Source organism: Verminephrobacter eiseniae EF01-2, assembly GCF_000015565.1.
In the GTDB taxonomy this organism is placed as follows: domain Bacteria; phylum Pseudomonadota; class Gammaproteobacteria; order Burkholderiales; family Burkholderiaceae_C; genus Acidovorax; species Acidovorax eiseniae.
This window is the reverse complement of the sequence record NC_008786.1, coordinates 1078996-1134469: the sequence shown is the minus strand read 5'-3', so window position 1 is coordinate 1134469 and position 55474 is coordinate 1078996. Positions and strand designations below refer to the sequence as shown.

The 55474-nt window shown below is 64.4% G+C and carries 54 protein-coding genes, 1 tRNA gene and 4 pseudogenes (2 of these 59 running past the window's edge); 21 read left to right on the top strand and 38 right to left on the bottom strand.

The annotated features are described in order from the left end of the window. The 4 genes from VEIS_RS05015 to VEIS_RS05000 form a co-directional block, all read left to right on the top strand. On the top strand, nucleotides 1-713 hold the 3' portion of the coding sequence (locus VEIS_RS05015; RefSeq protein WP_011808808.1) for a recombination-associated protein RdgC. 268 nt of this gene lie to the left of the window's left edge; 713 of the gene's 981 nt are visible here — the last part of the coding sequence; the start codon falls outside the window, past its left edge; it ends in the stop codon at nucleotides 711-713. Between the two features lie 125 nt (nucleotides 714-838). Beyond that, nucleotides 839-3148, top strand: coding sequence for an EcoAI/FtnUII family type I restriction enzme subunit R (hsdR, locus tag VEIS_RS05010; RefSeq protein ID WP_011808807.1), 2310 nt, complete (start codon nucleotides 839-841; stop codon nucleotides 3146-3148). 355 nt (nucleotides 3149-3503) lie between these two features. Further along, nucleotides 3504-4961 carry a type I restriction-modification system subunit M gene (locus tag VEIS_RS05005; RefSeq protein ID WP_011808805.1) on the top strand — a complete coding sequence of 486 codons (1458 nt, stop codon included), beginning with the start codon at nucleotides 3504-3506 and terminating at the stop codon, nucleotides 4959-4961. An 11-nt stretch (nucleotides 4962-4972) separates the two neighbouring features. Then, entirely contained in the window at nucleotides 4973-6700 is a 1728-nt protein-coding gene (locus tag VEIS_RS05000) for a restriction endonuclease subunit S (protein WP_011808804.1), read from the top strand. 236 nt (nucleotides 6701-6936) lie between these two features. On the opposite strand, the gene VEIS_RS04995 is transcribed toward VEIS_RS05000, so the two are convergent. From VEIS_RS04995 to tolB, 6 genes and pseudogenes are all read right to left on the bottom strand, one after another. Continuing rightward, nucleotides 6937-7012: transfer RNA gene (locus VEIS_RS04995), tRNA-Lys, on the bottom strand. Nucleotides 7013-7087: 75 nt separating this feature from the next. Further along, nucleotides 7088-7306 (bottom strand): annotated as a pseudogene (locus VEIS_RS30225) (tRNA threonylcarbamoyladenosine dehydratase); the annotation flags it as partial. Nucleotides 7307-7477: 171 nt separating this feature from the next. Then, nucleotides 7478-8080, bottom strand: a pseudogene (locus tag VEIS_RS29575) (tRNA threonylcarbamoyladenosine dehydratase); the annotation flags it as partial. After that, nucleotides 8080-8877: a tol-pal system protein YbgF gene (gene ybgF, locus VEIS_RS04985; RefSeq protein ID WP_011808802.1), complete on the bottom strand. Its 798-nt coding sequence runs from the start codon at nucleotides 8875-8877 to the stop codon at nucleotides 8080-8082. The gene ybgF and the pseudogene VEIS_RS29575, both read right to left, overlap by 1 nt. Then, entirely contained in the window at nucleotides 8874-9422 is a 549-nt protein-coding gene (pal, locus tag VEIS_RS04980) for a peptidoglycan-associated lipoprotein Pal (RefSeq protein ID WP_011808801.1), read from the bottom strand. The genes ybgF and pal overlap by 4 nt, the downstream gene beginning before the upstream one ends. 45 nt (nucleotides 9423-9467) lie before the next feature. Beyond that, entirely contained in the window at nucleotides 9468-10796 is a 1329-nt protein-coding gene (gene tolB / locus VEIS_RS04975) for a Tol-Pal system beta propeller repeat protein TolB (protein ID WP_041949815.1), read from the bottom strand. A 155-nt stretch (nucleotides 10797-10951) separates the two neighbouring features. On the opposite strand from tolB, the gene VEIS_RS04970 reads away from it, so the two are divergent. Next, nucleotides 10952-12841 (top strand): ABC transporter transmembrane domain-containing protein, encoded by a 1890-nt coding sequence (locus VEIS_RS04970; RefSeq protein ID WP_011808799.1) that lies wholly within the window; start codon nucleotides 10952-10954, stop codon nucleotides 12839-12841. 34 nt (nucleotides 12842-12875) lie between these two features. On the opposite strand, the gene VEIS_RS04965 is transcribed toward VEIS_RS04970, so the two are convergent. The 6 genes from VEIS_RS04965 to mltG form a co-directional block, all read right to left on the bottom strand. Continuing rightward, nucleotides 12876-13544 (bottom strand): ankyrin repeat domain-containing protein, encoded by a 669-nt coding sequence (locus VEIS_RS04965; protein WP_011808798.1) that lies wholly within the window; start codon nucleotides 13542-13544, stop codon nucleotides 12876-12878. A 15-nt stretch (nucleotides 13545-13559) separates the two neighbouring features. After that, nucleotides 13560-14357: a TatD family hydrolase gene (locus VEIS_RS04960; protein WP_011808797.1), complete on the bottom strand. Its 798-nt coding sequence runs from the start codon at nucleotides 14355-14357 to the stop codon at nucleotides 13560-13562. Between the two features lie 81 nt (nucleotides 14358-14438). After that, entirely contained in the window at nucleotides 14439-14807 is a 369-nt protein-coding gene (locus tag VEIS_RS04955; protein WP_011808796.1) for a PilZ domain-containing protein, read from the bottom strand. Nucleotides 14808-14823: 16 nt separating this feature from the next. Beyond that, nucleotides 14824-15879 carry a DNA polymerase III subunit delta' gene (locus tag VEIS_RS04950; RefSeq protein ID WP_011808795.1) on the bottom strand — a complete coding sequence of 352 codons (1056 nt, stop codon included), beginning with the start codon at nucleotides 15877-15879 and terminating at the stop codon, nucleotides 14824-14826. Then, nucleotides 15876-16556, bottom strand: coding sequence for a dTMP kinase (gene tmk, locus VEIS_RS04945; protein ID WP_011808794.1), 681 nt, complete (start codon nucleotides 16554-16556; stop codon nucleotides 15876-15878). The genes VEIS_RS04950 and tmk overlap by 4 nt, the downstream gene beginning before the upstream one ends. An 88-nt stretch (nucleotides 16557-16644) precedes the next feature. Further along, nucleotides 16645-17607: an endolytic transglycosylase MltG gene (gene mltG / locus VEIS_RS04940; protein WP_011808793.1), complete on the bottom strand. Its 963-nt coding sequence runs from the start codon at nucleotides 17605-17607 to the stop codon at nucleotides 16645-16647. A 67-nt stretch (nucleotides 17608-17674) separates the two neighbouring features. Here mltG and ygfZ point away from each other — a divergent pair, with 67 nt between their 5' ends. After that, nucleotides 17675-18586, top strand: coding sequence for a CAF17-like 4Fe-4S cluster assembly/insertion protein YgfZ (gene ygfZ / locus VEIS_RS04935; RefSeq protein ID WP_011808792.1), 912 nt, complete (start codon nucleotides 17675-17677; stop codon nucleotides 18584-18586). 13 nt (nucleotides 18587-18599) lie between these two features. On the opposite strand, the gene VEIS_RS04930 is transcribed toward ygfZ, so the two are convergent. The 11 genes from VEIS_RS04930 to VEIS_RS04885 all read right to left on the bottom strand — a co-directional run bounded on the left by VEIS_RS04930 (nucleotide 18600) and on the right by VEIS_RS04885 (nucleotide 28528). Then, complete coding sequence (locus VEIS_RS04930; protein ID WP_011808791.1) at nucleotides 18600-19838, bottom strand: ABC transporter substrate-binding protein; 1239 nt, start codon at nucleotides 19836-19838, stop codon at nucleotides 18600-18602. Nucleotides 19839-20018: 180 nt separating this feature from the next. Beyond that, a complete protein-coding gene (locus VEIS_RS04925; RefSeq protein ID WP_011808790.1) occupies nucleotides 20019-21032 on the bottom strand; it encodes a CobW family GTP-binding protein in 1014 nt (337 codons plus the stop codon). Beyond that, nucleotides 21032-21436: a hypothetical protein gene (locus tag VEIS_RS04920; RefSeq protein ID WP_011808789.1), complete on the bottom strand. Its 405-nt coding sequence runs from the start codon at nucleotides 21434-21436 to the stop codon at nucleotides 21032-21034. The genes VEIS_RS04925 and VEIS_RS04920 overlap by 1 nt, the downstream gene beginning before the upstream one ends. 17 nt (nucleotides 21437-21453) lie before the next feature. Then, complete coding sequence (locus VEIS_RS04915) at nucleotides 21454-22338, bottom strand: polysaccharide deacetylase family protein (RefSeq protein ID WP_011808788.1); 885 nt, start codon at nucleotides 22336-22338, stop codon at nucleotides 21454-21456. An 18-nt stretch (nucleotides 22339-22356) separates the two neighbouring features. Next, nucleotides 22357-23472, bottom strand: a complete 1116-nt coding sequence (locus VEIS_RS04910) for an ABC transporter ATP-binding protein (RefSeq protein ID WP_011808787.1) — start codon at nucleotides 23470-23472, stop codon at nucleotides 22357-22359. 4 nt (nucleotides 23473-23476) lie between these two features. Beyond that, entirely contained in the window at nucleotides 23477-24697 is a 1221-nt protein-coding gene (locus VEIS_RS04905) for an ABC transporter substrate-binding protein (protein WP_011808786.1), read from the bottom strand. A gap of 65 nt (nucleotides 24698-24762) precedes the next feature. Then, nucleotides 24763-25521, bottom strand: coding sequence for an SDR family NAD(P)-dependent oxidoreductase (locus tag VEIS_RS04900; RefSeq protein WP_011808785.1), 759 nt, complete (start codon nucleotides 25519-25521; stop codon nucleotides 24763-24765). Between the two features lie 10 nt (nucleotides 25522-25531). Next, a complete protein-coding gene (locus VEIS_RS31070) occupies nucleotides 25532-25663 on the bottom strand; it encodes a hypothetical protein (protein WP_265657512.1) in 132 nt (43 codons plus the stop codon). Continuing rightward, nucleotides 25660-26511, bottom strand: a complete 852-nt coding sequence (locus tag VEIS_RS04895) for an ABC transporter permease (protein WP_011808784.1) — start codon at nucleotides 26509-26511, stop codon at nucleotides 25660-25662. Before VEIS_RS04895 ends, VEIS_RS31070 begins: the two co-directional genes overlap by 4 nt. Before the next feature lie 2 nt (nucleotides 26512-26513). Continuing rightward, nucleotides 26514-27398, bottom strand: a complete 885-nt coding sequence (locus VEIS_RS04890) for an ABC transporter permease (protein WP_049774035.1) — start codon at nucleotides 27396-27398, stop codon at nucleotides 26514-26516. 38 nt (nucleotides 27399-27436) lie between these two features. After that, nucleotides 27437-28528 carry an ABC transporter ATP-binding protein gene (locus VEIS_RS04885; protein ID WP_011808782.1) on the bottom strand — a complete coding sequence of 364 codons (1092 nt, stop codon included), beginning with the start codon at nucleotides 28526-28528 and terminating at the stop codon, nucleotides 27437-27439. Nucleotides 28529-28900: 372 nt separating this feature from the next. Between VEIS_RS04885 and VEIS_RS04880 the strand changes: the two genes are divergently transcribed. Continuing rightward, a complete protein-coding gene (locus VEIS_RS04880; RefSeq protein WP_011808781.1) occupies nucleotides 28901-29911 on the top strand; it encodes a GntR family transcriptional regulator in 1011 nt (336 codons plus the stop codon). Here the strand turns inward: VEIS_RS04880 and VEIS_RS04875 are convergent. Further along, complete coding sequence (locus VEIS_RS04875; RefSeq protein WP_011808780.1) at nucleotides 29905-30930, bottom strand: fumarylacetoacetate hydrolase family protein; 1026 nt, start codon at nucleotides 30928-30930, stop codon at nucleotides 29905-29907. The genes VEIS_RS04880 and VEIS_RS04875 overlap by 7 nt on opposite strands. A 51-nt stretch (nucleotides 30931-30981) precedes the next feature. Here VEIS_RS04875 and VEIS_RS04870 point away from each other — a divergent pair, with 51 nt between their 5' ends. From VEIS_RS04870 to VEIS_RS04850, 6 genes are all read left to right on the top strand, one after another. Then, entirely contained in the window at nucleotides 30982-32187 is a 1206-nt protein-coding gene (locus VEIS_RS04870; RefSeq protein WP_049773820.1) for a DUF3108 domain-containing protein, read from the top strand. A 226-nt stretch (nucleotides 32188-32413) separates the two neighbouring features. Next, a complete protein-coding gene (locus VEIS_RS04865; protein ID WP_011808778.1) occupies nucleotides 32414-32713 on the top strand; it encodes a BTH_I0359 family protein in 300 nt (99 codons plus the stop codon). Between the two features lie 263 nt (nucleotides 32714-32976). Next, a complete protein-coding gene (locus VEIS_RS04860) occupies nucleotides 32977-33462 on the top strand; it encodes a peroxiredoxin (RefSeq protein ID WP_011808777.1) in 486 nt (161 codons plus the stop codon). Nucleotides 33463-33604: 142 nt separating this feature from the next. After that, nucleotides 33605-35332, top strand: a complete 1728-nt coding sequence (locus tag VEIS_RS04855) for a PhoH family protein (protein ID WP_011808776.1) — start codon at nucleotides 33605-33607, stop codon at nucleotides 35330-35332. 32 nt (nucleotides 35333-35364) lie between these two features. Then, the gene (locus VEIS_RS31065; protein WP_265259879.1) at nucleotides 35365-35499 is read left to right on the top strand and encodes a hypothetical protein; all 135 of its coding nucleotides are present in this window, start codon (nucleotides 35365-35367) and stop codon (nucleotides 35497-35499) included. A 35-nt stretch (nucleotides 35500-35534) separates the two neighbouring features. Next, entirely contained in the window at nucleotides 35535-35894 is a 360-nt protein-coding gene (locus tag VEIS_RS04850; protein ID WP_011808775.1) for a hypothetical protein, read from the top strand. Between the two features lie 33 nt (nucleotides 35895-35927). Here VEIS_RS04850 and dnaB read toward each other — a convergent pair whose 3' ends face one another. The 5 genes from dnaB to rpsF form a co-directional block, all read right to left on the bottom strand. Further along, nucleotides 35928-37346, bottom strand: coding sequence for a replicative DNA helicase (gene dnaB, locus VEIS_RS04845; RefSeq protein WP_011808774.1), 1419 nt, complete (start codon nucleotides 37344-37346; stop codon nucleotides 35928-35930). A 172-nt stretch (nucleotides 37347-37518) separates the two neighbouring features. Further along, a complete protein-coding gene (rplI, locus tag VEIS_RS04840; RefSeq protein ID WP_011808773.1) occupies nucleotides 37519-37971 on the bottom strand; it encodes a 50S ribosomal protein L9 in 453 nt (150 codons plus the stop codon). Between the two features lie 12 nt (nucleotides 37972-37983). After that, nucleotides 37984-38265: a 30S ribosomal protein S18 gene (gene rpsR / locus VEIS_RS04835; RefSeq protein ID WP_005795932.1), complete on the bottom strand. Its 282-nt coding sequence runs from the start codon at nucleotides 38263-38265 to the stop codon at nucleotides 37984-37986. Nucleotides 38266-38283: 18 nt separating this feature from the next. Next, a complete protein-coding gene (gene priB / locus VEIS_RS04830; RefSeq protein ID WP_011808772.1) occupies nucleotides 38284-38574 on the bottom strand; it encodes a primosomal replication protein N in 291 nt (96 codons plus the stop codon). Between the two features lie 6 nt (nucleotides 38575-38580). Then, on the bottom strand, nucleotides 38581-39006 hold the full coding sequence (gene rpsF / locus VEIS_RS04825; protein ID WP_011808771.1) for a 30S ribosomal protein S6: 426 nt from the start codon (nucleotides 39004-39006) through the stop codon (nucleotides 38581-38583). A 218-nt stretch (nucleotides 39007-39224) separates the two neighbouring features. Between rpsF and grpE the strand changes: the two genes are divergently transcribed. The 3 genes from grpE (at nucleotide 39225) to dnaJ (ending at nucleotide 43106) form a co-directional block, all read left to right on the top strand. Further along, nucleotides 39225-39770 carry a nucleotide exchange factor GrpE gene (grpE, locus tag VEIS_RS04820; RefSeq protein ID WP_011808770.1) on the top strand — a complete coding sequence of 182 codons (546 nt, stop codon included), beginning with the start codon at nucleotides 39225-39227 and terminating at the stop codon, nucleotides 39768-39770. Between the two features lie 149 nt (nucleotides 39771-39919). Next, nucleotides 39920-41881, top strand: a complete 1962-nt coding sequence (gene dnaK, locus VEIS_RS04815) for a molecular chaperone DnaK (protein WP_011808769.1) — start codon at nucleotides 39920-39922, stop codon at nucleotides 41879-41881. Between the two features lie 85 nt (nucleotides 41882-41966). Next, nucleotides 41967-43106, top strand: a complete 1140-nt coding sequence (dnaJ, locus tag VEIS_RS04810) for a molecular chaperone DnaJ (protein WP_041949813.1) — start codon at nucleotides 41967-41969, stop codon at nucleotides 43104-43106. 291 nt (nucleotides 43107-43397) lie between these two features. Here dnaJ and VEIS_RS04805 read toward each other — a convergent pair whose 3' ends face one another. Then, complete coding sequence (locus tag VEIS_RS04805) at nucleotides 43398-44000, bottom strand: DUF6434 domain-containing protein (protein ID WP_232287917.1); 603 nt, start codon at nucleotides 43998-44000, stop codon at nucleotides 43398-43400. Nucleotides 44001-44089: 89 nt separating this feature from the next. Further along, a complete protein-coding gene (gene bfr / locus VEIS_RS04800) occupies nucleotides 44090-44566 on the bottom strand; it encodes a bacterioferritin (protein WP_011808766.1) in 477 nt (158 codons plus the stop codon). Nucleotides 44567-44781: 215 nt separating this feature from the next. Between bfr and VEIS_RS04795 the strand changes: the two genes are divergently transcribed. Next, nucleotides 44782-45930, top strand: coding sequence for an IS630 family transposase (locus tag VEIS_RS04795; RefSeq protein ID WP_232287916.1), 1149 nt, complete (start codon nucleotides 44782-44784; stop codon nucleotides 45928-45930). A 44-nt stretch (nucleotides 45931-45974) separates the two neighbouring features. Here the strand turns inward: VEIS_RS04795 and VEIS_RS04790 are convergent, their stop codons facing one another. The 5 genes and pseudogenes from VEIS_RS04790 to VEIS_RS30220 form a co-directional block, all read right to left on the bottom strand. Further along, on the bottom strand, nucleotides 45975-46829 hold the full coding sequence (locus VEIS_RS04790) for an IS110 family transposase (protein ID WP_011808765.1): 855 nt from the start codon (nucleotides 46827-46829) through the stop codon (nucleotides 45975-45977). 322 nt (nucleotides 46830-47151) lie between these two features. After that, on the bottom strand, nucleotides 47152-47466 hold the full coding sequence (locus VEIS_RS04785) for a hypothetical protein (RefSeq protein ID WP_157048400.1): 315 nt from the start codon (nucleotides 47464-47466) through the stop codon (nucleotides 47152-47154). 1 nt (nucleotide 47467) lies between these two features. Beyond that, on the bottom strand, nucleotides 47468-48460 hold the full coding sequence (locus VEIS_RS04780) for a tripartite tricarboxylate transporter substrate binding protein (protein ID WP_049773818.1): 993 nt from the start codon (nucleotides 48458-48460) through the stop codon (nucleotides 47468-47470). Nucleotides 48461-48800: 340 nt separating this feature from the next. Beyond that, a pseudogene (locus VEIS_RS04775) lies at nucleotides 48801-49080 on the bottom strand (IS110 family transposase); the annotation flags it as partial. A gap of 7 nt (nucleotides 49081-49087) precedes the next feature. Beyond that, a pseudogene (locus VEIS_RS30220) lies at nucleotides 49088-49207 on the bottom strand (IS481 family transposase); the annotation flags it as partial. Between the two features lie 282 nt (nucleotides 49208-49489). On the opposite strand from VEIS_RS30220, the gene VEIS_RS04770 reads away from it, so the two are divergent. The 4 genes from VEIS_RS04770 to VEIS_RS04755 all read left to right on the top strand — a co-directional run bounded on the left by VEIS_RS04770 (nucleotide 49490) and on the right by VEIS_RS04755 (nucleotide 54536). Next, nucleotides 49490-50518 carry a putative 2-aminoethylphosphonate ABC transporter substrate-binding protein gene (locus tag VEIS_RS04770; protein WP_049773817.1) on the top strand — a complete coding sequence of 343 codons (1029 nt, stop codon included), beginning with the start codon at nucleotides 49490-49492 and terminating at the stop codon, nucleotides 50516-50518. Between the two features lie 68 nt (nucleotides 50519-50586). Then, entirely contained in the window at nucleotides 50587-51675 is a 1089-nt protein-coding gene (locus tag VEIS_RS04765; protein ID WP_011808760.1) for a putative 2-aminoethylphosphonate ABC transporter ATP-binding protein, read from the top strand. A gap of 8 nt (nucleotides 51676-51683) precedes the next feature. Further along, complete coding sequence (locus tag VEIS_RS04760; protein ID WP_232287848.1) at nucleotides 51684-53384, top strand: putative 2-aminoethylphosphonate ABC transporter permease subunit; 1701 nt, start codon at nucleotides 51684-51686, stop codon at nucleotides 53382-53384. A gap of 30 nt (nucleotides 53385-53414) precedes the next feature. Continuing rightward, nucleotides 53415-54536, top strand: coding sequence for a 2-aminoethylphosphonate--pyruvate transaminase (locus tag VEIS_RS04755; protein ID WP_011808758.1), 1122 nt, complete (start codon nucleotides 53415-53417; stop codon nucleotides 54534-54536). A 57-nt stretch (nucleotides 54537-54593) separates the two neighbouring features. Here the strand turns inward: VEIS_RS04755 and VEIS_RS29570 are convergent, their stop codons facing one another. Together VEIS_RS29570 and rocF are read right to left on the bottom strand one after the other, a co-directional pair. Further along, complete coding sequence (locus VEIS_RS29570; RefSeq protein ID WP_011808757.1) at nucleotides 54594-54743, bottom strand: antitoxin PaaA2 family protein; 150 nt, start codon at nucleotides 54741-54743, stop codon at nucleotides 54594-54596. A 261-nt stretch (nucleotides 54744-55004) separates the two neighbouring features. Next, a protein-coding gene (gene rocF, locus VEIS_RS04750) for an arginase (protein WP_011808756.1) crosses the window boundary here: on the bottom strand, nucleotides 55005-55474 show its end. 556 nt of this gene lie beyond the right edge of the window; 470 of the gene's 1026 nt are visible here — the last part of the coding sequence; the start codon falls outside the window, past its right edge; its stop codon occupies nucleotides 55005-55007.

Below are 55474 nucleotides of genomic sequence, written 5' to 3'. Positions count from 1 at the left end.
AGCAAACCGGCCGTAAACCCGGCAAAAAGGAAAGCCGGGCGCTCAAGGACGAGGCCAGGCTGGACCTGCTGCCGCTGGCTTTCACCCAGCAGGGGGCGATGTGGGTGTGGATCGACATGGCAGCGCGCCTGCTGGTGCTCGACACCGCCAGCCAGAGCCGTGCCGACGAGGTGGTGACCCTGCTGGTCGAACTGCTGCCGGGCCTGTCGGTCGCGCCGATCGATACCCGAACCAGCCCGCAGGCCGCGATGTCGCACTGGCTCAGCACGCAGGAGCCGCCCGCAGGTTTCAGTGTCGACCGCGAATGCGAGCTCAAGAGCGCCAGCGAAACCAAGGCCGTTGTGCGCTACGCCCGCCACCCGCTCGATATCGAGGAAATCCAGGCCCATATCGCCGCTGGCAAGCTGCCCACCCAGCTCGCGCTGACATGGGATGGCCGCGTGTCCTTCGTGCTGACCGAGGGCTTGCAGATCAAAAAACTGTCTTTTCTGGACACAGTGCGCGAAGGCACCTCGGCCGACGACAGCGGTTTTGACACCGATGTGGCCATCGCCACGGGCGAGCTGGCCCTGCTGATCCCGGACTTGATCGAGGCGCTCGGTGGCGCGGCAGACCAGGGTCATGGGGTGGCCGCAGCCCCGGTGACGGCACCGGCAGGCCCCGATGGTGCTGCGCTGCGGCGGCCTGTGGACCCGGAGCCAGCCCCTTTCTGATGCCAGAGCAACAGGGGTTGGTTCTCATCGCCAGTGCGGCGCCGCCGCATAATCCTTGCTCGGAATGAGGGACAAGGAATGCCCATAGGCTTGAGGCTTGTGTGCGTCGGCATTCGGGGGAAAGAATGAGCAACCTCAGAAAAAATGACATCTGCGACAAGCTTATCCGTCCCGCCATGGAAAAAGCGGGCTGGAGCAGCATGGACCAGATCTACCGCGCCTACCCTTTGCGTCCAGGGCGGGTGATGGTGTGTGGCAACGAAGCCCGGCGCGATAGCTCCACCGAACTGCGCGCCGACTTCGTGCTGTTCTACAAAGCCAACATCCCGCTGGCCGTGGTGCAGGCCAGCCAGCACATGGCGGGCGAGGGCCTGCTGCCGGCCATCGACTGCGCCCGGCTGCTGGATGCGCCCTTTTGCTTTGCCGGCAATGGCGACGGCCTGGTGCTGCGCGACGCCACGCGCGCCGATGCCGCGCCCGAGCGCCAGTTGACGCTCGACGAATTCCCTTCCCCCGCCGAACTATGGGACAGATACTGCGCCGCCAGGGGTTGGAGCCCGCAGGTGTGCCAGGTGGCCGCGTCCGACTACGCGCCAGGCAAGACCCTGCGCTACTACCAGCTCAAAGCCATCAACCGCACGGTGGAGGCCATTGCCAACGGTCAAAATCGCGCGCTGCTCGTGATGGCCGCCGGCACGGGAAAAACCTGCACCGCGTTCCAGATCATCTGGCGCCTCTGGAAAAGCGACAGCAGAAAACGCATCTTGTTTTTGGCCGACAGCAACACCCTGATCAACCAGGCCATGGTCAATGACTTTCGCCCCTTCAAGAGCGCGATGATCAAACTCAGCTTTGACGCCAAAGGCGTGGAACGTGCCGACGCGCCCGGCGAGCGCAAATGGGGGGACAGAAAAACCGCCAAAGAGGTCGATAAAAGCTACGAAATCTATCTTGCGTCATGCCGGATCGTCACAGGCACCGGCGAAAAGCACAACGACATCTACAAACAGTTCCGCCCCGACTTTTTCGACCTCATCGTGGTCGACGAATGCCACCACGGCAGCGCGGCCGAAGACTCGGTTTGGCGCGAAATCCTCGACTACTTTGCCAGCGCCACCCAGATCGGGTTCAGCAGCACCGCCGTCGACAGCGATTACTTCGGTGCGCCCATCTACAGCTACAGTTTTCGGCAAGGCATCAAAGACGGCTACCTTGCACCCTACAAAATCATCCGTGTCGATCTGGAGCGCGACACCCTCACCGGACACACCATGGCAAACCTGACCGACCCTTATGGTCTACTGATCGAAAACTACGCCAGCAGCGTGCTGCTGCACAAACCCGTGCCCGAACAGCGCGACCTGGCCGCAGCCGCCAGGATCACCGAATACCTCCAAGCCACGGACCGCTACGCCAAAACCATTGTGTTTTGCGAAAACACGGACCATGCCGCCCGCATGCGCCAAGCCCTCACCCAGGCCAACGCCGACCTGTGCGCAACCGAGCCCGGCTACGTGGTGCAGATCGCCGGCGACAACGCCGACGGCAAGCACGAACTGGAAAACTTCATCAACCCCGAAAAGACCTTCCCCGTCATCATCACCAGTTCCAAGCTGACGAGCACAGGGATCGATGCCGCCACCTGCAAGCTCATCGTGATCGACCGGAACATACCGTCGATGGCACAGTTCGAGCAAATCATCGGCTGGGGCAGCCGCTTGCACGAAGACCTGGGCAAAAGCTGGTTCACCATCATCGACTTCAGACGCGCCACCGAACTCTTTGCCGACAAAGACCTCGACGGCGGCCCGGTGCAGGTCTACGAGCCCAAGGCGGGCGAGCCCATGGAGCCGTCCGCAGCCCTCATCGACCCTCTGGACCTTCCCGACCAGACCCCGCCTGGCGACACACCGGAGGCCCCCGCAGGCCAATGGTGCGCCGAAAACCTGCGTGGCGACATCCGCAGCAAGCTGCTGAAGCGCTTCGATTCGTTAGCCCAATTTCTGCAAACCTGGCAGCAGGCCGAGCGCAAGACCACGTTGCTGCAAGAATTGCAAGCCTATGGCATACCGCTGAACGCCCTGGCGGCACAGGTAGTTGCGGCCGACACCGGTCTGCAGAACCTCGATCCCTTCGACCTGCTGCTGCATGTGGCCTACGACCAGCCCACGCTGACCCGGCGCGAGCGGGCGGCCCGCGTCAAAAAACGAAAACCCTTCAGTTCCTATGGCCCGATGGCGCGCAAGGTGCTGCAAGCCCTGCTCGACAAATACGCCGACGAAGGCATCACCACCATCGAAAGCAGTGAAGTTTTCAGGATCCAGCCTTTTACCAACCTGGGCAGCCCCGTGGAACTGGTGCGCAGTTTCGGCGGCCGCCCGCAATACCAGGCTGCGTTACAGACGCTGGTGCGTGAAATTTATCGCGCTGGTTAGCCTCTCATGCCAACGGGCATCAATAAAAAATGATCCAGGAGACAACGTGCTAACCTCATTCGGTGACCACCTGCGCACTCAAGCGCCAAGCGCTTCATCAAAGCCGGTCCCGTCTGTCTGAAAGTGGCAGAAAATGGGGACAGCCGCGCCATCAATATGCAGTGGGCAGGGTCTGGATTTGGAGTGTGGATACCGATCTGCAAGAGGGTGATCGCAGACCAGGATTTCACATCACCGCCTGCCGACTGCGTCACCCGACGGCGCGTCATGCCCTGGCGCCCAATGATTTCTCTCCTGCAGACAAACAGTAACCCAATGCCGGGTTCAAGCCGAAAATTTGCCAAGCAGACAACCCATGTCCAACCTCACCTCCGTCATCAAATCCATCCAGGACATCATGCGCCAAGACTCTGGCGTCGATGGCGACGCCCAGCGCATCAGCCAACTCACCTGGCTGCTGTTTCTCAAAGTGTTCGACGCGCTCGAAGAAGAACTGGAACTGACCCGCGGCGCCTACCACAGCCCGATCCCGGAGCCCATGCGCTGGCGCCACTGGGCGGCCGATGTCGAGGGCATGACGGGCGACGCCCTGCTCGACTTTGTCGACAACCAGCTCTTTGTCGTCCTGAAAAACCTGAGCGCCGACCCACTGCGCAACCCGCGCGGCTACGTGGTGCGCAGCGTGTTCGAAGATGCCTACAACTGCATGAAAAGCGGCCACTTGCTGCGCCAGGTGGTCAACAAGATCAACGGCATCGACTTCAACCGCCAGAGCGAGCGCCATCAGTTCAACGACCTGTACGAAAAAATCCTGAAAGACTTGCAAAGTGCGGGCAATGCCGGCGAGTTCTACACGCCCCGAGCGGTCACGCAGTTCATGGTCGACATCTGCAACCCCCGGCTCGGAGAGGTGGTGCTCGACCCCGCCACCGGTACCGGCGGCTTTTTGGTCTGTGCCATCGAGCACCTGCGCAAACAGGTCAGGAACATCGCCGACGAAGTCATGCTGCAAAGCAGCATCCGCGGCGTCGAAAAAAAACACCTGCCCCACATACTGTGCGTCACCAACCTGCTGCTGCACGGCATCGAAGTGCCCAGCCAGATCGTGCACGACAACGCTTTGATGCGCCCGCTGCGCGACTACACCACGGCCGACCGCGTCGACCTGGTGTTCACCAACCCGCCCTTTGGCGGTATGGAAGAATGCGATGGCTACCCGGCCGATCTGCGCACCAAGGAAACCGCCGACCTGTTCCTGGTGCTCATCAAACATATCCTGAAGCCCGGTGGCCGCGCCGCCCTGGTGCTGCCCGACGGCGTCCTGTTCGGCGAAGGCGCCAAAGTCCGCATCAAGGAGCAGTTGCTGGCCGAGTGCAACCTGCACACCATCGTGCGTCTGCCCCATGGCGTGTTCTCGCCCTACACCGGCATCAAGACCAACCTGCTGTTCTTTACCAAAGGCACGCCCACCACCCATGTGTGGTACTACGAGCACCTCTACCCGCCGGGCGTCAAGAACTACAGCAAGACCCAACCCATCCGCATCCAGGAGTTCGACCACGAGAAAGCCTGGTGGGGCAACGAGGCCGACGGCTTTGCCGCGCGCGTGGAAAACGAGCACGCCTGGAAGGTCGGCATCGACGCCATCCGCGCAGCCCACTACAACCTCGACCAGAAAAATCCGCATGTCGACAAGACCGCATGCTACGACCCCGACACCCTGCTGGCCGACTACGCCCGCTTGCAGGCTGAAGCGCAAACCCTGCGCAATCAACTCAAAGACATCTTGAGCCAATCGCTCGCCAGCGCTTGAAAGGCAAGCGTATGCTGCTATCAAACATGGATCTCGTGGTCACCGCCCCGGCAGGCGTGGCGAAACTGCGCGAGTTGATCCTGAGCCTGGCAGTACAAGGCAGGCTGGTGCCGCAAGACCCGGCCGATGAACCGGCAAGCAAGCTGCTGCAAACGATTCAGGAACAGAAAGCCCGGTTGATCGCCAAAGGCAAGATCCGGCGCAACAAGGCGCAGGCCAAGATTGCGCAGCACGAAAAGCCGTTTGCCTTGCCGCCGGGCTGGGAGTGGGTGCGGCTTGGCGCGTTGCTGCCGTTTCGTATCGGCAAGACCCCGGCGAGCGAAGATCCGCAGTATTGGGATCAGGAAGGCTATGCCTGGGTCAGTATTTCCGACATGGCGCACCTCGGCGAGGTCTTTGACACCCAGCGCAAGCTCACAGCCCGTGGAGCGCAAGTATTCGGCTATGAGCCACTGCCCGTGGGCACCTTGATTATGAGTTTCAAGCTCACGATAGGCAAGATTTCGGTGCTGCGCGTGCCCGCCTACCACAACGAAGCCATCGTGTCCTTGATGCCGCTGTGCGGTCTGGTGACCGACTTCCTGAAATACATGCTGCCCACGGTCTCCAAAACGGGGGTCTCCAAAGAAGCACTGATGGGCACGACACTGAACACGCAATCGCTGTCGAATTTGTTGATCGCCTTGCCGCCAGCGGTCGAACAAAGCCGCATCGTCGCCCGCGTCGAAGAACTCATGCGCCTGTGCGATACGTTGGAGGCCAGGGGCCCATTGGAGGCCGCGCAACATGCCCGGCTCGTCGACACCCTGCTGGGCACGCTCACCGGCAGCAACACGCCGCAAGAGCTGAGCGCCCACTGGCAGCGCGTGCGCACCCATTTCGACCTGCTGTTCGACCGCCCCGAGGCCGTCGACGCGCTGGAGCAAACCCTGCTGCAACTGGCCGTGCGCGGCCTGCTCGTGCCCCAGGACCCGGGCGAAGAACCGGCCAGCGGGCTGCTGCAAAAAATCTGCGCCGAAAAAGATCGACTGATCGCCGCAGGTCAACTCAGGCCCGACAAGGCGCTGGCGCCGCTGCAGGCACAGGAAGCGCCGTTCAGGGCACCGCCGGGCTGGGAATGGGCAAGGTTCGGCGATGTCGCTGCGATTACCAGCGGCGTCATCCTGGGCCGCAAGGCAGCCATCAGCGCGCCCGTTCTTTTGCCCTATCTGCGGGTGGCCAATGTACAGCGCTGGCATTTGAATCTGTCGTCGGTCAAGCAAGTCGTCATCGATCAATCCGAGCTGGAGCGCTTTCAGATCGTCCGTGGCGATTTGCTGATCACCGAGGGCGGCAATCGGGACAAAGTGGGGCGCACCGCGATATGGCGCGACGAACTGCCCGTGTGTTTGCATCAAAACCATGTATTCAGGGTGCGCGGCACCTCGCCCGACTGGAACCCGGTATGGGCCGAGCTGTACCTGAACTCCGTCACGGCCCGCGCCTACTTTGCCGCAGCGTCCAAGCAGACCACGAACCTGGCGTCCATCAACATGACGCAGCTCAGGCTCTGTGCTTTCCCTGTCCCCCCCTTGGTCGAACAAGCCCGCATCGTCAGCCGCGTCGAAGCCCTGCGCAGCCTGTGCGCCGACCTGCGCCAGCGCCTGAGCGCCAGCCAGACCGTCCAAACCCATCTGGCCGAGGCGCTGCTGGAGTCTGTGGCGCGGTTAGTTCCCAAGCCGGGTTCGAAATGGCCATGATTTCAAGAGCTCGACGAAGCCGAGCGCCGGGCCGAGAAATACGTCCCGGTCAAGGCCGGGTTCGGCCTGTTTGCCCTGCTCCTCCCCGTCCGAGGCGTCGGAGCCAAAGCGGCGCAGCGCAGGGCGCAAGAAAGCGCACGGCTGAGTCCCTGGCCCGTGCTGGGCGGCATCCCGTGCAAAGCAGAAATATGCTACGTTTTATGTAGCTGGATTTCTATGTTTCGCACGGTGTTTTGTGGTAGGACGTACAAGATTCGAACTTGTGACCAACGGATTAAAAGTCCGCTGCTCTACCAACTGAGCTAACGTCCCGACCTGTTCGACCGATGCCAAGCCGTGCAGGCAGTCTGGCTGCCTGCGCAAAAGCCTTAAATTGTAGCGTCGTTTTTACCGGCAACGCGGGGCTGCGCGGCCTGTGGCCAATTGGTCGAGCACCCACCCCGCCGCACATTGTCCGAAGGTGGCCGTCACCGCCACCATCGAGCCGTAGCCGTGGCAATTCAATGAACTGTCGATTTTGCAGGACGCCTCTGGCAGGGCAACGGGCTCACGGCTGAAGACGCTGGTCACGCCCAGTTCCTGGCCGTCGCGTGCTGCGCGATGGTGCTGTTCATCGCGCTGCGTGCGGAGGTGTTGGCCATCGCGCTGCGCGCGGAGGTGTTGGCCATCGCGCTGCGCGCGGAGGTGTTGGCCATCGCGCTGCGCGCGGAGGTGTTGGCCATCGCGCTGCGCGCGGAGGTGTTGGCCATCGCGCTGCGCGCGGAGGTGTTGGCCATCGCACTGCGCGCGGAGGCATTGGTCATCGCGCTGCGCGCGATGGTGCCGGCGTATCCGCTGGCGCAGTTGCGCCAGCAGCGGGTCATGGGTTGCGCGTGCAAGGTCGTCGATTTCTACCTGGTGGGCATGCCGCTTGCCGCCAGCGGCACCCACGGTGATGTGCCATGTTCCTGCGGTCCGGGCCCACAGGGCCATGGTCAATTTGGCTTGGACTTGGTCGCAGGCGTCGATGAGTGCGTCCACCGGGGTTGGCAAAAGCCCGGGCCAGTTTCCGGGGGCGACGAAATCTTCGATGCAGGCGACCTTGCATGCGGGGTGTATCCGGGCGATCCGGTCACGCATGGCCAGCACCTTGGCCTGCCCTACGGTATCGGTCAGGGCCTGAATCTGGCGGTTGATGTTCGACTCGGTCACATGATCGAGGTCGATCAGCGTGATCTGCGCCACGCCTGTGCGTGCCAGGGCCTCGGCGGCCCAGGAGCCGACGCCGCCGATGCCGACCACGGCGATATGGGCGCGGTGTATCCGGGCGGCGGCTTGGGCGCCGTAAAGCCGCCGGATGGCGCCAAACCGACGCTCCGGATCGGTCTCTTGGTCGGGCATTATTTCAAGTAGGCCAAGCGCTCTTTGGCGGCCAGCGCAGCCTCCGATTGCGGATAGGCTTGCAGCAGGTCTTCCAGCGTTTTGCGTGCGCTGCGGGTGTCTTTGAGCTCCATCTGGCAGTTGGCGATCGACAAGGCGGCTTCGGGCGCCCGGGCGTGGCCCGGGGTGTCGGACAGGAGTTGCCTGAAGTTGACGATGGCCTCCTGGTACTCCCGGGTCGCGTACTGCGCGTTGCCGAGCCAAAAGCGCGCCGACGGCATGAAACCGCTGCGCGGATACTGCCTCACGAAGCTGGAAAAAGCCAAGCCCGCATCGGCAAATTTGCCCGCGCGAAAGACCGCCAGAGCGGCCTCGAAATCGCGCTTTTCTGCCGGGTCGGCCTGAAACTCACGGCCATCGACGCTCACCTTGACCGGCTCGAACTGGCGCAGCCGTTCGTCGACCCCTTGGGTGATGTCTTTTTGTCGGCGCTGTAGCTCGCCCAGGTCGCGCCGCAATTGCTCGTTTTGGCCATTGAGCCTGGCCTGCTCTGCGCGCAGGGTTTCGATCTGCGTTTGCAGGTCCAGCAGGCTGCGCCGCAACTGGGCGTTCTCGTCAGCCCCTTTGCGCAGTTCTTCGGTTGTGCGCTGCCGGGATTGCTGCAGGTCATCGATGCGCTGGCGCATTTCCAGTATGGCCCGGCGCGCCTCGCCATCTTCGAACAGGGCCGCCCGGGCCGCCGGCAACAAAGCCAGCGCCAGCGCGGCTGCAGCCAGTGCCCGCAGCACGGCAGCAATCATGGTCGCGGCCGGCATCATCGGTAGGTCATTTCGACTCGGCGGTTTTGCGCGTGCGCCTCTTCGGTGTGGCCTTGCACTGCCAGTTTTTCCTTGCCGAAGCTCACGGCTTCCATCTGGCTGTCCGGCACGCCCAGCAGGCCCAGTGCGCGGCGCACGGCTTCGGCCCGCTTTTGTCCCAGGGACAGGTTGTATTCACGGCCGCCACGCTCGTCGGTGTGCCCTTCGAGCATCAGTTTGCGCTTGGTGTCGGTTTTGATGAAACGGGAGTGGGCTTCGATCAGCGTCTGGAACTCGGGTTTGATGACGTAGCTGTCGTAGTCGAAGTAGACGATGCGGGCGATGCCCACGGGGCCTGCGGTATCCCGCGCCGGTTGCGTCAAGTCGACGCCGGCAACGCCGCCACTGCCCTGGGCGGCGTTGCCGGTGTTGCCGCCGGCGTTGGCTTCACCGCTGAGCGTGCTTGCGGTTTTGTCTTCGATGGGTACTTCGTCGAGTTTTACGCCAGAGCTACAACCGGCCACCAAGGCGGCAATGGTCAGGGCAAGGCTTATGCGTTTGATCATCCAAATTTCTCCTGAAGGCGTGGGTTGCGATGGCTGTCTGAAAACTCATGGTTTTTGGAACGGACCCCAGTCCGGTTCGCGAATGTCGCCGGCCTGCCCTGCCAGACGGGCTTTGATTTTGCCGTCGAGCGTGGTGGTCATCAGGGCCTCGCGGCCCTGCTGTTCGGTGGCATACACGATGAGCCTGCTGTTCGGGGCAAAGCTGGGATTCTCGTCTGCCGTAGTATCGGTGATGGCATTGACTGAGCCGGAAACCAGGTCCATCACCTGCAGCTTGAAGGCCCCGCCCGCGCGCGAGATGTAGGCCAGCCAGCGGCCATCGGGGCTGACGCTGGGCGAGATGTTGTAGTTGCCGGTGAAGGTCACGCGCTCTGCATCGCCGCCCGAGACGCCCACCTTGTAGATCTGCGGCGCGCCGCCACGGTCGCTGACGAAATAGATGCTGCGGCCATCGCCGGAAAATGCCGGCTCGGTGTCGATGCCGGCGCTTTGCATCAGGCGGCGCGGCTCGCCGCCGTTGGCGTCTATGGTGTACAACTGCGAGCCGCCATCGCGGCTCAAGGTGACCGCCAGGGTGCGCCCATCGGGAGCCCAGGCGGGCGCGCTGTTGGAGCCGCGAAAGTTGGCGATCAGACGCCGCCGACCCGATGCCACGTCGTGCACGTACACCACGGGTTTGCGCGACTCGAAAGACACGTAGGCCAGTTGGTCGCCAAGGGGCGACCAGGCCGGGGAGATGATCGATTCGGGGCTGGACAGCGCCGATTGCGCGTTCTCGCCGTCGGCGTCGGCCACCCACAGGCTGTAGCGCGCGCCGGTCCGGTTCGTGGTCCGGGTCACATATGCGATGCGCGTGGAGAAAACGCCGCGTTCGCCGGTGAGTTTTTCATGGATGAAGTCGGCGATGCGGTGCGCCACCAGACGCAGGTCCCCTGGCGTGACCAGGAAGCTCTGCCCTCCCAAGTCCTGCCCCTTGACCACATCCCACAGGCGAAAGCGCACATCGAAGCGCCCGTTGGACGACAGCGCGACGCTGCCGGCGAGCAGCGAATCGGCATTTTTTTTGCGCCACAGCGCCAGATCGGGGCGCGTGGTTTCGTCCAGCGCCGCGCCATCGGCGTCGACGGCACGAAACTGGCCGCTGCGCTCCAGATCGGCCTGGACGATGGCCGCCATTTTTTGCGGGGCCTGCGCCTGCCCCCTGAACGGGGCCAGGGCTATCGGCAACTGGGTCAGGCCCACGCCCGTCACTTCGACACGAAACTGCGCCAGGGCCGGCAGCACGGGGGTGGCGATCAGCGCTGCCAGCATTTGGCGGCGCGAGGGGGGCGCCGCAGGGAAGGGGGAGCGTTGGAAGACGCGATCTGTGGTCATTGACATCCAGCGGTGGCCGAACAAAGGCAAAGGAGCAACCTCGCATGTTACACACAGTGGCCAGCCCATCTGTGACAAGCTGTGTGATTGCGGGCCGCTTTCAGCGAAATCCACCGGGGGCATGCCCGGCACCCGCCACCGTAGAATCCGGGCCGATGCCAGCCACAGATACGGGCGCCACGCCTGCCGACACCCCGCTTTTGCCTCGTCGCTTGACGGCGCGTCTGATGCGGTTGTCGGTTTACTTTGGCCGGCAGCGGCTGGCCTGGGGGCTGGCCATCGCCGCAACGCTGGTGGGCGCGCTCACGGAGCCGTTGATTCCGGCCCTGCTGCAGCCCTTGCTCGACGAGGGCTTCATCCAGGGCCGCTTGCCGCTGTGGCTGGTGCCGCTGGCCATTTTGGGGGTGTTCCTGGTCCGGGGCTTGGCCCAGTTCGTGGGCCAGTATGCGCTGGCGCGGATTGCCAATGACGGCATGCTGACCCTGCGCCAGGCCCTGTTCGACCGGGTGCTGGCCGCCGAAATGGGCTTGTTTGCGCGCCAGTCCGCCAGTGCCCTGGCCAACACCGTGGTCTACGAAGTGCAGACCGGCGCCACGCTGCTGGTGCAGGCGCTGCTGGGGCTGTCGCGCGATGGCTTTACCTTGCTTGCACTGCTGGCCTATTTGCTGTATCTGAACTGGCAGCTCACGCTGATCGTCGCGGTGGTGGTTCCGGGGGTGGCATGGATCATGAAGACGCTGTCGCGGCGGCTGTACCGGTTGACCAAGAGCAGCCAGCAGGCCACGGACGAGTTGGCCTATGTGGTGGAAGAAAACGTGCTGGCGCACCGCATCGTCCGTCTGCACGGTGCGCAGGCCGGCCAGGCCCGGCGCTTTGCCGGCCTGAGCCAGGGCCTGCGGCGCTTGGCGATCAAGGCGACGATTGCCTCGGCCGCGATGACGCCGCTGACGCAGTTGCTGGCAGCGGCCGCGCTGTCGGTGGTGATCTGCATCGCCCTGTGGCAAAGCCACAGCGCCGGCGATGCCGGCGATGTCACCGTGGGCGGCTTCGTCTCGTTCATCACGGCGATGCTGATGCTGATCGCGCCGATCCGGCGCCTGGCCGATGTGGCCAGCCCGGTGACGCGCGGCGTGGCCGCGCTCGAGCGCGGCCTGGGCCTGCTGGAGGAGACCGGCGCCGAAACCGGCGGGCCGTATCGGGCGCAACGCACACAACGCACGCAGCCGGCAGGGCAGGCGCAGCCGTCAGACCCGCCAAAGCCGCCAAAGCCACCCCCCCAGGGCGCGCTCACGCTCGACAGCGTGAGCGTGAGCTTTGGCCCGGAGCGTGCGCCGGCCCTGGAGCGCGTGAGTTTGCGCGTGCAGCCCGGTGAAATCGTCGCCCTGGTCGGCCCCTCTGGCGCCGGCAAGACCACCTTGGTGAACCTGTTGCCGCGCTTCGTGCTGCCGACATCGGGCCGGATTCTGCTGGACGGACAGGCTTTGCCCGACTGGGATCTGGGTGCGCTGCGGGCGCAATTTGCGATGGTCAGCCAGGATGTGGTGCTGCTCAACGACAGCATTGCCTGCAATGTGGCGCTGGGCCGGGCCGTCGACGAAAAGCGCGTGCACGAGTGCCTGGCTGCGGCCCATCTGACCGAGCATGTGGCCGCGCTCCCGCAGGGGATTCACACGGTGGCCGGGCACAACGCCGCGCAGCTATCGGGCGGGCAGCGCCAGCGGCTGGCGATTGCGCGCGCGCTCTACAAGGATGCGCCGATCCTGATTCTGGACGAAGCGACTTCGGCGCTCGATACCGAGTCCGAACGGCTGGTGCAGCAGGCCCTGCAGCGCCTGATGCAGGGACGCACCACGCTGGTCATTGCGCACCGGCTGTCGACCATAGAACATGCGGATCGGGTGGTGGTGATGGAGCGCGGGCGCATCGCCGAGCAAGGCACGCACAGCGAATTGATGGCGCGCGGCGGCCTGTATGCGCGCCTGCAGGCCCGGCCCGCTGGCGGCAATGGCCTGGCCCGGGGTGATGCCGGGGTGATGCCGGGGTGATGCCGGGGTGATGCCGGGGTGATGCCGGGCCGGCTCACCACTTGCCCCGGTCGGGCTGGCGCTGCCGTATCGCGGCAGCGATTTTTTCGGCCGCATCGACGCGGCCCACGCGCAACGCGAAGTCGATGGCGCTCAAGCCCAACTGGTTCTTGAGCGCGGGGTCGGCCCCCTCTTGCAGCAAGAGTTGCACGGCCTCGGTCGAGCCGTACTGCGCGGCCATCATCAACGGGGTGCTGCCGTTGGGCGATGCGGCGTCGATATAGGCATGGTTTTCCAGCAGCAACCCGATGATCAGCAGATGCTCGGGCGCGCCGGCCGAGGCCGCATAGTGCAGCGGCGCCCAGCCGGTTTTGTTCACATCGGCAGAGCGCGCCAGCAGGGCTTTGACGGCGGCCACATGGCCTTTGATGGCGGCCATCATCAGCGGACTTTCGTCTTCGGCATTGCGCGCCTGCACGTCCACCCGGGGCGCTGCCAGCAATGCCGCAAAGGCCCGGCTGGCGCCAGCGCGCAGCGCCAGCGTCAGACCCACCTGCCCCTTGGGGTCGCGCATGTTCGGGTCGAAACCCCGGCGCAGCAGCGCCGTGATGGCCGCATCGTCATCGCGCGCGATGGCGGCAAAAAAGTCCTCGTAGGAGTCCGCCCGGGTGCGCGCGGCCAGCAGCCCCAGGGCCATGGCTGTCAACGCAGAACGCCGCTGCATGGGTGCCGCCGTCACTCACGGCCTGAACAAACGGTCGAAATTGCCGCTGGTGGCCTCGGCCACCGCTTGCAGCGTGATGCCCTTGGTGTCCGCCACCTGGCGCGCCACATGGGGCAGGTACGCGGGGCTGTTGGTCTTTCCCCGGTAGGGCACGGGCGCCAGATAGGGGCTGTCGGTCTCGATCAGCATGCGGCCGAGCGGCACGAAGGCCAGCACGGCGCGCAACTCCTGCGCGTTCTTGAAGGTCACGATGCCGGAGAACGACAGGTAGTAGCCCAGATCGAGCACCGCGCGCGCCACCGGCAGCGATTCGGTAAAGCAGTGAAACACCCCGCCGGCCCGGTTGCCGGCGCCGTCTTCGCCCTCTTGCCGAAGAATGGCCAGCGTGTCCTCGGCGGCGCTGCGGGTGTGGATCACCAAGGGTTTTGCGCAGGCCCGGGCGGCACGGATATGGGTGCGAAAGCGCTCCCGCTGCCACTGCAGGTCGGCAATGCTGCGCCCGCCCTTGCGCTCTTGCATGCCGTAGTAATCGAGGCCGGTCTCGCCAATGGCCAGCACGCGCGGCAGGGCGGCGCGTTCGAGCAGGTCTTGCACGCTCGGCTCGGTCACGCCCTCGTTATCGGGGTGCACGCCCACCGTGCTCCAGAAGTTGTCGTGGGCCATGGCCAGCGCGTGCACGCCGTCGAATCCCTCGATGGTCGTGCAAATGCACAAAGCCCGATCGACCTGTGCCTGCGCCATGGCCTGGCGGATCGCGTGCAGTTGGCCGCGCAGTTCGGGAAAGTCCAGATGGCAGTGCGAATCAGTGAACATGCGGTGACGAAACGACAGCGCCGACCTGCCAGCGCGGGTCGGCACGGGGCAGCGGCGACGGGCTGGGGGATCGGGTCTGTATCAGATGGTCTGTGTCGGGCGATCGGACCCCAGCGCCGAGCCTAGCAGGGTCTCGATCTTGAGCTTGAGCTGGCGCGACTTGTCGTCCTTGGGAAACTGTATGCCCACACCCTGGGTGCGGTTGCCCGCAGCCCGGGCCGGGGTCACCCAGGCCACGCGGCCGGCCACCGGGTAGCGCTGCGTGTCATCGGGCAGCGTCAGCAGCACATAGACATCGTCGCCGAGTTTGTAGTCCTTGTGGGTGGGCACGAAGATGCCCCCATCGGTAAACAAGGGGATGTAGGCCATATGCAAGGCCGGCTTTTCCTTGATGGCCAGTTGTATCACGCTGGGGCGGGGCGCGGCCGGCGTGGTCGATGGATTGCTCATGGGGGTCGATGGCGGCTCAATGCTTGGAGTGTAGGGTGTTTCGCGCCTGAGCGACAAGCGCCTCCAGCATCAATCCGGCATTGAACGGGTGGTCTGCGGTGCGCGCGGCCTTGGCCAGCGCACGCGACCAGCGGGTCAAAGCCGCCAGCGGCGGCACCCGGGGCAGGTCTGCCGGCGCAAAGTAGCGTGGCGCTGCGCCCACACTGGCTGCCAGCAGGTCATGGCAGAGCTTTTGCAATGCAGTGATTGCCTGGGCCGGCGTCCAGTCGCCCAGCGCTGCCACCTCCCCGCGCGCCATGGCCTGCGGCAGGCTGGCCCAGGCCTGGGGGCTGCGGCCGGACTGCGCCAGCGCCAGCGCATCATCGGGCCGACCGCCTGCGGCGCGCAGGAACGACGCGGCCGCCTCTGGCGCCAAGCCCTGCGCCTGTAGCCAAGCCTGCATCTGAACGGGCGCCGGCCAGACCATGGCGTGGCCCAGGCAGCGGCTGCGGATGGTGGGCAGCAGCAGGTGTGCGGCCTCGCTGGCCAGCACGAAGCGGATCTGTCCGGGGGGCTCCTCCAGCGTCTTGAGCAGCGCGTTGGCCGTGATCTGGTTCATCTGTTCGGCCGGGTACACCAGCACCGCCTTGCCCCGCCCACGGCCGGCGGTGCGCTGGGCAAACTCCAGCGCGTCGCGCATGGCCTCGACACGAATCTCCCGGCTGGGCTTGCGCTTTTTGTCGTCGATCTCGGCCTGGGCTTTTTCCGACAGCGGCCAGCCCAGCGCCATCATCTGCACTTCGGGCATCAGCACGCACAGGTCGGCATGGGTGCGCACATCGATGGCATGGCAACTGCCGCATTGGCCGCAGGCGGCGCCCTGCGCGGCGGGTGCATTGCCCGGCGCGATCGGCACGTCACCCGGCGCGATCGGCGCATCGCATAACCAGGCGCGCACCAGTTCCATGCCCAGCGCGTACTGCCCCAGGCCCGAAGGCCCGTGCAGCAGCCAGGCATGGCCGCGCTGGGCCAGCAAGCGGCTGCGCTGCGCGGCAATCCAGGGCGCCAGGGCCGTGGCGCCGGCGGCACTCATTGCGCCCCTCCTTGGGGGGTCACCATGGGCGCCAGCCAGCCTTTGCACACCAGCGCGTCGCGCAGTTGCTGCCGCACCCGGTGGCACTCCTGCGCGGCATCGATGCGCACGATGCGCCGGGGGGCTGCGGCGGCGCGGTCGGCGTAGCCCCGGGCCACGCGGCGGAAGAACTCCACGGGCTGGGCCTCGAAGCGGTCGGGCCGGTGCGCGGCGCCAGCCATGCGCTCGGCGGCCAGTTCGGGCGCCAGGTCGAACCACAGCGTCAGTTCAGGCTCAGGCAGCAAACCATCCTTGTGCGCTGCTGCCGTATTCGTCATGCGCTCGAGTATGGATAGCGTTTCGTGGTCGAACCCGCGTCCGGCACCCTGGTAGGCAAAGGTCGAGTCGGTAAACCGGTCGCACAGCACCACGTCGCCGCGCGCCAGCGCGGGTTCGATGACCTGGCGCAGGTGGTCGCGGCGGGCGGCGAAGATCAGCAGCGATTCGGTGAGCGCGTCCATGCGCTCGGCCAGCAGCAGCGCGCGCAGCTTTTCCGCCAGCGGGGTGCCGCCCGGCTCGCGGCTGACGGTGACCCTGCGGCCCTGGGCGCGAAAAGCAGCCGCCAGGCCCTCGACATGCGAGGACTTGCCGGCGCCGTCTATGCCTTCGAAGCTGATGAACAGGCCGGGTCGTGACATCGGAAATCTCGGGTTGATCTCGGGTTGAATCTGCGGCCATCAGTGGTGGCCATCGGCGGGCATTTTCGACCCTGTGGGATCGGCATTGCTACGGCCCGCGCTGATAGCGGTTGACGGCGCGGTTGTGCTCTTGCAGCGAGGCGCTGAAATGGCTGCCGCCATCGCCCTTGGCGACAAAGTACAGCGCGCGCGTGGCCTCGGGGCGCACGGCGGCCAGCAGCGCGGCCTTGCCGGGCATCGCAATCGGCGTGGGCGGCAGACCGGCGCGGGTGTAGGTGTTCCAGGGCGTGTCGGCTTGCAGATCGCGGCGGCGCAGGTTGCCGTCGAACTTTTCGCCCAGGCCGTAGATCACCGTGGGGTCGGTTTGCAGCAGCATGCCGGCGCGCAGGCGGTTGGCAAAAACGCCGGCAATCTGGCTGCGGTCGCTGGCGCGGCCGGTTTCCTTTTCGACGATGCTGGCCAAAATCAGCGCCTGCTCGGCCGATTGCAGCGGCGTGTCTGCGGCGCGCATGGCCCAGGCGGCCTGCAACTGCCGGTCCATCGCGTGCAGCGCGCGGCGCAGCAAAGCCAGGTCGCTGGAGCCTTTGGCGTAGGTGTAGGTGTCCGGGAAGAACCGCCCCTCGGGGGCCACCCCCGGGCGACCGATCTGCGCCATCAGCGCCTGGTCGTCGAGCGCGGCGCTGTCCGGCCTGAGCTGCTCCTGCCGGGCCAGCGCCTGGCGCAGTTGGCGCCAGTTCCAGCCCTCGACCAGCGTCAGCGTGCGCAGGGCTTCTTCGCCCCGGACCAATTTCTGCAGCAAGGCAATGGGCGTCGTGCCGGGGGCAATCTCATAATTGCCGGCCTTGATCGCCCGGCCCTGGCCCGAGAAACGAAACCAGGCGTACAGCAGGCGCGCATCGGTGCGCGCGCCGGCCGCCGCCACGGCGCGGGCCACGGCGCGCGCCGTGGCGCCAGGCTCGATGGCCAACTCCAGCGCCTGGGCGCCCGTCCACAGCGGTTGGTGCAGCCACCAGTAAGCCAGGCCCCCCGAGGCCAGCAATACGAAGCACATCAAAGCCAGTAAACGCCGCACAACCCTAGCCGCCTGTCTGAATCGGAGCGGGCATCATAATTGAGCGATGACGGACCTCTTGAACGGCATCGCTGCGCTGTCCCATCTCGGCGTGATCCGCGTGGCGGGCGAAGATGCCGGCGCGTTTTTGCACAGCCAGCTGACCCAGGATTTCTCCTCGCTCGACATGCGGCAAGCGCGCCTGGCCGCCTTCCTGTCGGCCAAAGGGCGCATGCAGGCGAGCTTCATCGGCTTGCGGCGCCCCGACGAATGGCTGCTGCTGTGCAGCCGCGATCTGCTCCCGGCCACGCTGGCGCGCCTGTCCATGTTCGTGCTGCGCGCCAAGGCCCGGCTGACCGACGCCAGCGCCGACTTTGCCCTCTACGGCCTGGCGGGCGACACACTGGCGGCCGTTGCCGGCGGCGCGCAGCCCGCCTGGAGCAAGGCCGACATCGGCGCCGCCAGCCTGGTGCACCTGTACCCCGCGGCAAACCAGCCCCGCGCGCTGTGGGTGGCGCCGGCCGGCGACCCGCCACCGGCAGGCCCCGCGCTCGCCACCGCGCTGTGGCTGTGGAGCGAGGTGGCGAGCGGCGTGGCCACGCTGAGCAGCCCCGTGGCCCAGGTCTTCGTGCCGCAGATGCTCAATTACGAGTCCGTGGGCGGCGTGAGCTTCAAGAAGGGCTGCTACCCCGGGCAAGAGGTGGTGGCGCGCAGCCAGTTCCGCGGCACGCTCAAGCGCCGCGCCTATATCGCGCATGCCGAGGCCGATATCGCCGTCGGCGCCGAAGTGTTTGCTGCCACCGACCTGACGCAGCCTTGCGGCACCGTCGTGCAGGCGGCCGCTGCGCCCGGCGGTGGCGTGGATGCCATCGTGTCGCTGCAAATCGCTGCCGCGCACCAGGCCCTGCAGGTGGGCGCCGCAACGGCGCAGCCACTGACGCTGGCGCCGCTGCCCTACCCGTTGCTGCAAGACATTTGACGGGCTGCCGCCTTCACTGCGCGGCGCCATCGATGCCGGCATCGTCGATGAAGTCCTTCCAGCGCCGCGCCATGTAGTTGTGCTCGTCCATGGTCGTGTTCCAGACCGCGATCCGGCTCGCCTTGCGCCAATACGAGCCACCGGAGCGCAATGTTCCGGCACGGACCACGATGCGGCCATCGGGCCCGCGCAGATCGCAGGCGGCGGGCTTGCCCTCGTACCAGTAGTCCCACTCCTGCGGCGAGAGCCAGTCGCGCACCCTGCGCGATGCCGCCATGTAGTAGCCCTGGCGCGCCATCACCGCGCCGGGCCAGCCGCAAAGCCACCAATTGAGATAGTCGTAGGCCACGTCGAGCATGCGGCCCTTGAGGTGCCGCGACAGGCACATCCCGCCATGCCAGGCCCGATAGCCCTCGCGCGGGGCCACCTCGATCACCGGCACACCTTCGGCGGCGAGCGCGGTCAGCGCCGGGGACCAGATGCTTTGCACGCCCACCATGCCGCCTTGCATCAGGCGCACCGAATCGGCCATGGTCTTCCAAAATCCGACGAAGTGCCCGCGGCGTTTGCGTTCGAGCAAGATGGCGATGAGCCGATCGATTTCGCGGATGCTCAGATTGCCGATGTCGCGCGGCTCGAATTCGCCCGTGGACCGGGCGGCCAGCGCCGCGTCGAAGATACCGATCGCCGGCTCGTCGACCAGCGCGATGCGCCCGCTCAGGCGGGCATCGAGCAGCCAGTCCCAGCCGGGATCGTCCCCCATCGAGGCCAGGACCTGCGGCGTGACGGCGAAGGCGTCCATGTTGTGCACCGCAGGCAGCATCGCGATGCGTGCCGACGGCGCAGCGCCCAGCGTGAGGTCGGGCTGCACGTAGAGTTTGTGCACCGGGGCATCGCCACGACCGATCAGCGCCTCGGGGGTGATGCGGCCTCTTTTGGTCAGATCGCTGACCTCGCCCCACAGCGCGATGCGCCGAAGGTCTATCGGCTGTACCGCATGCCAGAACCAGACGATGTCCAGGCTGTGAAAGCACTGGTCGTAGACATCGTAGCTCCCGGTGTCGGTGGCGGCGCGCTGTTGCGCGGTCAGAAAGTCCAGCGGCTCGAAGCTCAGACGAATCCCGAGGTCGGCCTCGGCGCGCTCGCGCACGCTGTCGAGCAAGGTGATTTCGGTGCCCAACACACGCAGATGGGGCCGGCCCCCGGCATGTATCGCGGGCGCCTGCGGACGGACTCCAGGCAGGTTTCCCATGGCGCTTTATGCGTCAACCGCAGGCGCGCGCCGATGCCGGGCGCGCGGGCCGGCGCCGCAGGCAGTGCCGGGGTGGTTCAGACGATGCGGCGGATCGCGTCATGGGCATCTCCAGGACCGATGGCGGGGGCGTCCGGCGACGGCAGGGTGTCCGGTGGACTTGGCAAGCGCCGTGCCGGCTCACGCCGCCAAGTGCCGTTGGCAATTGCGCCATGAGGCTTGCACCTGTTCGGGCGCAAGCCCTTGAACGATGAACACGAGGCAAGATCGGTGCCATCCCTGCGGCCAGCGGGTCAAGTGTAGCGGCGGGTGCATCAGCTGCTGAACGCCGTGGATGGCCACCGGCGTTGACGCGCCAGCGACATGAATCAAGCCCTTGACGCGCAGCACCTGCTCGCCGTGGCGGTGCAGCAGCAAGGACAGCCACAGGCTGAACGCCAGCCAGTCGACATCGTTGCCCGGCTCCAGCACGAAAGATTCGATGCCGCCATGCGCGCCGCCATGCTGCTCCGGGGCGTAGCGGCGTTGCCGCGCGGCATCCAGCCAGCGCCCGAGCTCTTCGCTCTTGCCCTGCTCCTGAAACATGTCCTGGCCGAGCAGGGCCTGCGCGTCCAGCGCCTTCGGGCCGGCCAGGCAGACCAGCGCGGCCGGGTTCAGTTGCGCCAGTTCCTGGAGCAAAGCCGCGAGCGCCCCGGGGCTGGCCAGCTCCGCTTTGGTCACCACCAGCCGATCGGCCACGGCCACCTGCTTGCGGCTTTGCGGATGCCGCTCCAACTGCCCATGCGCATGCACCGCATCGACCGTGGTGATCACGTTGCCGGCGCGCAAATGCGCGCGCAGCACCGGGTCGTGCATCACGGTCGCCAGCACCGGCGTCGGGTCGGCCAGCCCGGTGGTCTCGATCAGCAAACGGGTGAACGGCGCAACCGCCCCGCGCTCGCGGCGCTCATACAGGCCGCGTATCGCCGCCCGCAGATCGCCACGGATCGTGCAGCAGACGCAGCCCGATGACAGCAGCACCAGGTCGCCATCGACAGCCTCGACCAGATGGTGGTCGATGCCGATGGTGCCGAACTCGTTGATCAACACGGCGCAGTGGGAGAACGCCAGGTCGCGCAGCAGCCGGTTGAGCAGGCTCGTTTTTCCCGACCCGAGAAAGCCCGTCAGCACGTTGACCGGCAGCCGGCTGTCCATCAGCCGCCCCCGCCGGTTTCTGGCTCCTCGGGCAACCCTGCGCCGACCGGAGGCCGGTTCAGTCCCCCGCCGGCCGGAGGCCGGTTCAGTCCCCCGCCGACCGGAGGCCGGCTCAGCCACCCATGCTCCAGCGGATCGATCGCAGCGCCGCCGAGCCGATCGAGCGCCAGCCACACCTGGGCCAGCGATGGCACCAGTTCCTGCCTGCCGGTGGCGCCGGCAACCAGGTACGCGCAGCCCTGCCAGTCGCTGATCTGCACGTTGCGGGTGCGCGCAATGCGGTTGAGCATCCGGACCATGCGTGCCCGCTCAGCCCGCGCGGTGGCGGGCATGGCCAGCCGCAGCCGTCCCTGCGCGCTGCTCCAATGCGCAGGCTCGCCCAGAACGCCGCATATGCCGCACATAGGGCGCGCCGGTTCCGTCAGGGCGCCGGGGCCGGTTGGCGCCGCGCGAAATCGTCGGCCATTTCATCGAGCGTGACGAAGCGCACGCCCGGGTGCGCGCTCATGTGGGCAAACAGGCGCTCGAGCATCAGCAATACCTGCGGCCGGCCAGAGACATCCGGATGGATGGTGATCGGAAACACCGCGTAGTCCAGCTCACGGTAGACCCAGTCGAACTGGTCGCGCCACAGTTGCTCGATGTCGCGCGGGTTCACGAAGCCATGGCTGTTGGGCGACTTCTTGATGAACATCATCGGCGGCAGGTCATCGAGGTACCAGTTCCCGGGGATCTCGATCAGGCGCGATTCGGTGCCACGGCGCAGCGGCTTCATCCATTCGGCCGCCGGTTTGCCAAAGTCGATCTTGGTCCAACTGTCGCCCACGCGCACATAGTACGGATGAAAATCGTTGTGCATCAACGAGTGGTCGTACTTGATGCCCTTCTTGAGCAGCAGTTCGTTGCTGACGGCCGAGAACTCCCACCAGGGGGCGACGTAACCGGTGGGGCGCTTGCCGGACAGTGCCTGTACCAAGTCTATGCATTTGTCCAGCACCGCTTCCTCCTGCACCGCCGTCATCGCGATCGGGTTCTCATGCGAGTAGCCATGGATGCCGATTTCATGCCCGGCCTCGGCGACCGCGCGCATCTGGCTCGGGAAGGTCTCTATCGAATGCCCGGGTATGAACCATGTGGTGCGAATCCCCAGGCGCTCGAACAGCCGCAGCAGGCGCGGTGCTCCGACCTCGCCGGCGAACAGGCCGCGCGAGATGTCGTCCGGCGAGTCCTCGCCGCCATACGAGCCCAGCCAGCCGGCGACGGCATCCACGTCGACGCCGAAGCCGCACAAAATTTCTTTCGCCATCTTCCACTCCTTGGCGGTTTACAGACACGACCCCGGATCGGGGCCCGCAGGGATCACCGTCGCCTCGGCAATCGGCCACGACACTTGCACCCTGGCCGCGTTGGGCAAATCGTCCGCGTGATCGACATGGCGCTTGATGCTCAGGCATTCGCCGTCGGCCAATTCGACCTGTAGCCGCACGGTCTGTCCGGTGTAGGTCCGGCCGCTGACATGGCCGGCGATCTGCCCTTCGGGCGCCTGGGTCTCGTCGTCTGGCGCCGCTCTCAAATCCATCGCTTCCGAGGGCACGACCAGCAGCGCGCGGTCTCCGATGCGCAGGCCGCTGTTCTCGGCAGGGCTGCCTTTGAGCAGGCCCAGCGCCGTGTCCACCAGCGCCACGCCGTGCCCCAGCGCCTGCACCCGGCCTGCCAGCAAGGCGTTGCGGCCGATGAAGCGCGCGACGAACGGCGTTGCCGGGCGCGTGTACAGGGTATGGGGCGTGGCGATCTGTTCGGCGCGGCCGCGATTCATCACCACCACGCGGTCGGACAGCACCAGCGCTTCGGATTGCGCATGCGTGACGAACAAGAAGGTGATGCCGACCTCGCGCTGCAGCAGCTTGAGCTCATGCTGAATCGACTTGCGCAGGTTGGCATCGAGCGCGCCCAGGGGTTCGTCGAGCAGCAGGATGTCCGGCTGTACCGCCAAGCCGCGGGCCAACGCCACCCGCTGGCGCTGCCCGCCCGACAACTGGCTGCCGCGGCGTCCGGCCACCGCATCGAGCTCGAAAAGCCCGAGCATGTGATCGATGCGCGCCTTCATCGCCGCCGGAGCCAGCCTGCGCACCTGCAGGCCGAACGCAATGTTCTCGCGCACCGTCATGTGCGGGAACAGCGCGAAGTCCTGAAAGATCGTCGATGTCGGCCGCTGCTCGGGCGGCAAATGCCCGATGTCCTGACCGCGCAGCAAAATCCGGCCGCTGCTCAGGCTCTCGAATCCGGCCAACATGCGCAGCGTCGTCGTCTTGCCGCAGCCCGACGGGCCGACGATCGAGATGAACTCGCCCCGTCGGGCCTGCAGGCAAAAGTTGTCGACGGCCTGGTGGCCGCCCGGATAGCGCTTGCACAGGTTCAGCAGTTCGAGATCGTGCTGCATGGGCTCAGGCCGTCAGGAACTCATTCCACTTCTGGATCAGGTAGTCATAGGCATCGGGCCATTGGTGCCAGTACGCCACCTGCGCTGCGCGCTGTGCCAACGAGCCCCCGTCACGCAGGTCGCCCTCCCGGATGCCGCGCTCGGGCGCGCCGACCCAGGGCGCGCCCTCGTACCAGAAGGCGTATTTCTCGGGCGCCATCACCTGCTTGATATTGGTGCTCGGCGAGTAGTAGCCCTGCTCGGAGACGGTGATCGCCGGCGGGCCTGACAGCCAATAGTCGGCATACGCCATCGCGGCCTCGCGATGGGGCGTCGTGGCCAGCACGGTGACGCCTATCGCCCAGGCGCGGTAGCCCTCCTTGGGGGTTGCATACTTGCAGGGCCGGCCTTGCGCTTTGACCGCCATCACCGCAGGCTGCCAGGCATCGCAGACCACCATCTCGCCCGAGGCCAGCAGATTCACCAGTTCGCCGAAATCGCCCCACAGCGCGCGAAATTGCCCTTCCTTCTTCTTGGCTATCAGGAACCTGATCGCCTCGTCGATCTCCTTCCTGCCGGGGTTGCCCGGGTTCTTCACGTCCGACAAGCCCAGCGAGTTCATCGCCAGGATGGCCTGGCCGATCGCGATCAAGGGGTCGGTGTTCAGCCCGGAGCGACCCTTCCACTTCTTGTCGAACAGGGCCGTCCAACTGTCGGCCTCTTGCGCGCTGAGCACGCTGGGGTTGTAGCCGATCGAGTCATAGTTGTAGACCGTAGGCACCATGTACAGCGAGGTCTGCGCCGCGTCGGCCCAGATCTGTCCGGTGATCTGGGCTTTGGCCGGCAGCTTGGCGTTCGGCCGCGTGAAGGTGTCGCGGATATTGCCCCAGTTCTTCAGCGCCGCCGTCGGCACCGGGTAGACATTCTTGGTCATCACCAGGGCCGGCAAGCGCTCGGCGATGATTTCCCAGACATCGAAGTCCTTGGCGCCCGAGAGAATCCTGGTTTGCGCGTCCGGAAACGTCGCCGCCGTCCCCGTGGTCTTGGCAACGCCGGACTTGGCTTTGAAGTCGGACAGGATGCGCTCTTGCACGGTCACCGACAGCCCTATCGTGCGCAATTGCTGTTTGGCCAATGGGCCGGTCTGCGCCAGCGCCGCGCCGGCGGGCAGCAACGCGCCGCTGGCGCCGAGCGCAAGCCCCTGCGCCAGCGCGTGGCGCCGTGATGGATCGAATCGGGTCGTCATGTCGATTTCCTTTCAGTGAAAAAAACCAAACGCCAGGCGCGCGCCCCGATGGCGCTCGATGGCGCTCAATAGCGCCCCACGAGCAGGCCGCCGTCCACCACCAAGGTCTGGCCGGTGATGTAGCGTGCCGCGTCGCTGCAAAGAAACAGGATCGCGCCGGCGATGTCGTCGGGTTCGCCGACGCGGCCGAGCGGAATGAACGCTGCCGCAGCCTCCAGCCCTTCAGGCCCGAGCGAGTGCTCGCGCGACAGGGCTTGCGCCGTGCGCACATAGCCGGGTGCGACGGCATTGACGCGAATGCCCTGGCGCGCCAGTTCGACCGCCATGGCCCGCACCATGCCCAGCACGCCGGCCTTGGCCGCCGAGTAATGCACATGCTCGCTCCACCCGTAGGCCAGGCCCATGACCGAGGACAGGGCCGTGATCGAGCCGCTGCCGCGCGTGCGCATCCCCGGCAGCGCCGCGCGGGCCACCCTGAGCATGCCCTTGAGGTCGATCTCCATCGTCTGATCCCATTGCGCGTCGCTCATCTCGGACAGGGGCGCGCGGTGCGCAATGCCGGCATTCAGAACCAATGCGTCGATCGCGCCGCAGCGCTGTTCGACCCGGGCGACGAGCGCATTCACCGCCTCGGTCGAGCGCACGTCGAGAAACTCGAAGTCGGCGCTGCCGCCGGTGGCGACGATGGCCCGGGCGACCTCGACGCCGGCGCTTTCGAGCACATCGGTCACGATGACGTGGTAGCGCGCCTTGGCGCCCTCGAATGCGGTGGCGCGACCTATGCCTATGCCGCCGCCGGTGATGAGCATGACAGGTCGTTGCATCCGGGCTCCTTCAGAAAATCACCCCGGCGGCCCATCGCGCCGCGCCCGGCCCGCGACACACGCAGCAGCGGCGCTGCGCGCAAACCAGCGCCGGCCGCGCAACGGGCGTTGCCGGGCCGCTGGCAATGCGCGGGGGCTTCACCGGATCTCCTCTTGCAGCGCGACCGACCGGGCGCGTCGCAGCGTCAGCGCCATCAGCGCGCCATACACGGCCAGCAAGGTGAACGAGGCCAAGGTCGTCAGCACGCCGAACGCAAAGAGGTTGGGATGGATCTCGACCGAGAAAGAGCCGTAGATGGTCAACGGCAGCGTCTGCTGGCCGCCGGCGGTGAACAGCGTGCGCGAGAATTCGTCATACGACAGCGTGAACGAGAACAGCATCGCGCTGAGCACCCCCGGGAAAATCAACGGGAAAGTGATGCGCCGGAAGGTCGTGGCGGGGCTGACCCCGAGGCTCCAGGCGGCCTCTTCGAGCGAGCGGTCGAAGCGGTTGAAGACAGCCAGCATCACCAGGAAGGCGAACGGGTAGGCGTAGACCACATGGACCACGAACGAGCTGCCCCACCATGCGCGCGGCAGGCCCAGCATATTGGCCAGCAGCGCGACGCCCAGGCCGACCAGGATGCCCGGCACGATCATGCCCAGCACGATCAGATAAAAGACCAGCCCCGAAGCCCGAAAGCGCCGCCGGAAGGCTTGCGCCGAAAGCACCCCGAGAACCGTTGCGACCACCGTCGTTGCCAGCGCCAGCGCCAGCGACCGGAGCAGGGCCGGGCCCAGATCCAACGGCGCGACGCGCGACGGCGCAGCCCACCCGAGCAGGTGCCGGTACCAGTAAGAGGACCATTCGATGATGGGAAACTGCGGGCCGCCCTCGGGGCCGGTCTGAAAGCTCAGGATGCTCAGCACCACCATCGGGCCATACAGGAACACGATGAACCCGGCGGTAAACAGCGCCAGAAACAGACGCAGCGAGGTTTTGCCCTGCATGCTCAAAGCTCCTCGCGCAGGTTGACCAGGCGCAGCAGCAAAGCCACGACCAATGCCGTGATCGCCGTCAGGATCACGCCGGCGACGGCCGCAAAGGCCCACTTGAGCGAGCCGACCTGGGTGACGATGATGTTGCCCAGCATGCTCAGCTTGCGCCCCGATAGCGCCGAGGAGGTGGCGAACTCGCCCAGCACCATGATCGTGACGAAGATGGCGCCGACCACGACACCGGGCATGCTCAGCGGCCAGACGATGGCACGAAAAATCTTCCAACTGCCGGCCCCGAGGTCCCGGGCGGCTTCAAGCAGGCTGGGCTCGATGCGCGACAGCATGAAGGCGACCGGGCCGACCATGAACACGACGTAGATCTGGACCATGCCGATCACCACCGACAGCGGGCTGAACAGCAGGATCTGCAGCGGCTCGCCGATGATCCCGAGTTGCATCAGGATCAGGTTGATCGCGCCCTCGCTGCCGAGCATCGGCCGCCAGGCCAGCACGCGGATCAGAAACGAGGTCCAGAACGGAATCACGCACAGCACCAGCAGCATGGTCTGTACGCCCTTGTTCCTGACGAACAAGCCGATATACAGCGCCACCGGGTAGCCCAGCAGCAGGCAGCCCAGCAGCACGATCGCCCACAGGCCGATGGTGGTCCACAGCGCGCCGACGTAGGTCGGCGTGGCGAAGAAGGCGCGCCAACTGTCCAGCGTCAGCACAGGCTCGATCGTGAACGTGGTCTGGGTCCAGAAACTGACGTAGACCATCATCGACATCGGCAGCAGCAGGAACAGCAGCATCCAGATCACGCCCGGCGCCAGCAGCCAGGCCCGCTTGAAATCCGCCGGGACGGCAGGCGGCGGCGCAATCGGCGGGGCGAGGGTCATGGTCGATAGGCTCATGAAAATGGCAGGCGGCGCGGCCATCAGGCGGCGTAGGCCAGCGTGTCAGCCGCCTGCCAATGCAAGGCGTAGCGCTGGCCCTGGACGAATTCCGGCGGGCGCCGGTGGCTCAGGTGGTACTCGACCTCGAAATGCGCGCCGACGCCGGTCTCGAAGAGCGCCAGCACGCGCGAACCGGCGTATTCACTGGCCAGGTACGCGCCCGTGATACGGGCCACGCCGGGGTCGCCGTGCCCGTCGTGCAGCGCCTGGCCCGCATCGACCTGCACCCGGTCGCGCCGGACCATGCACACCGCCGCCCCGCGCAACTGCGCAGCCGCCCCCGGCAGCGGCACATCCAACGCCGGCCCCACCAGGCGCCCGGCGACGGCCTGCCCCGGCAAGGGGTTGAAACAGTTGAGCAAGCGGGCCACCTGGCTCGTTGCCGGCTGCTCGAACAAACGGCGCGGCCGGTCGATCTGCACCAAGGCCCCGCGATCGAGCACGGCCACGCGGCTGCCGATCGCCAGCGCCTCTTGCTCATTGCCGGTGACATGCAAGAAGGTGCTGCCGAGCTGGCGCTGTATGCGCTTGAGCTCCAGCGTCATCTGATCGCGCAGGTTCGCATCGAGCGCGCCCAGCGGCTCGTCGAGCAAAACCACGGCGGGTTGGCCGACCAGACAGCGCGCCAACGCAACACGCTGCTTTTGCCCGCCCGATATCTGCGCGATGCTGCGCGGGCCGAGACCACCCAAGCCGACCAAGGCCAGCGCCGCATCGACCGCGCGCCCGATCTGCGCCTGGTCGGGCACCGGCGCATGCTTGCGGTAGCGCAGGCCAAAGGCCAGATTCTCGAAAACGCTCAGATGCGGAAACAGCGCAAAGGACTGAAACACGAAGCCGACCCCGCGCTGATGCACCGCCGTGCCCGCCAGGTCTCGGCCCAACACCTCGACCCGGCCCGCATCGGGACGATCGAACCCGGCGATCAGGCGCAGCATGCTCGACTTTCCCGAACCGCTGGGGCCGAGGATGGTGATGTATTCGCCCGGCTCGACCGCAAGCGACACATCGCGCACCGCCGTCACCCGCCCGAACGATTTGCTCACACCGTGCAGATGCAGTGCCGCCGTCACGGCCTTGCCCCCGATGAAAACGCGCGAACCAGCGCAGACCCAAGCATTGAACTACCTGCCCCTTCAGTGCGCCGCGCAGGCGGCAGGATGACCCATGCGGTCACTGTACTGTTTGTGTCCATAGTATGCAATAGATACTTGTTCGAATGCCTGATGGCCCAGCATCCGGGCAGGAAAGAGGGCCCAAACACTCCTGTCGTTCGGTCATCCGTTGGAATTCGCTGGATGCGATGCGCCCACGCAGCCAGGCCGCGCTGACAGATGGATTCAGGGGTTTTATGGATTTTTGCATACGACAAACCAATCATTTGCTGGCGCATCGCCGCTGCCGACGGTGCCCTAAACTGCTACGCTGCGCCTGCGCCAAGCGACATGACAACCGACATCGACCTTCTGAGTACCTCACATCTGTATGCCGTCATCGCCGAGGTGCTGGACGAGCACATCCGTATCGGGCAGTTGCCACCCGGTCTGGTGCTGTTGGAAAAGCCGATCGCCGAAGTCTTCCAGACCAGCCGGGCACCGGTGCGGCGCGCGCTCGCCGAGCTGGAGTCGCGCCAACTGATTCATCGATTCGACGGGCGGGGGTTTCTGGTCGGACCGTCGTCGGCAGCGGTGCCTCCGATCCGCACGCCGTTCAAGGCGCTCAAGCTGTCGCTGGACGCCCAGGCCGATGCGGCTTTGCAAACCCGGGCCTCGTGGGAGCGCATCTACGCCGAGGTCGAGCGCGCCGTCGCCTCCTGCCTGGTCTTCGGCCAGTACCGCATCGTCGAAGCCGAACTGGCCGACCACTACCGGGTTTCACGCACGGTCGCGCGCGACGTGCTCAGTCGCCTGCAAGAGCGCGGCCTGGTGCGCAAAAATCAAAGCTCGCACTGGGTGGCCGGCCCGCTGACCGCCAAGGACATCCGCGAACTCTACGAACTACGCGCCGCGCTCGAGCCCGTGGCCTTGCGCGGCGCCGTGCGGCAGACGCCGCGCGAAACACTGCAGGCGCTGTGCGAGCGCTGCTCGGCCAGTCGGCGGCGACCGTGGACTGCGGACATGATCGACCGCATCGAATCGGACCTGCACGAATCGCTGCTGCTGGCAACGACGAACGACCGGTTGGCGGAAAGCCTGCGGCATATCCAACTGCCGCTGGTGGAAACGGAACGCTTTCTGCGCAGCCTGGGCCTGCCGATAGACCCCCGCATCGTCGACGAACACCGCATCATCTACGAACTGCTGCTGCTGCACGACGCGGTGGACGCCGCCGCTGCTGCGCTGACCAACCATCTGCAGGCCGAGTCGCGGCGCAGCATCATTCACCTGAAAACCGCTGCCGTGTTCACCGAGCCGCCGCCATTGGCCTCGTACCTGGCGCGCCGGGTCGGCTATTGAGTTTTGCCGGACTCCTCGGGCGCCGCAATGACCTGGTCGATGGCGCCGAAGATGCTGGCGCCGTCTTTGCCCTTGGCCTCGATGCGGATGGTGTCGCCGTACCTCATGAAGCCGGTGCCGGGCTTGCCGTCTTGCAGGGTCTCGATGCAGCGCTTTTCGGCAATGCAGCTATAGCCCTTGGGCCACTCGGTGCGGCCGCCCTGCTCCAGGCCCCGGTTGCTCACGGTGCCGCTGCCGATGATGGAGCCGGCGCGCACATTGCGCGTGCGGGCCAGATGGGCGATGAGTTGGCCGAAGTGAAAGGTCATCTCCGGGCCGGCCTCGCACATGCCGACCTTGCGGCCGTTCCAGGTCGATTGCAGCACCAGGTTTGCACGGCCATGGTCCCAGGCCGCGCCGAGCTCGTCCAGCGTCACGGCCACAGGGCCGAAAGCAGTGGCCGGCTTGGACTGCAAGAAGCCGAAGCCCTTGGCCAGTTCGGCCGCCACCAGGTGGCGCAGCGACACATCGTTGGCAATCATCATCAGGCGGATGCCTTCGAGCGCCTGCTCGGGCGTGACCCCCATCTTCACATCGCCGGTGATGACCGCGAGTTCGGCCTCGAAGTCGATGCCCATGGCTTCGCTGGGCAGCACCACGGCGTCGCAGGGGCCGATGAAGTCGTCGCTGCCGCCTTGGTACATCAGGGGGTCGGTGTAGAAACTTTCCGGCACCTCGGCGTTGCGCGCCTTGCGCAGCAACTCCACATGGTTGATGTAAGCCGAGCCATCGGCCCACTGGTAGGCGCGGGGCAGCGGGGCCATGCACCGGGCAGGCTCGAACGGGAAGGCATGGCGCGCGCGGCCGGCATCGAGTTGCTCGGACAGGTCTTGCAACTGGGGCGAGACAAAGCCCCAGTCGTCCAGCACCTGCTGGAGCTTGTCGGCAATGCCGGTCGCATAATGGGCCAGGCCCAGGTCGCGGGCGACAACCACCAGTTGGCCGTCACGCGAACCGTCTTTGTAGGTCGCAAGTTTCATCTTGGGGGCCCATGGATCCGGATTCAATCGACACCGGCGCATCTTAGTGCAATGGACGACCATGCTGTTGCTGTCCATACGTTGCGGCCACGGCGCACGCTGGTTCTCGTCACCGCCCTGGTGCTGGCCCTGCACTGGCTGGTGCTCAGCCACTGGCCCCTGGCCTGGAACCGCCCCGTGCAGCCCGCTGACCGGGTTTTGAGCGCCCGCAGCATTGCCGTTGCGCCGCCCACCGCCACGCCTGCCCCCACATTGGCGCCCCGACCTGTGGTGCGGGAAAAGCCCCGTCCCCCGCCAAACCCCACCGCCGCCACCGCCCCCCAAGCGCAGGCCCAAGCCCAAGCCCAAGCCCCTCAAGCCCTCCCGGACGCCGAAGCGGCACCGGCAGCGGCACCCGATGGAGCCTCCGAGGCCGGCATCGGCCTGGCCATGGCAACCGCTGCGGCAAACACTGCCGCAACCCCCGAGGCCCCGGCCACGGCAGCGCCCGATCCGCCAGCGTCCGCCCCACTGGCCGCGCCAGCGCAGGACGCCCGGGCAGACATCGGCCCGCCCGACGGTGGCGTCGATGCCGACGCGCCCGACGCCACCGTCGACAGGTCCGACACCACGCCAGCACCGGTGATCCCCGTGCCGACCAGGCTGGCCTACGAGGTCAGCGGACAGGCCAGGCAATTCACCTACAGCGCCCGCGCCGAACTGCTGTGGCAGCACGATGGCAGCCGGTACGAGGCGCGGCAGGAGATCCGCGCGTTTTTGCTCGGCGCGCGCGCGCAAAGCAGCGTCGGCCGGATCACGCCGCAGGGCCTTCGACCCGAGCGCTTCTCCGACCGCGCGCGCAGCGAGCAGGTGGCCCATTTCGACCATGACCGGGGCCGCGTCAGCTTCAGCGCCAGCACCCCCGAGGCCGCCGTAGACCCCGGCGCGCAAGACCGCCTGAGCATCTTCATCCAACTCGGCGCGTTGCTGGCCGCCGACCCGGGCCGTTTCGTGCCCGGCACCGAAATCACGCTGACCAGCGTCAGCGCCCGCAGCGCCGACCGCTGGACCTTCACCGTCGAAGGCCCCGAAACGCTGGACCTGCCCGCCGGGCCTACGCCCACCCTCAAGCTGCAGCGCCGGCCCCGGCATGGGCACGACCAGCGGGCCGAACTATGGCTGGCGCCGGCGCTGGGCCATCTGCCGGCGCGCATCCGGCTCACGCAGGCCAATGGCGACTATGCCGATCTGCGGCTGCGCAGCAGCAGCGCGCCCTGAATCCGGCACCGGATTGCCGAAGTCCCTGCGCAATGTGGCGCCACAGCGCCAGAGCGGCAAAAAAGCCCGGCAAATCCGGCCGGCTGCGGTTTTCATGAAATACTGCGCTACGAAAAGCCGAAAAGCCGAGGAGCCGAGGAGCCAAAGCCCATGGGTTGGCCGATGCCACTTGAATTTGGCCCACCGGCGGTCATCTGACAGCCATTCACACAACCAGGGGAACATGATGCACATGCTCTACGACTCAGAATCCTTCGTGGTAGTCCACATGTTGCCCGATGTGCTGGAGCCAGACCCCCAGGACCCCCAGGCGCTGAACGACACCAGCGTTGCCCGGTTTGCGCGCCATGGTTTTGAAATCGTCGACAAGCGCTCCGGCAAAGAGGTGTATCTCGACGGCTCCTGGGCCGAGATGTTCCAGGCGCAGATCCTGGCCTGGCAACGCAAAACGCCCACGCAAGAGGAAGTCGAAGACGCGCTGGACCGCTACGCCGGTCTGGCGCAAAACCCCGTCGTCGTGCATTGAGCGCGCTGCCGGCAAGCTCGGCGACGCCTGCGCCAAGCAGCCGCCCAGGCATCCTCGATGTATCCAGGGTACCCGCCGGGGTGCTGTGCCCATGCCCTTGGGCTGGCCCGCGCCGTCGTGGCGCCATGGCCGGGAGTTCGTTTTTGGGAGTAAAATCGCCAGTTGCGGCCGGGGGCGCCTCCAAGCCAGGACATCCCAAGAGCAACGACACACCCGCTCCATCGGCTCTTACCAACGACTACATCCTGAGAGATCCAAGTGCCATGGCGATCGTTGTCAACAAACCCCTGCCTGAATTTGAAACCAACGCCACCGGTGGCATCAAGGTCTCCAACAGCTCCCACCTGGGCCAGATTCTGGTGCTTTACTTTTATCCCAAGGACAACACGCCTGGTTGCACCACGGAGGCCATGCAGTTTCGCGACCGCTACAAGGACTTCGTGAAAGCCGGCGCTGCCGTGTTCGGCGTGTCGCGCGACAACATGAAGTCGCACGACGACTTCAAGGAAAAGCTGGAACTGCCCTTTGAACTCATCGCCGACACCGAAGAGAAAATGTGCCATATGTTCGGCGTGGTCAAGAACAAGATCATGTACGGCAAAAAGGTCAAGGGCATCGAGCGCAGCACCTTCCTGATCGGCCCCGATGGCCTGCTGGTGCAGGAATGGCGCGGTCTGAAAGTGCCGGGCCATGTGGATGAAGTCCTCAAGACGGTCAAATCCATCAAGACCCTGAAAAAGGCCGCTTGATCGCCTTGTGGAGCGTCGGCGCTGCCGCATACTCTTCGGGTCGTTCCGGTGACCGCAACGCTTGGCGCCCCTTGCCAAAAGCCGCCTTGGCCTCCAGGCGGCTTTTGGCTTTCTGAACACCACTGACCGAGTCCCTGCCACCATGCCCCTGCCCCCCGCCCCCAGCCGGCGCGCCGCCCTCCTTGCACCCGAGGCCTACGACATGCCTGCCCGAGATGGCAAGGCCGCCGCAGCGACCGGGACGGCCGACGCAGCCGCAGCGCGTGCGCCGGCGCGCAAACCGGCGACCGACCGCGCAGCAGCGCAACTGCTCGCCAGCGTGCCTGCAGCCGAGCCTGGCAGCGCTGCATCCGAAACACCCGCAGTCCGCAGCCCGGGCCGGCGCAGCCCCGCCCGCGCCGACACCATGGCTGCGCCGGCCAGCCCGGTGGCGGCCGCGCCGGTGCGGGGCCGCCACCAGCGCAGCCGTCCGCAAGGCCCTGCCAAGCTGTTTGTGCTCGACACCAATGTGCTGCTGCACGATCCCACCTGCCTGTTCCGCTTTGAAGAGCACGACATCTTCCTGCCGATGATCGTGCTGGAAGAACTCGACAGCCATAAAAACGGCATGACCGAAGTGGCACGCAACGGCCGCCAGGCCAGCCGCACGCTCGATGCGCTGGCCGCCGCCGCACAAGGCGCCGACATGGCGCACGGGGTTGGGCTGGACTCGACCGGCCAGCGCGCCGCCGGCGGGCACCTGTTCTTCCAGACCGCCCCGCTGGACTACAGCCTGCCCACCAGCCTGCCGCCGGGAAAGGCCGACAACCAGATCCTGGGCGTGGTCCAGGCGCTGCGCAAGCTGCATGCCCCGCGCCAGGTGGTGCTGGTGTCCAAGGACATCAACATGCGCGTCAAGGCCCGCGCCCTGGGGCTGAACGCCGAGGACTACCAGAACGACAAGACATTGGAAGACGGCGACCTGCTGTACGCGGGCGTGCTGGCCCTGCCCCCGGACTTCTGGGCCAAGAGCGGCAAGAACGTGCAGAGCTGGCAAAGCGGTGCGCACATGTACTACCGCATCGGCGGCCCCATCGTGCCGCAACTGATGATCAACCAGTTTGTCTGCTTCGAGGCCCCGGGCGAGCCCAGCCTGTTCGCGCGGGTCAGCGAGATCCGCGAGAAGACTGCGGTGTTGCAGACGCTCAAGGACTATGGCTCGGCCAAACATGCGGTATGGGGTGTGACCACGCGCAACCGCGAGCAGAACTACGCGATGAACCTGCTGATGGACCCCGAGATCGACTTCGTCACGCTGACCGGCACGGCCGGCACCGGCAAGACCTTGCTGGCATTGGCCGCAGGGCTGACCCAGGTGCTCGATGACCGCCGCTACACCGAGATCATCATGACCCGCGCCACGGTCAGCGTGGGCGAGGACATCGGCTTTCTGCCCGGCACCGAAGAAGAAAAGATGGGCCCCTGGATGGGGGCGCTCGACGACAACCTGGAGTTCCTCGCCAAGGGCGACGGCGGCAACGCCGGCGAATGGGGGCGTGCCGCAACCAACGAGCTCATCCGCAGCCGCATCAAGATCAAGAGCATGAGCTTCATGCGCGGGCGCACCTTCCTGAACAAGTACGTGATCATCGATGAGGCGCAAAACCTGACGCCCAAGCAGATGAAGACGCTGATCACGCGCGCCGGCCCGGGCACCAAGATCATCTGCATGGGCAACCTGGCGCAGATCGACACGCCGTACCTGACCGAAGGCTCCTCGGGCCTGACCTATGCGGTAGACCGCTTCAAGGGCTGGCCGCATGGCGGCCACATCACGCTGGCGCGCGGTGAACGCTCGCGCCTGGCGGATTTTGCGAGCGAGATGCTGTGAAACGCCACCGCGCAGCCTGCGGCGCGTGCCTAGTGTCGCGTCACGGATCATCTGTCGGTCTGCGCTGGCCATCGAAGCGCATCGCGGCGTTGCATCGCTTGCCAATACGCTCGGTATTGGCTGCGCGCAGCCTACGACATCTGATCCGTGACGAGACACTAGCATAGGCCGCAGTCGTTGCATATGTCATCGGGAAACTCCAATGTGGATGGCCGTGCTCAAACTGGTGCCCTGGGGTGACGTGATCAAGGCCACGCCCCAAATCCTGCAAGCCGCCAAAAAGCTCTTGGGCAGCGCGCGCAAAGACACTGCCGTCGCGGCGCAGGAAGGCGCCGTGCCGCCTGCCGACGCACAGTGGCAGCACCTGCATGACCGGGTCACGCAGTTGGAGCAGGAGCAACGCGATGGCGCGCTGCTGATCGAGTCACTGGCAGCACAAAACGCCCAACTGGTGCTGGCCATCGAAGCGCTGCGCCGGCACAGCCAACGCAGTACCTGGGCCTTGCTGACCCTGGGCGTGTTGGGGCTTGGCTTGCTGCTTTTGGCGCTACTATTTCGATAGCTGACGGCAAGGATGAATCAAGCGCCAGCGTGATCAAAAATCGTCGCCCGAACCGATGGCCAGGTTCTCGAAGCGCGTCTGGTTCTTCTGGAAGAACAGCTTGACCGTGCCGGTCGGGCCATTGCGCTGCTTGCCGATGATGATTTCGGCCACGTTCGGTTCCTTGCTCTCCTTGTTGTAGTAGTCGTCGCGGTAGATGAACATGATGATGTCGGCATCTTGCTCGATGGCGCCGGACTCGCGCAGGTCGGACATCAGCGGGCGTTTGTCGGTGCGCTGCTCGACCGAGCGATTGAGCTGCGAGAGCGCCATCACCGGGCATTGCAGTTCCTTGGCCAGCATTTTCAGGCCGCGCGAGATCTCGCCCAGTTCGGTGGCCCGGTTGTCCGAACCTGATGCGTCCGAGCCGCTCATCAACTGCAAATAGTCCACCACGATCAGGCCGAGCTTGCCGCACTGGCGCGCCAGACGCCGGGCATTGGCGCGCAGTTCGCTGGGCGTCAGGCCCGGGGTTTCGTCGATGTGCAGCGACACCGTGCGCAGCTTTTCAATGGCTTCGGTCAGGCGTGGCCACTCCTCATCGCTGAGCCGGCCGGTGCGCAGGTTGCCCTGGTTCACGCGGCCAATCGAGCCCACGATGCGCACCGCCAGTTGCGCGGCGCCCATTTCCATAGAGAAGATGGCCACCGGCAGGCCCTCATCGAGCGCCACATGCTCGGCAATGTTCACCGCCAGCGAGGTCTTGCCCATCGACGGGCGCGCGGCCAGCACCACCAGGTCGCCCGCCTGCAGGCCGCAGGTCATCCGGTCGAGATCGGCAAAGCCGGTGGGCACGCCGGTCACGTCCACCGGGTTGTCGGCCAACTCCTGCACGCGGTCGAGCAGATCGACCACCAGTTTGTCGAGCGACTGGAAACCCTGCTTGGTGCGCGAGCCTTCTTCGCCAATGGCAAAAATCCTGGCTTCGGCCTCGTCGAGAATGCGCTCCACCGTCCGGCCTTGCGGGTTGAAGGCGCTGGTGCAGATCTCGTCGCTGGTCGTGATCAGCTTGCGCAAAATGGCCCGCTCGCGCACGATCTCCGCATAGCGGCGGATGTTGCTGGCGCCCGGCACATATTGCGCGAGGTTGTTCAAATACGCCAGCCCCCCCGTTTCCTGGGCCTGGCCCAGGTTCTGCAACTGCTCGAACACGGTGATCACGTCGGCCGGCTTGCTGGCAGTGATCAGCACGCCGATGGCGGTGTAGATCATCTGGTGCTCATGGCGGTAAAAATGGCTTTGCACCAGCAGGTCACCGACGCGGTCCCAGGCATTGTTGTCCAGCAGCAGCCCGCCGAGCACGCTGGATTCGGCCTCGATCGAGTGCGGTGGCAGGCGCAACCGGGCCAGTTCGGGATCGGGCGGCTGCGCCGTCGAGCCATCGTCATCGAGCGGGGGAAAGATGGCGGACATGATTTTTGGGCGTCATGAAGAACGGAATGTAATCCCGGTGCAAGGCATGCGCTGTTGATACACCTGGGGATAATTGCTGGATGACAGGTGGGCAAGCATGTATGCGATGCGCAAACCAAAAAGTAAAAGCCGCCCGAGGGCGGCTTTTACGCAAGTCACCAGGGCCGGATGATCAGGCGGTTTCGCCATACACCGACACGATGACTTCGACGACCACATCGGTGTGCAAAACCACGCTCACCGTGTTGTCGCCGACCATCTTGATGGGGCCGTTGGGCAGGCGGATGCGCGACTTGGCCAGCTTGAAGCCTTGTTTGTTCAACTCTTCGGCGATGTCATGGTTGGTCACCGAGCCAAACAGACGGCCGTCGACGCCCGCCTTTTGCGTCAGCTTGATGGCAGTGCCGGCGAGCTTTTCGCCTTGGGCCTGGGCCTGGGCCAGGTTGGTGGCGGCGGTTTTTTCGAGTTCGGCGCGCTTGGCCTCGAACTCGGCCTTGGCCGCTTCGGTGGCGCGGCGGGCGCGGCCCGTAGGGATCAGGAAGTTGCGGGCGTAGCCGTCCTTGACCTTGACGATTTGGCCCAGGTTGCCGAGGTTCACAACCTTGTCGAGCAGGATGATTTGCATGGCAGGTGCTCCTCAGATCTTGTGCTGGTCGCTGTAAGGCACCAAGGCCAGAAAGCGGGCGCGTTTGATCGCGGTGTTGAGCTGGCGCTGGAAGATGGCGCGCGTGCCGGTCAGGCGCGCGGGGATGATCTTGCCGTTTTCGGCGATGAAATCGCGCAACGTGTCTACATCCTTGTAGTCGATTTCTTCGACGCCGGTCACCGTGAAGCGGCAAAAGCGCTTGCGCTTGAACAGCAGGGACTGGGTGTTGCGCTTGGGGCGCTTGTCTTTGTTGAACTTCTTGAACGTGGCCATGGCGGACCCCTTTGAAAATCAATGTGGTTGAATATCCTGAATGTGCAGCACTGCGTTCTTGCCATTGCGCGGCGTGGCCAGAAATCCACTGAAAGTCCAGCGACTTGCAATGTTCTGCCTGGCCAGACGCTCGGCCATCGCGCCAAAGGCGACGGCTTTGATGGCGGCCTTGACATCACGCGGCTGCCCGGCCTCGGTCTGCCGGGACTCATGTTCGAGCCGCAAGGCAATGGCGGGCAATCCGGCCGGCGTGTAGCGCAAGGACTCGGCCTCCACGATGCAGGCAGTCAAGACGACGCTGTTGTGCACTGCGCATTACGATCGATCAGCGCTCGCCGGGGCGGCCGCATGATCGGCCGGGCTGGCGGCTGGAGCGGTGGTTTGATTGCCGGCTTGGCTGGCCTTGCGGAACTCTTCACGCTCGACGGTCTTCATCATCGCCGAGGGGCCGGTGACGGCCTTCTTCTTGTGCACCGTCAGGTGGCGCAGCACGGCGTCGTTGAACTTGAAGGCATGCTCGAGTTCGGCCATCACCGCCTGGTCGGCCTCGATGTTCACGCACAGGTAATGGGCCTTGGACAGCTTGTTGATCAGGTACGCCAGTTGCCGGCGGCCCCAGTCTTCCACACGGTGCACCTTGCCGCCGCCGGCGGCGATCATGCCCTTGTAGCGCTCGAGCATGGCTGGAACCTGCTCGCTTTGATCCGGATGGATCAACAAAATGATTTCATAGTGACGCATGGGACTCCTTTTGGCGTTTCTGCATTTCTGCAATGAGACCACCCGCTGCGTCAGGTAGCGGTGTGGCAAGGCAAAGCCGGCCATTGTAGCCCGCCGCCTGGCCCTTGTACACTCTGCGGTTTTGGTGCAGTTCGGGCTGCAAGCAGCGCAGGCCTTGAATTGACAACGGCGGCCCCCAATTCCCGCGCGTACTGTTTTACTCACCTCCAGATCAAGACATGTCAGACAACAGCCCCACCACCCCAAGCGCTCCCGCTCCCGAAGAAGTCGAAGCCGCCATGGCAGCCCACGCCGACGACGAGTTGGCGCGCTTGCAGGGCGAACTGGCCGAGCTCAAGGCCAAAAGCGCCGAACTGGCCGATCAGTTCCTGCGTGCCAAGGCCGAGGCCGAGAATGCCCGCCGCCGTGCCGAAGACGAGGTGGCCAAGGCGCGCAAATTCGGCATCGAGAGCTTTGCCGAGAGCCTGCTGCCGGTGGCCGACAGCCTCGATGCCGCCCTGGCCATCAAGGAGGCCACGCCGCAGCAACTGCGCGAAGGCGCCGACGCCACCTTGCGCCAACTGACCTCGACGCTCGAGCGCAACAAGGTGCTGGCGATCAACCCTGCAGCCGGCACCAAGTTCGACCCCCATCAGCACCAGGCCATCAGCGTGGTGCCGGCCGAGCAGGAAGCCAATACCGTCGTGGCCGTGCTGCAAAAAGGCTATGTGATTGCCGAGCGCGTGTTGCGCCCGGCGCTGGTCACCGTTTCGGCCTCCAAATGAAGATCCCCCAGGCCGCAATGCCGCCGCCCGACCAGTCACCCGAGCCGCCTGCCCGGCGGCAAAAAAATCAGCCCGGATGACTTGAACCCCCCGGCCTTATCCACAAGTTACCAGCCAACCCCACCATTTCAGCATTCGGAGCAAACACCATGGGAAGAATCATCGGCATCGACCTGGGCACCACCAACAGTTGCGTGTCCATCATGGAAGGCAACACCACGCGCGTGATCGAGAACAGCGAAGGCGCCCGCACTACGCCCTCGATCGTGGCTTACCAGGAAGACGGCGAGATCCTCGTCGGCGCCTCGGCCAAACGCCAGGCGGTGACCAACCCCAAGAACACGCTGTACGCCGTCAAGCGCCTGATCGGGCGCAAGTTCACCGAAAAGGAAGTGCAAAAGGACATCGACCTGATGCCCTACAAGATCGTGGCCGCCGAGAACGGCGACGCCTGGATCGAAGTGCGCGGCACCAAGCTGTCCGCACAGCAGGTGTCCGCCGACATCCTGCGCAAGATGAAAAAGACCGCCGAAGACTACCTGGGCGAGCCTGTGACCGAGGCCGTGATCACCGTTCCGGCCTACTTCAACGACGCCCAGCGCCAGGCCACCAAGGACGCCGGCCGCATTGCCGGCCTGGATGTCAAGCGCATCATCAACGAGCCTACCGCCGCAGCGCTGGCCTTCGGCCTGGACAAACAGGAAAAGGGCGACCGCAAGATCGCCGTGTATGACCTGGGCGGCGGCACCTTCGACGTGTCGATCATCGAAATCGCCGATGTCGACGGCGAAAAGCAGTTCGAGGTGCTATCGACCAACGGCGACACCTTCCTGGGGGGTGAAGACTTCGACCAGCGCATCATCGACTACATCATCAGCGAGTTCAAAAAAGAGCAAGGCGTGGATCTGTCCAAGGACGTGCTGGCCCTGCAACGCCTGAAGGAGGCCGCAGAAAAAGCCAAGATCGAACTATCGAACTCGGCCGCCACCGACATCAACCTGCCCTACATCACGGCCGACGCATCGGGTCCCCGGCACCTGAGCATCAAGCTGACCCGGGCCAAGCTCGAATCGCTGGTCGACGAGTTGATCGAGCGCACCATTGCGCCTTGCCGCATGGCCATCAAGGACGCAGGCGTATCGGTGTCCGACATCCATGACGTGATCCTGGTCGGCGGCATGACCCGCATGCCCAAGGTGCAGGAAATGGTCAAGGAGTTCTTCGGCAAGGACCCGCGCAAGGACGTGAACCCCGACGAAGCAGTGGCCGTGGGCGCAGCGATACAGGGCCAGGTGCTGACCGGCGAGCGCAAGGACGTGCTGCTGCTGGACGTGACGCCGCTGTCGCTGGGCATAGAGACCCTGGGCGGCGTGATGACCAAGATGATTACCAAGAACACCACCATCCCGACCAAGTTCGCGCAGACCTTCTCGACCGCCGACGACAACCAGCCCGCCGTGACCATCAAGGTCTTCCAGGGCGAGCGCGAAATGGCCTCGGGCAACAAGCTCCTGGGCGAGTTCAACCTCGAAGGCATCCCGCCGGCGGCGCGCGGTGTGCCGCAGATCGAAGTCTCGTTCGACATCGACGCCAACGGTATCTTGCATGTCGGCGCCAAGGACAAAGGCACGGGCAAGGAAAACAAGATCACCATCAAAGCCAACTCGGGCCTGTCGGAAGAAGAAATCCAGCAGATGATCAAGGACGCCGAGCTCAATGCCGCCGACGACAAGAGAAAGCTGGAACTGGTACAGGTGCGCAACCAGGCCGAAGCCGCCGTGCACAGCGTGACCAAGAACCTGGCCGAACATGGCGACAAGCTCGATGCCGGCGAAAAGGATGCGATCGCCGCTGCCGTGAAAGCCCTGGAAGAAGCCCTCAAGGGCGAGGACAAGGCCGCGATCGCCGACAAGACCACGGCGTTGATGGCCGCCAGCCAGAAACTGGGCGAAAAGATGTATGCCGAGTCCCAGGCTGCGCAAGCGGCCCAGGGTGCGGCTGCCGGCGCGGGCAACGCCGGTGGTGCCGGCGGCGCATCGGACGCATCCGGCAAGCCTGCGGGCGACGACAACGTGGTCGACGCCGAAGTCAAGGAAGTCAAGAAAGGCTGAGCAGGCCCTGTTGCCTTGAGCCGCCGCGCGAGACCCATGGCGGGGCTTGCGCGGCGTTCCTGCTCCAACCGGGCTCAGAATGACTATGTCCAAAAGAGACTTTTACGAAATCCTCGGCGTTCCCAAGAACGCCTCGGATGAAGAAATCAAGAAGGCTTATCGCAAACTGGCGATGAAGCACCACCCTGACCGCAACCAGGGCAGCACGGCCAAGCCTGCCGAAGAGAAATTTAAGGAAGCCAAGGAGGCCTACGAGATGCTCTCCGACCCGCAAAAGCGCGCTGCCTACGACCAGTACGGCCACGCCGGGGTGGACCCGAACATGCGCGGCCCGAGCAGCGCGGGCGCGGAAGGCTTTGGCGGTTTTGCCGAGGCTTTTGGCGACATCTTCGGCGACATGTTTGGCCAGCAAGGCGGACGCGGGCGCGGCGGGCGCCAAGTCTACCGGGGCAGCGACCTGAGCTACGCGATGGAAATCAGCCTCGAGGAGGCCGCGCGCGGCAAGGATGCGCAGATCCGCATCCCGGCCTGGGAAAGCTGTGACACCTGCCACGGCAGCGGCGCCAAACCCGGCACCAGCGCCAAGGTCTGCGGCACCTGCCGGGGCAGCGGCACGGTGCAGATGCGCCAGGGCGTCTTCAGCGTGCAACAAACCTGCCCGCACTGCCGCGGCACGGGCAAGATCATTCCCGAGCCCTGCATGACCTGCCACGGCCAGGGCAAGATCAAAAAGCAAAAGACGCTGGAAGTGAGGATTCCCGCCGGCATCGACGGCGGCATGCGCATCCGCAGCACCGGCAATGGCGAGCATGGCACCAATGGCGGGCCACCGGGCGATCTGTACATCGAGATCCGGCTGAAAAAGCACGACATCTTCGAGCGCGATGGCGATGACCTGCATTGCCAGGTGCCGGTGAGCTTCATCACGGCGGCGCTCGGTGGCGAGATCGAAGTGCCCACACTCGCGGGCAAGGCGGCCATCGACATCCCCGAAGGCACCCAGGCCGGCAAACAGTTCCGCTTGCGCGGCAAGGGCATCAAAGGCGTGCGCGCCAGCTACCCCGGCGACCTGTACTGCCACATCGCCGTGGAGACGCCGGTCAAGCTCACCGAGCACCAGCGCAAGCTGCTGCGCGAGTTGGAAGACTCCCTGAAGAAGGGCGGCGCGCGCCATTCACCCAGCGGCGAAAGCTGGACCGACCGGCTGAAAAACCTGTTCAGCTGATCCGGGCCACGCGCGCGCCCGAGGTGGCACGCCACCTGCGCAACCCTCTGCGGGACATGTTCGGGTGCGCGATCGAATGCTTCATACGCCCGGACTGACGACAGGCAGGGGCTGCGCAACATCCATCAGTCTCCCCACTGAAGTGCGATGCCCGCGCCGCCCCGTCACGGCCTGCGCTGCCTCGGGTAGTACGCCCTGCCTGACAGTGCGAGCGCCACCGGTACGATCGGGGTGGGCATCCATCCATGGTCCCATTGCTATTCCCACAGTCAAATGCCCTGGGTGCGCTATTCAGACGGCAGACGGCGGCCCAGTCCGAGTCCGGGCGATGCTGCTGGCGTAGTCGCGCGCTCCGGATGACTGGCGCACCGCGTTCCACGCGGCAGCGGCGTCCTTCATGGTCTTGCCGGCATTACGCTCCTTGTCGCCCATGTAGTCCCTGACAAAGGTGTTGTATTCCCATGTATGCATGATGACAGGGCTGTGGTTCTTGTCCTTGCGGCGCTCCCACTCCGCTACCCACTCGCGCGCGAGGTCGCCATACGTCAGCGGCTGCTCTGCACGCGCCTTGCGGAAACGCTGCAAATGCGCGGTGAAATGGAAATGTGCACCAATCACCGACACAAAGAATGCGCGCGTTTGCGCATCGCATTTGTAGTCGGGGCCGATCGGCTCATCCAGGCCGAACTTGCGCACCGTGGCCATTCTTTTGGGGCGCGCGCTCGTCGCGGTCTCGGCCAGCGGCGGCTGCGCCCGATGCTGCAATTGTCGGCGCACCCGCTCGATCACCTCGTGCTTGTGTCCGGCAGTGGCCAGCCCGGCCGTGCGGCAAAAGGCGACCAACTCTTGCATATACCAATAAAACTGATCGAGCGCCTCTGGCGCCATGCCCATCTCCAGCACGGGCCGGCCCGGATGGACGCTGAGCATGCCGGTCTTTTTGCGCAGCGGCTGTCGTGCGGGCTGCGTCATCGGCGGGAACTTCACTCCACCTCACCCATTTGCGTTTGCAGGTAGTTTTGCAGGCCGACCTTGTCGATCAAATCGATCTGTGTTTCCAGGAAGTCGATATGCCCCTCGGTGTCGTCGAGGATCTTGCCCAGCAGGTCACGCGAGACATAGTCGCGCACCGTTTCGCAGTGGGCCATGCCTTGCTTGATGGTGGCTTGGGCGCCTTGCTCTGCGCGCAGGTCACAGGCCAGGATTTCCGGCACATCTTCACCGACCTGGATCTTGGCCAAGTCCTGCAGGTTGGGCAGGCCATCGAGCACAAAGATGCGGTCCATCAGCGCGTCGGCGTGCTTCATCTCGCCGATGGACTCTGCGTGCTCCTTGTTGGCCAGCTTGTGAAAGCCCCAGTGCTTGAGCATGCGATAGTGCAGAAAATACTGATTGATGGCCGTGAGTTCGTTCTTGAGCTGGGCCTGAAGATGGTCAATGACCTGTGCGTCACCTTGCATGGGGTGTCCTGTTTGTGGTGTTGATCCGGCAACGATTGTCGTGACCTGCGTCAACAGGTGCAAGGCAATCCCCCGTACCGGCGCGATGGCTGCGCGTGATGCTCAGTCTGGTTCGTGTTCACATGCTGCGGGAGACGGTCTCGCCAGCAGGGCGCCGAACTGATCATGTCCTCAGCGGCCGGACTGCGCCGCTACCAGACCGACGAGAGCGTGCGCTGGAAGCGACTGATCTGACCGACGCCGAGCGAGACAAATTGCTGACTGCCACGCGTAGCCGCACGGCGCGCGTGGCGGACGTGCGCAGGGCCAAGCTGATCCTCATGCTCGAAGAGGGTCAGTCGCGCGACACCATCATGCAAAGGCTCGAATGCGACTCGCGTTTCATCTCCCGCTGGTCCAGCCGCTTTCTCAGCGAGCGCCTGGCGGGCATGTACGCCCGGCACCCGGGACGCACGCCCAAGCAGCCACCGGCCAAACTGGAGGCGCGGGTGCTCAACTACACGCTCAGGCGCAAGCCGAGCGATGGCTCCACGCACTGGAGCAGCTACAAGCTGTCGGCTGAACTTGGCGACGTATCCGTTTCTGCGGTTCAGCGCATCTGGCGCAAGCACAACGTGCGACCGCAAAGACTGGATCGACACATGGTGTCCAACGACCCGGACTGCGAGACCAAGGCGGCCGATGTGATCGGGCTGTACCTCAATCCACCGGCGCACGCCGTGGTGTTCTGCGTCGATGAGAAGACCGCCATCCAGGCACTCGATCGCAAGGACCGGATGCTGCCGCTGTCGCCAGGGCGTGCCGAGAGCCACGGATTCGAGTACAAGAGAAACGGCACGCTGAGCTTGTTCGCGGCGCTGAACACCGCCACCGGCCAGGTGCTGGGCAAGACCGTGGCGCGCCACACCAGCGAGCAATTCGTCGCCTTCCTTACCGACATCGTCGCCAGCCAGTGCGAGCGGCAGGAGATCCATGTCATCTGCGACAACGTCAGCAGCCACAAGAGCCAGCGCGTGCGGGACTTCCTTGTACGGCACGGCAACGTGCGCATGCACTTCACACCCACATACTCGTCGTGGCTGAACCAGGTGGAGAACTGGTTCTCGCGCATTCAGCGTGATGTCATAACCCGCGGCGTATTTACCTCGGTGAAGGACTTGGGGCGAAAGCTGATGCGCTACATCCGCGAACACAACAAGAATCCCAAGCCCATCAAGTGGAAGTACGACGATCCATCAAGGCGCATTCGGCACGAGAGCGGCAGTTCCTTGTGGCAACAGCGGTCTTCCAATGTCCAATGCCGCGACTTTTCCGTCCGGCGTGCGGAAAAGGACCATGGGGCGGCACCAACAAAGTGTGGGTGACCGACTTGTCTTTCAGCTCCCAGCAACCATCTTGAATGACAAAGTCAAACCGCTTCAGCAAGTTCGTTGCGCCAAGGCGACTTGGTGCGAGCGATGGCGTTCAAGATGACCAACAACTTGTGCATGCAGGCGAGCAGAGCGACCTTTTTGGGCTTGCCGGCGGCCAGCAGCCTTGCATAGAAGGCTTTGAGCACGCGATTGAAGCGCGTGCCTACCAAGGCGGCCACGAACAGCACGCGGCGCACGTCGGCGCGACCACCGAAGATGTGGCGCTGCCCACGCAGCGTGCCCGAGTCCCGATTGATGGGGGCCAAGCCCACCAGCGAGGTGATCTGCTTGCGATTGAGCTGGCCCAACTCGGGCAGTTGCGCCAGCAGCGTGCTGGCCGTGGTGGGACCCACGCCCTTGACCGAGGTCAGCAAGGCCGCCAGATCGGCGTGGTGTGCCAGGGCCAGTCGCTGGCGTTCGGCCACCAGCATGGCTACGAGTTGGCGGCGGCGCACCACCAGGGCGGTCAACTCGCGCTGCTGCTCGTCGGCCAGCATGCGCGGCTCGTGACCCTGGGCGTCCAGCAAGGCTGCAAAGCCGCGCAGCGCCTGCGTATCGATGCGATCGGTCTTGGCCAGTTTGCCCATGCAACGGGCAAAGTCGCGCGCCTGGCGCGGATTGATCACCGACACACGCAAGCCTGCTGCGGACAAGGCAAGCGCCAGGTCCTGCTCGTAGCCGCCAGTGGCCTCCAGCAGCACCAGGCGCGGCGACAGCGGCGCCAGCAGTTGGCACAGCTGGGCATGCCCGGCCTCATCGTTGCCAAGACTGAAGGTCTGTGCTTGACCAGTGGTGGCCACCTCGAAGGTGCGCTTGGCCACGTCGATACCTACATAAACGGGTTCACTCATACAAGTCCTGTGGCTCCCAGCCTTATGAATACGAAATGTGTTCGGTCAACCATTCGGGATGCGGCAGAACAAACAGACCACCACCGTGCGCCCTGGGCTGAGATTCGAGCTCGGGCTCGCAGGAGACACAGGCTGCACGGTGGTGAGTCAACCAGTTCAGCAATCAAGGCTGGCAACCACGCCTTGACCACTGAAGTTTGAATGATCTGAAAGATATAAGGAGACGCCCGCGACTCACCACTGATCCAGCGGGAATGGTGCGGCTTCGAGCGGGACCTCAATCGTTCGACGGGGTTGTAGAGGTGCATTCATAAATCAGCCTTCAAGAAACGGTGTCCGGTTTTGTTCCAGCGGGTGCGGGTGCGCGGGACAGTAATGCCTGCTCCTGCTCTATCAGCTGTTCCATGAGGCGCCTGGCCTGGATGGGGCCTGCGTCGGTCTTGAGGGGCACCGGGAATGTGCTTCCGCCGGTTTCTCCCAGCGAGCGCTGCTGGGCCGCCAGCATGACTTTGTCTTCCTCGAAGGTTTTTTCGCTCTGCGCCCTGATGAACTCGGTCAGCTCGGCATCGTCGATCTGATGAGGTCGCGCAACGCCCCACAGGTAGTGGGAGCTTGTCGACGTTTCGGGCGTGATCAAGTCAGTCACCCTTGATGTTCCCTGCTTTGATGATTTTGCTGTAATGCACGCGTTCCTGCGCAAACAGCTTTTCCAGATCCCCAGGCGTGCTTGGCGTGGGTTCTATGTAGGATGCAGCGAAGGCTTTGCGGACTTCTTCGCTCGTCAACCCGCGGTTCACGGCGCTGCTGAGCCGTGTAACCACCGCGGCCGGCGTTCCCGAGGGTGCAACCAGAGCATACCAGCCGTCGAATGAATACCCGGCAAGACCGGAGGACGCGACCGTTTGAAGATCTGGGATCATCTGTGAGCGAGCCCCGCCCGTCGTCGCGAATGCCTTGACGCGCTTGCCGTCCAGAAAGCTGGCTGCCGATGTGAGACTGATCATGCCCAGATCCACCTGACCACCCGCTAGATCCGATATGGCGGAACTGCAGCCCTTGTAGGGGATATGAAGCATGTCGATCTTGCCGCCAGACTTCAACGCTTCGCCGGCCAACTGGTGGATCGAGCCATTCCCGCACGAGGCGTAAGCGAGCTTCCCCGGATTGAGTCGCAGGTACTCGAGGAGCTCAGGGAACGTACTGGCGGGAAAATTCGCCCGCCCCAGCAGCAGCACTGGCGACCTTCCGAGAAGCGCGATCGGTGTGAAGCTCTTTTGTGCATCGAAGCGGGTCCTGGCGTAAAGCAAGGGGTTGATCACGAGGCTGTTGGTCGCCAGCGCAAGCGTGCGGCCATCGGGGGCGGATGCAGCGACTTGCTCGAACGCGATGTTTCCGCCGGCGCCGGGCTTGTTCTCCACCACCACCGTCTCCTGCAGGTCCTGCTGCAGTTTCTTCGCAATGGCTCTGGCAGCACTGTCAGCGCCGCCTCCAGCAGAGAAGGGAACAAGAATGCGGATGATCTTGTCGCTTTGTGCGCTGGCTTCAAAACCAAGAGCGACTGCACAACAGGCCGCCAGAAGTATTGCGAGGTGCTTGCCACCAAATTTCATGAGGTCACCTTGTATCTTCATTTCACGGGGAAATAAACGTGGTCGTGCAAGATTGTGGGGATGTGGTCGAAGGCTGGCGCGGTAGGCAACTCGTAGAGTTGTCCATGGCGTCGGCCGGTGCGCGCAGCGCATCGTCCACATGTCCACAGCCCGGCCCGGTTGGTTTGGCGCGGGCGTGCAGCCCGAGGTCTCCTGGGATTTCCAAGTCCGTGTATCAGCAGCAGGTGGCGCATGTCCCCGTCTCTCGTCCTCAGCCCGAACGGTTGCAGGAAGTTTTGACTTCGCATATACAAGCAGGGGCGATGATGGGCCTGCCAAATCCAACCTGCAATGCCCGCATCACCGTGGGTGTCGACGTGTCCACCAATTGGCGACGGCGCAGCACCAGGGCCTGCAAGCGTTGCAAGGTCTCGTCAGCCAACGGCTTGACGAATCGACTGCGCTCGGGGTGCTGGTGCGGCACCCCGAGCGAACGCCGCCAGCATTTTGGCGTCCAGGCTGTCGGTCTTGGCCAGAGCACCCATGGCGCGGGCGAAGTCGCGGGCCTGGCGAGGATTGACCACCGCCACATCCAGGCCTGCCGCCTGCAACGCGCAGGCAGCTTCGAACTCGTAGCCGCCCGTGGCTTCGAGCACCACCAGCGCGGGAGACCGTCTGTTCGGTAACGCCATAGCGCTGGACCAGCACATTGGCTGTCTGACTGCTGGCGGCTATCTCGGCACGCACGTCTGGCGTGGTGCGTGCGTTTTTGCGCAGGGCCATCGACATGGCTTGACACTCCCCGGAGTGGCTTGCAAGGACGCTATCAGCTCCTGCAGGACTGCTCTGGCCATGAACAGCGGACAGCGCTTGGAGTCTATGCAATCGTCCGGGATTATATGTGTAAACTGTTGACAGTCTACGATTCCGTGCTTAAAGTGAGACTCGCCTGTTTATCAATGTTGCGCGGGCTTCCGGGAGCGTGAGCATGTGTTGAAGAGCGGTCGTGCAGAGGTGCATGATTGGGCAACGTGGCAGTCTGGCGTCGCCCTTGTTTTTACCCATAGGAGAATGCAAATGAGATTGACCACCATGCTGGCCTTGTTGTGTGCAGGGTTGTGCAGCCATGTGTTTGCTGCCGAGCGTGTGTCGCTGCTGGTTTACACCGCTCTTGAAACAGACCAGATCAGGGCTTACAAAAGCGCATTTGAAAAGACTTACCCTGATGTGGAAATCAAGTGGGTGCGCGATTCCACCGGCATCATCACGGCCAGACTGCTGGCCGAAAAAGCCAATCCGCAAGCCGATGTGGTCATGGGTGTTGCCGCCAGCAGCCTGGCGTTGATGGATGCGGAAGGCATGCTGCTGCCATACAAGCCCAAGGGCTATGAGCAGCTCAATGCCAAGTATGTCGACGCCAAGGCCGTGCCAAGCTGGGTCGGCATGGATGTGGCGGGCGCGACCATCTGCTTCAATACGGTCGAGGCCAAAAAGATGAATTTGCCGAAGCCGGAAACTTGGCAAGACTTGGCCAAGCCGGTTTACAAAGGCAAGATCGTGATGCCGCATCCGGCCTCGTCGGGCACTGGCTATTTCGACGTGACGGCCTGGCTGCAATTGTTTGGCGAGCAGGGCGGCTGGAAGTATATGGACGCCTTGCACGAGAACATTGCGCAATACATGCACTCCGGCTCCAAACCCTGCAAATCGGCTGGCAGTGGCGAGTTTCCCATTGGTATTTCACTCGAATATCGCGGCACCCAGGTCAAGAGTGGCGGTGCGCCGATTGACCTGGTGTTTCCCAAGGAAGGTCTGGGTTGGGACATCGAGGCCACCGGCATCATGAAAAACACCAAAAAACTCGATGCTGCCAAGAAGTTGGCCGACTGGTCTGCCAGCAAGGAAGCCAACGAGATGTATCAAAAGAACGTTGCCATCGTCGCCCATACCGCGGTCAACAAGCCGCTGGAGGGTTTGCCGGCCAACTACGAAGAGATGCTGATCAAGAACGACTTTGCCTTTGCCGCGAAGAACCGCGACAAGATATTGGCGGAGTGGAGCCGGCGTTACGACGCCAAGAGTGAGCCCAAGTCCAAGTAAGGCTCGTTCCCGTGCGCGTGGTCATTGCGGGACGCGCCGCCCTTGGCTGATCAACCCACAGGCTTCGTATGGACATGACAGATCTGCGGCCATCTCTGGAACTGCGCGGGATACGCAAAGACTTTGGCAGCTTTAGCGCGTTGGGGAACGTCGATCTGCAAGTGCGGCAGGGCGAGATGCTGGTCTTTCTCGGCCCTTCCGGTTGCGGCAAGACGACCTTGCTGCGCATCATCGCTGGTCTGGAAAGCCAGACTGCGGGCAGCGTCACGCAAAATGGCCGCGATATTTCGTGGCTGCCGCCGGAGCAGCGCGACTACGGCATCGTGTTCCAGTCGTATGCCTTGTTTCCCAATCTGACGGTGGCCGAGAATGTGGCGTATGGCTTGGTCAATCGCCGTGCCCAGCGCGCACAGATTCAGGCGCGGGTGGCACAGTTGCTGACGATGATCGGCTTGCCGGCAGCGGCGAAAAAATATCCGGCGCAGCTTTCCGGCGGCCAGCAACAGCGCATCGCTCTGGCACGCGCCCTGGCGACAGCGCCCAAATTGCTGCTGCTCGATGAGCCGCTATCGGCGCTCGATGCGATCGAGCGCGTGCGCCTGCGCAAGGAAATCCGCAGCTTGCAGCAGCAACTCGGCGTGACCACCATCATGGTCACGCACGATCAGGAAGAAGCGCTCAACATGGCAGACCGCATCGTGGTCATGGATCAGGGCGCTATCGAGCAAATTGGCACGCCGCAGGAGATTTACGAATATCCGGCCAGCACGTTTGTTGCCGGCTTCGTCGGCAAGGCCAATGTCATCGAGGCGGTGGCGTTGGGCGGGCATGTGTTCGAGTGCGGCCATGGCCTGCGCCTGGTGAGCAGTGCGGGGGGAGATTATCGTGCCGGCAGCGCGGTTCGCCTGTACGTGCGGCCTGAAGACAGGGTGACGGAAGACCTCTGCGACAGCACGCCCAATCAAGTGGTTGGCGTGGCAGGGCGGATCGAGTTCCTCGGCGGCATTTGCCTGGTCGAATGCGCGCTTGCCGAACTGGGCCAGACGCCGCTGACGATACAGTTTTCGCTGAACCAGATGTACGACTTGAACATCACGCCCGGTGTGCGCATTCGCTTTGCACTGCGGGCGGACCGGATTCGCGTCTTTCCACAATGATGCGCACCATGCCTTTGCAGCCGTTGCCACGGCGCAGTCTCAAGCTCGGTAGCAGCGACATCCTGGCGCGTGTGCTGTTGATTGCGGTGGCGGGCGGGCTGGCCTTGTTTTTACTGGCGCCGCTGGCGATGATTCTGCTGCGCGCTGTGCTGGATAACGATGGTCATTTCGTCGGCTTGCTGCATTTTCGTGATTACTTCTCGACGCCGGGCTTGCAGCGCTCGATTCTCAATTCTTGCGGCGTGGCGTTCGCCGTCGTCTTCATCGCCGTGCCGATGGCGTTCTTTTTCGCCTATGCGATCAATCGAAGCTGCATGCGCTTCAAGAATGGCTTCAGGTTCATCGCCTTGCTGCCTTTGCTGGCGCCGTCGCTGCTGTCGGCCATCGCCTTCATTCAATGGTTTGGCAATCAGGGCGTTCTGAAACCCCTGCTGGGCAATGCCTCCATCTATGGCGCGCCGGGCATCATCCTGGCGGAGGTGTACAACACCTTTCCGCACGCCTTGATGATCATCACGACGGCCTTGTCGCTGGCCGATGCGCGTTTGTACGAAGCGGCCGACTCGATGGGAACGGGCATGCTGCGCCGCTTCTTCACGATCACGCTGCCCTCGTGCAAATACGGCCTGATCAGCGCGGCGACGGTGGTGTTTACGTATGTGATCAGCGACTTTGGCGCGCCCAAGGTCATTGGCGGCAACTTCAGCGTGTTGTCGGTGGATGTGTTCAAGCAAGTCGTTGGCCAGCAGAATTTTGGGCGTGGCGCAGTGGTGGGCATGCTGCTGCTGTTGCCGTCGATTCTATCGTTTGCCATCGACATGCTGGTGCGCCGCAAATTGCAGGCGCAGTTGTCGGCGCGCTCGGTGCCCTACCAGCCCAAGCCGCAGCGCAGCTTCGATCGCTGGATGATGGCGTATTGCGTGCTGGTGAGCATCCTGCTGCTATCGGTGGTGGGCATGGCGGTGATCAGTTCCTTCATCAAGCTATGGCCTTACAATCTGGAACTGACTTTGCGCCACTACCAGTACGCCTTGTTCGATGGCGACTTCAGCGCGGCGTATACCAATTCGCTCAAGCTCGCTTTTCTGACCGCATTTTTTGGCACGATTGCCGCATTCATCGGCGCCTATCTGGTCGAGAAGTCGCGTGGTCTTGGCACTTTGCGCCCGCTGGTGCATTTGATGGCGATGCTGTCGATGGCGGTGCCAGGCTTGGTGCTGGGCCTGGGTTACATCATGTTCTTCAACCACCCAGATAATCCGCTTCGCTTCCTGTATGCGTCGATGTCGATTCTGGTGTTCTCGACCATCATTCACTACTACACCTCCAGCCATTTGACGGCGGTGTCGGCATTGAAGGTGCTGGACAATGAATTTGAAGCCGTCGCGGCCTCGCTCAAGATTCCATTGCACAAAACCTTTTTGCGCGTCACCGTGCCAGTGTGCCTGCCTGCCTTGCTCGATATTGCGCGCTATTACTTCGTGGTGTCGATGGCCAGCCTGTCGTGCGTGGTCTTCCTGTATTCGTCGGACACCATTTTGTCGTCGGTGGCCATCATGAATCTTGACGAAGCTGGCGACATTGGCCCGGCAGCGGCGCTGGCATCGCTGACGGTGGCAACCTCCGCCCTGGTATGCCTGCTCTACGGCTGGTTCACCAAGGCATTGATCAACAAAACGCAGGTCTGGCGGACCTGCACCACGCACTGAAGCGCGTGCCTTTCACTTGAAGGAGACATCATGTCCGTTGCCACTACCGAACATCCCGTCCTCTTGACACCCGGCCCCTTGACGACATCGCCGCAAACCCGGCAGGCAATGTTGCGCGACTGGGGTTCATGGGATGCCGACTTCAATCAGATCACCACGCGCGTGCGCCAGCACTTGCTGGAAATTGCCCATGCCGCACAGACGCATGAGTGCGTGCCCCTGCAAGGCAGCGGCACTTTCTCGGTGGAAGCGGCCATTGGCACCATCGTGCCGCGCAATGGCCATGTGTTAGTGCCGATGAACGGCGCCTATTGCCAACGCATTGCGCGTATTTGCGAATACCTCGGACGCCGTGTCAGCACACACAGCTACGCCGAAGATCAGGCCATCTCGCCGGCTGATATCGATCGCCTGCTCAGTGCGGACGCATCCATCACACATGTCGCAGTCGTGCATTGCGAAACCAGCACCGGCATCTTGAATCCCTTGCAGGAGATTGCCAAGGTCGTGCACAAGCATGGCAAGAGCTTGATCATCGATGCCATGAGCTCGTTCGGCGCAGTTGAGGTCGACGCGCGTGCAACGCCGTTCGACGCGCTGATTGCCGCTTCCGGCAAATGTATCGAAGGCGTGCCGGGCATGGGCTTTGTGCTGGTGCGCCGCAGCGTGCTGGAGTCGTGCAAGGGGAATGCGCATTCGCTGGTGCTGGATTTGCACGACCAGTGGGTGTATATGCAAAAAACCACGCAATGGCGCTTCACGCCGCCCACGCATGTGGTGGCTGCGCTGGATCAGGCTTTGCAACAGCATCGCGCCGAGGGTGGCCTGGCAGCGCGTGGTGCGCGCTATGCCAGCAATTGCCGGCAGTTGATCGATGGCTTGGCGGCATTGGGCTTGAAGAGTTTCTTGCCCAGGGAAATCCAGGCACCCATCATCGTCACCATCCACGCGCCGTGCCATGCCAATTACAACTTCCAGGCGTTCTACAACGCGGTCAAGCGCCAAGGCTTTATCCTGTATCCCGGCAAGTTGACGACGGTGGAAACCTTCCGCGTCGGCTGCATGGGGCACTTCGGCGGCGAAGGCATGCGCGCTGCCATCGCTGCCATTGCCCATGTGCTGGACGAGATGGAAATCAGCGTAGCGGCTTGACGACGCAGCCCATGATGGTGTCGCGGTCAGTCAGCGGTCGCCACACCAGCCGGGGCACTATGCACATTGCCGCAGTGCGGCCTTTCGCTTGGCGAACATGGCGCGGACTTCCTCGTCCGACATGCTCGGGCGCGGGTCGTCAATGCTGGCCTGCACCTGCTCGCGGAACCATGCGTCATAGGCCGCAGCCTCGTGGGCACGTTTCAACCGAGAGAACCCTATCGAAAAAAATTCTTTTCCAAACTGAAAGCCCTGCTCAGGAAAGCTGAACAGCGTACTGTCGATGGACTTTGGAATGCCATCGGGTGCCTGCTCGATTGCTTTATATAGGAATTATCCGACTACTTTTCATCTTCTGGATATGTTTCTACTTATTGAGCCTCAAATAAATGGATGACACAAAATAGCGTCTTCACTCGGCATGGCGTTGACAGTTATTTACACAGGTCTCAATAAATCAAAAATGCTCTAAACCCTGGCCGCCACCAGAGCCGTACCGATCTCTGGCGGCGGCACGCGCATCAACGTGCTCTTGCCAAACAGCGACTCCACCAGGTCCACCGCCAGCAGCGCCGTCCGGTTGCGCAGATCGAGCGCCGGGTTGAGCTCCACGATATCCAGCGACGCCAGCCGGCCGCTGTCGGCAATCATTTCCATGCACAGTTGCGCCTCACGGTAACCGGGGCCGCCGGGCACCGGTGTGCCGACACCGGGGGCGATGTCCGGGTCCAGAAAATCCACATCGAAACTGACATGCAGGTGGCAATCGGCGTCCAGCCCCGCCAAAGCCTGCTGCATGGTCTGGCGCATGCCGGCTTCATCGATGTAGCGCATGTCGAAGACCTCCAGGCCCTGCTGATGGACCAGGCGCTTTTCGCCCGGATCTACGCTGCGGACGCCGATCAGGCGAATCTGCTGCGCACGCAATGCCGGCCCGC

What these genes read in the sequence shown, in the direction of transcription:
- tolB (WP_041949815.1), bottom strand. Translation starts at nt 10,796, where the DNA reads ATGACCACAGATCGCGTCTTCCAACGCTCCCCCTTCCCTGCGGCGCCC.
- VEIS_RS04765 (WP_011808760.1), top strand. Translation starts at nt 50,587, where the DNA reads ATGGACATGACAGATCTGCGGCCATCTCTGGAACTGCGCGGGATACGC.
- VEIS_RS04960 (WP_011808797.1), bottom strand. Translation starts at nt 14,357, where the DNA reads ATGTTCACTGATTCGCACTGCCATCTGGACTTTCCCGAACTGCGCGGC.
- VEIS_RS05005 (WP_011808805.1), top strand. Translation starts at nt 3,504, where the DNA reads ATGTCCAACCTCACCTCCGTCATCAAATCCATCCAGGACATCATGCGC.
- VEIS_RS04965 (WP_011808798.1), bottom strand. Translation starts at nt 13,544, where the DNA reads ATGCAGCGGCGTTCTGCGTTGACAGCCATGGCCCTGGGGCTGCTGGCC.
- dnaJ (WP_041949813.1), top strand. Translation starts at nt 41,967, where the DNA reads ATGTCCAAAAGAGACTTTTACGAAATCCTCGGCGTTCCCAAGAACGCC.
- hsdR (WP_011808807.1), top strand. Translation starts at nt 839, where the DNA reads ATGAGCAACCTCAGAAAAAATGACATCTGCGACAAGCTTATCCGTCCC.
- VEIS_RS04760 (WP_232287848.1), top strand. Translation starts at nt 51,684, where the DNA reads ATGCCTTTGCAGCCGTTGCCACGGCGCAGTCTCAAGCTCGGTAGCAGC.
- grpE (WP_011808770.1), top strand. Translation starts at nt 39,225, where the DNA reads ATGTCAGACAACAGCCCCACCACCCCAAGCGCTCCCGCTCCCGAAGAA.
- VEIS_RS04755 (WP_011808758.1), top strand. Translation starts at nt 53,415, where the DNA reads ATGTCCGTTGCCACTACCGAACATCCCGTCCTCTTGACACCCGGCCCC.
- ybgF (WP_011808802.1), bottom strand. Translation starts at nt 8,877, where the DNA reads ATGATGCCGGCCGCGACCATGATTGCTGCCGTGCTGCGGGCACTGGCT.
- VEIS_RS04860 (WP_011808777.1), top strand. Translation starts at nt 32,977, where the DNA reads ATGGCGATCGTTGTCAACAAACCCCTGCCTGAATTTGAAACCAACGCC.
- VEIS_RS04955 (WP_011808796.1), bottom strand. Translation starts at nt 14,807, where the DNA reads ATGAGCAATCCATCGACCACGCCGGCCGCGCCCCGCCCCAGCGTGATA.
- VEIS_RS04970 (WP_011808799.1), top strand. Translation starts at nt 10,952, where the DNA reads ATGCCAGCCACAGATACGGGCGCCACGCCTGCCGACACCCCGCTTTTG.
- VEIS_RS04895 (WP_011808784.1), bottom strand. Translation starts at nt 26,511, where the DNA reads ATGCAGGGCAAAACCTCGCTGCGTCTGTTTCTGGCGCTGTTTACCGCC.
- rplI (WP_011808773.1), bottom strand. Translation starts at nt 37,971, where the DNA reads ATGCAAATCATCCTGCTCGACAAGGTTGTGAACCTCGGCAACCTGGGC.
- VEIS_RS04870 (WP_049773820.1), top strand. Translation starts at nt 30,982, where the DNA reads ATGGACGACCATGCTGTTGCTGTCCATACGTTGCGGCCACGGCGCACG.
- VEIS_RS04780 (WP_049773818.1), bottom strand. Translation starts at nt 48,460, where the DNA reads ATGAAGATACAAGGTGACCTCATGAAATTTGGTGGCAAGCACCTCGCA.
- VEIS_RS04865 (WP_011808778.1), top strand. Translation starts at nt 32,414, where the DNA reads ATGCACATGCTCTACGACTCAGAATCCTTCGTGGTAGTCCACATGTTG.
- dnaB (WP_011808774.1), bottom strand. Translation starts at nt 37,346, where the DNA reads ATGTCCGCCATCTTTCCCCCGCTCGATGACGATGGCTCGACGGCGCAG.
- dnaK (WP_011808769.1), top strand. Translation starts at nt 39,920, where the DNA reads ATGGGAAGAATCATCGGCATCGACCTGGGCACCACCAACAGTTGCGTG.
- VEIS_RS05000 (WP_011808804.1), top strand. Translation starts at nt 4,973, where the DNA reads ATGCTGCTATCAAACATGGATCTCGTGGTCACCGCCCCGGCAGGCGTG.
- VEIS_RS04950 (WP_011808795.1), bottom strand. Translation starts at nt 15,879, where the DNA reads ATGAGTGCCGCCGGCGCCACGGCCCTGGCGCCCTGGATTGCCGCGCAG.
- VEIS_RS04890 (WP_049774035.1), bottom strand. Translation starts at nt 27,398, where the DNA reads ATGACCCTCGCCCCGCCGATTGCGCCGCCGCCTGCCGTCCCGGCGGAT.
- VEIS_RS04880 (WP_011808781.1), top strand. Translation starts at nt 28,901, where the DNA reads ATGACAACCGACATCGACCTTCTGAGTACCTCACATCTGTATGCCGTC.
- VEIS_RS04850 (WP_011808775.1), top strand. Translation starts at nt 35,535, where the DNA reads ATGTGGATGGCCGTGCTCAAACTGGTGCCCTGGGGTGACGTGATCAAG.
- rpsR (WP_005795932.1), bottom strand. Translation starts at nt 38,265, where the DNA reads ATGGCCACGTTCAAGAAGTTCAACAAAGACAAGCGCCCCAAGCGCAAC.
- VEIS_RS04855 (WP_011808776.1), top strand. Translation starts at nt 33,605, where the DNA reads ATGCCCCTGCCCCCCGCCCCCAGCCGGCGCGCCGCCCTCCTTGCACCC.
- VEIS_RS04805 (WP_232287917.1), bottom strand. Translation starts at nt 44,000, where the DNA reads ATGGGCATGGCGCCAGAGGCGCTCGATCAGTTTTATTGGTATATGCAA.
- VEIS_RS04915 (WP_011808788.1), bottom strand. Translation starts at nt 22,338, where the DNA reads ATGGCGAAAGAAATTTTGTGCGGCTTCGGCGTCGACGTGGATGCCGTC.
- VEIS_RS04905 (WP_011808786.1), bottom strand. Translation starts at nt 24,697, where the DNA reads ATGACGACCCGATTCGATCCATCACGGCGCCACGCGCTGGCGCAGGGG.
- bfr (WP_011808766.1), bottom strand. Translation starts at nt 44,566, where the DNA reads ATGCAAGGTGACGCACAGGTCATTGACCATCTTCAGGCCCAGCTCAAG.
- ygfZ (WP_011808792.1), top strand. Translation starts at nt 17,675, where the DNA reads ATGACGGACCTCTTGAACGGCATCGCTGCGCTGTCCCATCTCGGCGTG.
- VEIS_RS04875 (WP_011808780.1), bottom strand. Translation starts at nt 30,930, where the DNA reads ATGAAACTTGCGACCTACAAAGACGGTTCGCGTGACGGCCAACTGGTG.
- VEIS_RS04925 (WP_011808790.1), bottom strand. Translation starts at nt 21,032, where the DNA reads ATGGACAGCCGGCTGCCGGTCAACGTGCTGACGGGCTTTCTCGGGTCG.
- VEIS_RS04910 (WP_011808787.1), bottom strand. Translation starts at nt 23,472, where the DNA reads ATGCAGCACGATCTCGAACTGCTGAACCTGTGCAAGCGCTATCCGGGC.
- VEIS_RS04920 (WP_011808789.1), bottom strand. Translation starts at nt 21,436, where the DNA reads ATGTGCGGCATATGCGGCGTTCTGGGCGAGCCTGCGCATTGGAGCAGC.
- rpsF (WP_011808771.1), bottom strand. Translation starts at nt 39,006, where the DNA reads ATGCGTCACTATGAAATCATTTTGTTGATCCATCCGGATCAAAGCGAG.
- tmk (WP_011808794.1), bottom strand. Translation starts at nt 16,556, where the DNA reads ATGTCACGACCCGGCCTGTTCATCAGCTTCGAAGGCATAGACGGCGCC.
- VEIS_RS04930 (WP_011808791.1), bottom strand. Translation starts at nt 19,838, where the DNA reads ATGGGAAACCTGCCTGGAGTCCGTCCGCAGGCGCCCGCGATACATGCC.
- VEIS_RS04790 (WP_011808765.1), bottom strand. Translation starts at nt 46,829, where the DNA reads ATGAGTGAACCCGTTTATGTAGGTATCGACGTGGCCAAGCGCACCTTC.
- VEIS_RS04770 (WP_049773817.1), top strand. Translation starts at nt 49,490, where the DNA reads ATGCAAATGAGATTGACCACCATGCTGGCCTTGTTGTGTGCAGGGTTG.
- VEIS_RS04900 (WP_011808785.1), bottom strand. Translation starts at nt 25,521, where the DNA reads ATGCAACGACCTGTCATGCTCATCACCGGCGGCGGCATAGGCATAGGT.
- mltG (WP_011808793.1), bottom strand. Translation starts at nt 17,607, where the DNA reads ATGTGCTTCGTATTGCTGGCCTCGGGGGGCCTGGCTTACTGGTGGCTG.
- pal (WP_011808801.1), bottom strand. Translation starts at nt 9,422, where the DNA reads ATGATCAAACGCATAAGCCTTGCCCTGACCATTGCCGCCTTGGTGGCC.